We start from the raw sequence: 56,707 nt of genomic DNA on the forward strand, positions 1-56,707 counted from the left end.
GCGTCAGCGAGGCGCGGTCGTGAGCGATCCAAGGAGGTCCGTGCATGCGCACAGTCGTGGTGACGATCTTCGCGGCGGCGCTGCTCATGTGGCCGGCTAGCGCCGGCGCGTCCCCGGCCGACGGATCGCTGGACCGGTTGGTCGCGCTGGTCGTCGAGCGGCTGGACACCGCCGACGCGGTGGCCGCGGCGAAGTGGGCGGCGGCCGGTGAGCGCGGCATCGAGCCGACCATCGACGATCCCGTTCGTGAGGCCGAGGTCTACGACGCGATGGCCCGCCTCGGCAACGGCCGTGACTTGCCGGAGAACTGGGTACGGCAGGTGTTCTTCGGTCAGATCGAGGCGAACAAGACGGTGCAGCGCGGCCTGATTCTGCGGTGGCGCTTCGACCCGGCCGCGGCACCGAGCGACCCCGCCGATCTCGCGTCCGTGCGCCCCGTCATCGACCGGGTGAACGGCGAAATCCTCGACCAGCTGGCCGCTCGCCGAGCCGAGCTGAGCGCGCCGGATTGCACGGAACGTTTGGCGGGCAGCGTTTTCCGCGTGTTCGTCACCGGCCGGATCGATGCTTTGCACCAGGCCGCGCTGGTACGTGCCGCGATTGCGCTCTGCGCGACCTAGGCGGCTGCCTCTGCCTGCGCTCGGCCCGGCGCGGGCTGAGGGCGGACTTCGTCCTGGCTGTGCTCTATTCGCGGCTGCCTCGCCTGCGCTCCGCCTGGCGCGGGCGATTGAAGGACTACGTCCGGCTTGCGCCTGTTCGCGGCTGCTTCTGCCTCCGCGCGGCGGGGCGCGCATTCGTCCGGCTTTCCCCTTCATGCGGCGGTCTCGGAAAGTGTGTCCAACAACACTTCCCGAAATTTGCTGAAAATGTGCCGAAGCCCACAGGGGGCAAAAGAGTCCGGACGGTCGGATCGCATTCACGGCTTGTCACGCCGGTGTCGGAAATATCTCAGCGGCTCGATCGCCGAGTTAGCCACCGCCGCTTGGTTTTGTCCGGCCCAAAGCGGGGAAACCTTTTTCGACGCAGGTGAGGGCAGTTTCCCCGTGTTGCGTTGTGGTTTCGGGCCGGTGGTGCGCGCCGGTTCTTTCCAGCTGGCACCCAGTGCCACGGGGATCGATTGCACCGTACTCGCTGCTTTACACTGGACGACGCGCACACGTGGAGGACCGAATGAAGAAGCCCAGCTAAACCCGGTTATTAGCGCAACCTAAGTTGGTTGGGCCCTGGACCTGACTTATCGTTTGCTCTTACGCCGAACACAGAATGTTCGGCAATCGCCCGCTCGGGCAGCCCTAGCCGGTGCTCAGCGTAGCGGGCGAGACTCCGCTCGGAGGTAAGGATCTTGTTAGGGATCCGTTACCGAAGGGCACCCACTACGTCACAGAAGCGGGTGGAAACAACTGCAGACCTGACTGCACGCCGAAGACCATCAGCGCGGCTGGCTTCGGAACGTACGGGCGCAGTCTTGTACGGAGGCGTTCGACGAAGGGCCGTTTTTCTTCGAAGGCCGACTTTCTTGAAGGCAGAGGCATGACGCAACTTCCTGGCCACAGGTCACCTGGACCCATCGGTCTCTACGACCCGGCGAACGAGCACGACGCCTGCGGCGTCGCATTCGTCGTCGACATGCACGGCCGCCGCAGCCGCGACATCGTCGACAAGGCTATTACGGCTCTGTTGAACCTGGAGCACCGTGGTGCCGCAGGCGCCGAGCCCAACAGTGGTGACGGCGCGGGCATCCTGATCCAGGTTCCCGACCGCTTCTTCCGCGCCATCGTGGACTTCGAGTTGCCGCCGGAGGGCTCCTACGCCACCGGTATCGCCTTCCTGCCGCAGGCTCGTCGCGAAGCCGCGCGCGCCGCCTACGGCGTGGAGAAGATCGTCAAGGAAGAGGGCCTCGAGGTCCTCGGCTGGCGTGAGGTGCCGATCGATGAGTCGTCGCTGGGCGCACTGGCGCGCGACGCCATGCCGACCTTCCGGCAGATCTTCATCGCCTCGCCGAAGAACGCTTCCGATCCGCTGTCGGATATGGATCTGGAGCGTCGCGCCTACGTGGTGCGCAAGCGAGTCGAGCACGAACTCGGGTCGGCCGGTGCGGGTGAGGGCGCGGTCGGCAGAGAGTCGGTCTACTTCCCGAGCCTGTCCGGGCAGACCTTCGTCTACAAGGGCATGTTCACCACGCCGCAGCTGCGCGCGTTCTACCTGGACCTGCAGGACTCCCGGGTGGAGAGCGCCCTTGGCATCGTGCACTCCCGCTTCTCCACCAACACGTTCCCGTCCTGGCCGCTGGCGCACCCGTTCCGCCGCGTCGCGCACAACGGTGAGATCAACACCGTCACCGGCAACGAGAACTGGATGCGCGCCCGTGAGGCGCTGCTGCGCAGCGACGTCTTCGGCACCGACTCCGCGGGCAAGAACCGGCTGGAGAAGATCTTCCCCGTCTGTACCCCGGGTGCAAGCGACACCGCCCGTTTCGACGAGGTGCTGGAACTGCTGCATCTCGGCGGCCGCAGCTTGCCCCACGCCGTGCTGATGATGATTCCCGAGGCCTGGGAACGCAACGAGAACATGGACCCGCAGCGGCGGGCCTTCTACGAGTACCACTCGATGCTGATGGAGCCGTGGGACGGCCCGGCATCGGTGTGCTTCACCGACGGCACCGTCATCGGCGCCGTGCTCGACCGCAACGGCCTGCGCCCCAGCCGCATCTGGGTGACCGACGACGGCCTGGTCGTGATGGCCTCCGAGGTCGGCGTGCTCGACATCGACCCGTCCAAGGTGGTCAAGAAGGCGCGCCTGCAGCCGGGTCGCATGTTCCTGGTCGACACCGCCCAGGGCCGCATCGTCGGCGACGAGGAGGTCAAGTCCCAGCTCGCCGCCGAGCATCCGTACCAGGAGTGGCTCGACAAGGGCGTGTCCCGCCTCGCCGACCTGCCCGACCGCCCGCACGTGCACATGTCGCACGACCGCGTGCTGATCCGCCAGCAGATCTTCGGATACACCACCGAGGAGCTCAACCTGCTGATCTCGCCGATGGCCAGGACCGGCCTCGAAGCGCTCGGCTCGATGGGCACCGACACCCCGATCGCGGTGCTCTCCAGCCGTCCGCGCCTGCTGTTCGACTACTTCTCCCAGCTGTTCGCGCAGGTCACCAACCCGCCGCTGGACGCGATCCGGGAAGAGGTGGTGACCAGCCTCAAGCGCAACATCGGCCCGGAGGCCGACCTGCTGCACCCTGGACCGGAGTCGTGTAAGCAGATCGCGCTCGAGCAGCCGATCCTGGACAACGACGAGCTGGCCAAGCTCGTGCACATCAACGACGACGGCTCGCATCCCGAGCTGCGGTCGGTGGTCGTGCGCGGCCTGTACCCGGCGCAGGAGGGCGGCAAGGGCCTGCGCAAGGCGCTCGAGGCGATCAACACTCAGGTGTCGGCCGCCATCGACGGCGGAGCGCGGATCATCGTGCTGTCCGACCGCGAGTCCAACGAGAAGCTGGCGCCGATCCCGTCGCTGCTGCTGACCTCCTCGGTGCACCATCACCTGGTGCGCGAGCGCACCCGCACCATGGTCGGCTTGGTCGTAGAGGCCGGTGACGCCCGCGAAGTGCATCACATGGCCATGCTGGTCGGCTTCGGCGCCGCCGCGATCAACCCGTACATGGCCTTCGAGACCATCGAGGACATGCTCGAGCGCGGCGCGCTCGAGATGCCGGGCAGCACCGGCGACCTGGCCGCCGACTACCGCAAGGCGGTCGCGAACTACAACAAGGCGGCGGGCAAGGGCGTGCTGAAGGTGATGTCCAAGATGGGCATCTCCACCCTGGCGTCCTACAACGGCGCCCAGCTCTTCCAGGTGATCGGTCTGTCGCAGGAACTGGTGGACGAGTACTTCACCGGCCTGCGCTCGCACCTGGACGGCATCGGCCTGGATGAGATCGCCGACGAGGTCGCCCAGCGGCACCGGATCGCGTTCCTGGAGAACCGCAACGAGCGCGCGCACCGTGAGCTGGAGGTCGGCGGTGAGTACCAGTGGCGGCGCGAGGGCGAATTCCACCTGTTCAACCCGGACACGGTGTTCAAGCTGCAGCACGCCACCCGCTCCGGTCAGTACTCGATCTTCAAGGAGTACACCAAGCTGGTCGACGACCAGTCCGAGCGGCTCGCGTCGCTGCGCGGCCTGTTCAAGTTCAAGAACGACGCGCGCAGCCCGATCCCGATCGAGGAGGTCGAGCCCGCGTCGGAGATCGTGAAGCGGTTCTCCACCGGCGCGATGAGCTACGGCTCCATCTCGGCGGAAGCGCACGAGACCCTGGCCATCGCGATGAACCGCCTCGGTGGACGGTCGAACTCGGGCGAGGGCGGCGAGTCGCCGGCGCGCTTCGAGCCGGAAGAGAACGGCGACTGGCGGCGCAGCGCGATCAAGCAGGTGGCCTCCGGCCGCTTCGGCGTGACCGCGCACTACCTGACCAACTGCACCGACATCCAGATCAAGATGGCGCAGGGCGCGAAGCCGGGTGAGGGCGGCCAGCTGCCGGCACACAAGGTGTACCCGTGGGTCGCCGAGGTGCGGCACTCGACGCCGGGCGTCGGCCTGATCTCGCCGCCGCCGCATCACGACATCTACTCGATCGAGGATCTGGCGCAGCTGATCCACGACCTGAAGAACGCGAACCCGCAGGCGCGCATTCACGTGAAGCTGGTCGCCGAGCCGGGCGTCGGCACCGTCGCCGCCGGCGTCTCCAAGGCGCACTCGGACGTCGTGCTGATCTCCGGTCACGACGGCGGCACCGGCGCTTCACCGCTTACCTCGCTCAAGCACGCGGGCGGTCCCTGGGAGCTCGGGCTGGCCGAGACTCAGCAGACGTTGCTGCTCAACGGCCTGCGCGACCGCATCGTGGTGCAGGTCGACGGCCAGATGAAGACCGGCCGCGACGTGATGATCGCCGCGCTGCTCGGCGCCGAGGAGTACGGCTTCGCCACCGCGCCGCTGGTGGTCTCGGGCTGCATCATGATGCGCGTCTGCCATCTGGACACCTGCCCGGTCGGCGTCGCGACGCAGAACCCGGTGCTGCGCGAACGCTTCACCGGCAAGCCGGAATTCGTCGAGAACTTCTTCCTGTTCATCGCCGAAGAGGTCAGGGAACTGCTGGCGCAGCTGGGCTTCCGCACGCTGGACGAGGCCATCGGACGGGTCGACATGCTCGACACCTCGCGGGCCAAGCAGCACTGGAAGGCCAGCAAGCTGGATCTGTCGCCGATCCTGGACGACGTCGAGACGGCGTTCATGTACCAGGACCGCCGCTGCACCAAGCCCCAGGACCACGGCCTGGACAAGGCGCTGGACCAGCAGCTGATCGCGCAGAGCCGGGACGCGCTGGAGCGAGGCCAGGCGGTGAAGTTCGAGACCAAGATCACGAACGTGAACCGCACCGTCGGCACCATGCTCGGCCACGAGGTGACCAAGCTCTACGGCGGCGCCGGCCTGCCCGACGACACCATCGACATCACCTTCACCGGGTCGGCGGGCAACAGCTTCGGCGCCTTCGTGCCTGCGGGCATCACGCTGCGCGTGCAGGGTGACGCGAACGACTATGTCGGCAAGGGCCTTTCCGGCGGCCGCCTCGTGGTGCGCCCGTCGCTGAACGCGCCCGGCGAGTTCGTCGCGGAGCAGAACATCATCGCGGGCAACGTGATCCTGTTCGGCGCGACCAGCGGACAGGTGTTCCTCAGCGGTGTGGTCGGCGAGCGGTTCGCCGTACGCAACTCCGGCGCCACCGCGGTGGTCGAGGGCGTGGGCGACCACGGCTGCGAATACATGACCGGCGGTCGTGTGGTCATCCTCGGTGAGACCGGCCGCAACTTCGGCGCCGGTATGTCCGGCGGCGTGGCGTTCGTCTTCGACCCGAACGGCACGTTCGCGTCCAAGCTCAACCCCGAGCAGGCCGACGCCGTCGAGCAGTTGGCCGGTGACGACTTCACCTGGCTGCACGACATCATCACCCAGCACCGTGACCAGACGGGCTCCCCGGTGGCCGATCGCATCCTGAGCGATTGGTCCCAGCAGGTGAACCACTTCGTCAAGGTCATGCCGCGGGAGTACAAGAAAGTTCTGCTCGCCATCTCCGAAGCTGAGAAGAGCGGCAAGGACGTGGACGAGGCGATTATGGAGGCCGCACGTGGCTGATAAGAGAGTTCTACAGATGACGTGGACGAAGCGCTGTGACTATTCGGGGGCCGCACGTGGCTGACCCCCAGGGATTCCTGAAGCACACCTCTCGGGAACTGCCGAAGCGGCGGCCGGTGCCGCTGCGCCTGATGGACTGGAAAGAGGTCTACGAGGAGAACTTCTCCCACCAGACCCTGCGCACCCAGGCCAGCCGGTGCATGGACTGCGGTATCCCGTTCTGCCACAATGGCTGCCCGCTGGGGAACCTGATTCCCGAGTGGAACGACCTGGTCTACAAGGACCGCTGGCGGGAAGGCATCGACCGGCTGCACGCGACCAACAACTTCCCGGAGTTCACCGGGCGGTTGTGCCCCGCGCCGTGCGAGGCCTCCTGTGTGCTCGGCATCAACCAGGATCCGGTGACGATCAAGCAGGTCGAGGTCGAGATCATCGAGAACGCCTTCGACGAGGGCTGGGTGACCCCGGTCTACCCGACCCGCCTCACCGGCAAGAAGATCGCCGTCGTCGGTTCCGGTCCGGCCGGCCTGGCCGCGGCGCAGCAGCTGACCCGCGCCGGGCACACCGTGACGGTGTTCGAGCGCGCCGACCGCATCGGCGGTCTGCTGCGCTACGGCATCCCGGAATTCAAAATGGAGAAGCGCTTCATCGACCGCCGTCTCGCGCAGATGGAGGCCGAGGGCACCATCTTCAAGACCGGCGTGAACGTGGGCGTCGACATCACCGCAGAGCAGTTGCGTGAGCGGTTCGACGCGATCGTGCTCGCCGGTGGCGCCACCGTGGCTCGTGACCTGCCGATCCCCGGTCGCGACCTGGTCGGCATCCATCAGGCGATGGAGTTCCTGCCGTGGGCCAACCGGGTGCAGCTCGGTGACGACGTCACCGACGCCGACGGCCTGCCGCCCATCCACGCGAAGGGCAAGAAGGTCGTCATCATCGGCGGTGGCGACACCGGCGCCGACTGCCTGGGCACCTCGCACCGGCAGGGCGCGGCCAACGTGCACCAGTTCGAGATCATGCCGCGTCCGCCGGAGGAACGGGCCGCCTCGACCCCGTGGCCGACCTACCCGCTGATGTACCGGGTTTCCTCGGCGCACGAGGAGGGCGGCGAGCGGGTGTTCTCGGTGAACACCGAGCGCTTCGTCGGTGCGGACGGCAAGGTGACCGGCCTGGAGGCGCACGAGGTCAAGATGGTCAACGGCCGCTTCGAGAAGGTCGAGGGCACCGACTTCACGCTCGAGGCCGACCTGGTGCTGCTGGCCATGGGCTTCGTCGGTCCGGAGAAGCCGGGCCTGCTCACCGATCTCGGCGTCGGCTACGACCAGCGCGGCAACGTGCAGCGCGACAAGAACTGGGCGACCAACGTTCCCGGCGTCTTCGTCGCGGGTGACATGGGCCGTGGTCAGTCGCTCATCGTCTGGGCCATCGCCGAGGGCCGCGCCGCGGCCGCCGGTGTCGACCGGTACCTGGAAGGTGAGACCGCCCTCCCGGCGCCGGTCACCCCCACCATGGTGGCTCAGCGCTAGACCCTCTCTTACCGGAGCGGAAGAGAAGGCGCCTGTGGACAACTCGTCCACAGGCGCCTTTTCCCGCTCGATAGGCCTTCGGCCCCCATACCTTTCGGCGCATCCGTCCGTCAGTGTCGATGCGCGACCGCTCGCTCCATCGCTGAGTGTCGGAAATCCGACACACTATGGGTTTCGAATGGCATTGCGGCGGTTGTGGCCTTATTGTGATCTTCGGCGTGTCGCTGATCTTGAGGTGTCGTTGGAACGTGCAGGTCGAACCGGTTGGGTGGCGTGTGTTCACCTAGCGTGCACCGAAACGACATCCGATGAGTACAGCATTGACGCGGCAACTCGGCGGGAAGTTCGACGAGGGCAAGGGTTTGGAGCGGTATGCAGTGGAAGAAGGTCGTCGCGGCTCTGGGCGCGTCCGCGACAGTGATGTCCGGCTTGGTTTTCGGCGGGGGGTCGGCGAGCGCGGCCCCTGGCTGCCCGAGCCTGTACGTGGTGGCGATTCCGGGTACCTGGGAGACCGGACGCGATAAGACGCCGCAGCCCGGCATGCTGTCCGGCGTCACCCGAGGTCTGCCGTCCTCTGCGGAGGTCGACTACGTGACCTATGCGGCCACCGCCTTCCCTTGGGAGGGTGAAGTTTACGGCAACTCGAAGAAAGAGGCGGTCGACAACGCGCGGGGCCTGATCGCGGGCATGGCGCAGCGTTGCGGAGCGACCAAGATCGCGCTCGTCGGCTATAGCCAGGGTGCGGACGCCGCCGGTGACCTCGCCGCCGAGATCGGCACCGGGCTCGGTGCCGTGTCGCCCGATCGCATCGCCGCTGTCGGCCTGATCTCCGACCCGCGCCGTTCGCCCACCGACGTCCAGATCGGCCCGATCGCTCCTGGCGCGGGCGCGGGTGGTCCCCGGGTCGGCGGCTTCGGCTGGGTCAGCGACCGTACGCGCACCATCTGTGCCGTCGACGACCTCTACTGCGCGACCGCGACCGACGACTTCGTCACGCGGTTCGCCGGATTCCTCGCCCAGGCGTCGGACGCCAACCCCGCCAACATGTGGCGCTACCAGATCGAAGCGGGCAACATCCTCGGTGACCTGATGGCGTTCGGCGGTGTCCCGACGCTGCAGGCGCAGCTGACCGACTCGGCCAACCAGCAGCGAGCCAAGGATCTCGAGCGCTTCTACAAGTCGCAGGCGCACACGGTGTACGGCAGCTATCAGGTGGGTGGCGGCCAGACCGCCATCTCCTGGATGCGCAACTGGATCGCGGGCATGGCCTGAGCCATCGCCGAAACCACAAGGCCCACCTCCGGACTCGGAGGTGGGCCTTTCGGTATTTCTGGGCGGCAGCGGGGCTAGCTCGAACCGGTGGGCGGCAAGGGCTGCTGGAAGTGGAACTGCCGCGGCGGCGGGCCATCGCGCCACGGGTGGTCACCCGGCCCGGGGCACGGGCCGTCGTGCCTTTCGTACCTTTCGAAGTGACGGGGCCGATTGATATCGGCACCCTGCTCTGGTCCGTCCACAACTCGGACGTGGACACCTTCGGGCGGCGCGGCCGGTATTTCGGCGGATGCGGTCGCGGCCAGAGTGGCGAGCGGGACGGCGATCAGCGCGCCTGCCACGGTCACCCGGGCGAGACGCCGTAGCGGTGTAGCGGTTTTGGAGAGCGACACGGAATTCCTTTCTCTCGAACCGTGAGCCACTGTGCGAGTGGCTCACCGGTCCCATCGAAGATTCCGTCGCTGGGACACCGGTGCGATGGTCCTGACAATCGGCTGTGAATGCTCAGCTTCGCGCAGTGATGTTGCGCGGCAAGAGATCCCACACGTGCCCGTTCTCGTTGACCGTCGCCGCTGTGCGGCGCCCACTGCGTGAGAACAGGATCCGGGTGATGGAGCAGTAATCGATGGGGAACGTCAGCGGGCGTTCCAGTCCGAGTATCTCTTGCAGCGTCACATTGATCACCCCGCCGTGCGCGAACACGATGACGGTGTCCGCTGGTTCGGCGGCGGCGGCGATGTCAGCGACGGCGGCGCGCACTCTGGCCTTGAAGGCATCGCCATCGACCTGCAACGGGAAATCCCCGGCCTTGATCCGCTCGTACGCGTCCCGGAATTCGACCTTGGCGTCTTCGATCGGAATATAGGCGGGCAGATCGCGATCGTATTCGGCGAGGTCGTCGACGATCTCCACGTCGAGACCGAGTTTCGCTGCGGTCGGCGCCGCCGTTTCCCGCGCCCTGCGCTGCGGACTGCTGACCACCCGCGAGATCCGATGATGCCCGAGTGCTCCGGGCACCCGCTCGGCCTGCTCCAGCCCCACCGGGGCCAACTCCGGATCCGCTGGACCAGCGGAATTCGATATCCGGACCGGTTGAGCATGGCGAACAAGGATCAACTGCACATGCCCACTCTGCACCATCCACCTAACCGGTTTCATCCGGACCCGTGGCCCCTGCGGTAGGCCCCATGTGGGTGACATACTCGGAGCATGACCGTCGAGCCGTTTCCGCAGTGGCTGCGTCCGCCGCCGGGCGGGTTCGTCGCCGAGGATCTTGATCGCCTGCCCGACCTTCCCCCGCATACCGAGTTGATCGACGGGAGTCTTGTCTTCGTGAGCCCGCAGGCCAAGTTCCACATGCTGGTCATCGATCTGCTCGGCTCGATGCTTCGTCGGCTCGTTCCAGCGCATCTGCGGGTGCGGCGGGAAATGACCGTGACGCTCGGACGGGACCAGCGTCCGGAGCCGGACCTCGTCGTGATCCACGCCGAACGGGACGGCGGCCCTGAGCTGACTACGTACCAGGCCGATGACGTCATATTGGCGGTTGAGGTGGTGTCCGCCGAGTCACGTACCCGTGATCGAGAGCGCAAACCGCAACTGTATGCCCGCGCAGGAATCGCTCACTTCTGGCGGGTCGAGAACGTGGACGGCCGCCCGGTGGTCTACGTCTACGAACTGGACCCGGCGACGAAGGCATACGCGCTCACCGGAATTCACCACGATTGTCTCCGGCTGACCGTGCCCTTCGATATCGACATCGACCTCACCGAGATCGACCGGCTCTGAGGCGGCTAGTCGGCTCGGTTCGCCGAGCACTCCGGTGGGATCCGGAAGAACTCGGTGAATTGTTCGGCGGCGGTGAGGTCGCCGTTGATCTCCATGGTTCCCGTGGTGACTGCTTCGCGTAGGGAGTGTTTGTCGAAGACGACCGCGACGAACGCGGGGACGCTCGCGTGGATGGCGGTAGGGGCGCTGCCCGCGCCGCGGGTCACCGTGAGGGTACCGTCGGCGACCACGGCGTGGAATTCATCCGTTCCGGCATCGGATCCGGTCAGGTACAGGTCGTATTCGGCGCTTACGCTCTCGGCCGCTTCCGCGTCGAAGAACGTGCGTAGCGAGACGACCAGCGCGTCGGTGCTCATGTCCGAGCAGCGGTAGGCGTTGCGGGCGCGGGCGCCCCAGCGGCTCAGCGCCAGCACCACCGTGTCGAGTTCCCTGCCCCACTCGGTGAGGTCGTAGACCGCCGTGCTCACCGGCGGCGGCAGCTTGCGCTTGCGCACCACCCCGGCCTGCGCGAGTTCGTCGAGGCGCTGGGACAGCACGTTGGGGCTGATCGCGGGCAACCCGGCGCGCAGATCGGTGAAGCGCTTCGGCCCGAGCAGCAGTTCGCGTACCACGAGCAGCGTCCAGCGCTCGCCCACCAGGTCCAGGGCACGGGCAGTGCCGCAGGCGTCGTGATAGCTGCGTTTGGTGCGATGCTCAGGGGCGGCCTTCATGGAATACATCATATCAGTCGATTCTTCAACTGAATTAATTAGTTGTCTTTTAGGACTAACTGTTGATAGCGTGCCACGGTAACGATCGTTTGGGTGGAAGGCGCAGACAGTGGCGGAAGCAAGAGAACGACCAAGGGAGGCCGGAGTGCCGGATCGCCGGGCCTGGCTCGCGCTGTACGTCCTGTGCGGCGGAATGCTGATGATCGTGCTCGACGCCACGATCGTGAACGTCGCCCTGGCGGACATCCAGACGGACCTCGGGTTCACCGCGGCCGGTCTGGCCTGGGTGGTGAACGGGTACCTGATCTCCTTCGGTGGCCTGCTGATGCTGGCAGGCCGGCTCGGTGACCTGATCGGCCGCCGCACCATGTTCCTGTCCGGGCTGGTGGTGTTCACGCTCGCCTCGGCGCTGTGCGGCCTGGCGGTCAACGAGGTGACCCTGATCGCGGCCCGCTTCCTGCAGGGCATCGGCGGCGCGATGACCTCGGCGGTCATCCTGGGCATGATCTTCGCGATGTTCCCGGATCCGCGGGATCAGGCGAAGGCGATCGGTCGCTACGCCTTCGTCGCGTCGGCGGGCGGCGCCATCGGCCTGCTGCTCGGCGGTGTGCTCACCGCCCTGGACTGGCGGCTGATCTTCCTGGTCAACCTGCCGATCGGCATCGCTGTCGGCGTGGGCGCGGTGAAGATCCTGGACAAGGACCAAGGCGCGGGTCTGAAGGACGGCGCGGACATTCCGGGTGCGGTGCTGATCACCGCGGCGCTGATGCTCGGCGTGTACACCATCGTCAAACCTGCCGCGGAGTACGGCTGGACCGACCCGGTCACGCTGGGCCTCGGCACCGTATCCTTGCTGCTGCTCGCCGGATTCGTGCTCCGGGAGGCGACGGCGCGGACCCCGTTGATGCCGCTGCGGATCTTCCGTTCACGAAACCTCTCCGGCGCCAACGTGATCCAGGTGCTCACCGTGGCGGGCATGTTCGGCATGTTCTTCATGGGCTCGCTGTACCTGAAGCAGGTGCTCGGCTACGAGCCGATGCAACTGGGTCTGGCGTTCTTCCCGGTGGCGGCGATCATGGGTGTGCTGTCGGTGCGGTACTCCGAGCATCTGGTGATGCGGTTCGGCGCGCGCAAGGTGCTGATCCCCGGCCTGCTCCTGATCCTGGCCGCACTGCTGTGGCTGACCCAGGCACCGGTGGACGGCAACTACTGGCTGCACATCTTCGGCCCCATGGTGCTGTTCGGCACGGGCGCCGGCCTGGCGTTCCCCGCGCTGATGAACCTGGCGATGTCGGGGGTCGAGCCGCAGGAGGCCGGCTTGGCCTCGGGCCTGGCCAACACCACCATGCAGGTCGGCGGCGCGCTGGGTCTCGCGGTGCTGGCCACCTTGTCGGCGAGCCGGTCCGAACATCGCCTGGCACAGGGCATCTCGGCTCCCGAGGCGCTGACCAGCGGGTTCCAGCTCGCGTTCTGGATCGGCGCCGCACTGGTGGTCGCCGCGCTGGTGGCCGCGGTGGTCGTGTTGAAGTCGGTTCCGCCGAGCGCGCACGGCGCCGACCTCGACGACGAAATGCTGTTGGAAGCGGAGATGGCCGCCGAGCGTACGGCGCTGTAGCGCCACGGCCGGCGAAGGATGCCCGGTTCGCCGCGCGCGAGCCGGGCCGTCCGCCGCTAGGTGTTCTTCTTCCGCTTGGTCAACAGGTAGATACCGCCGATGATCAGCGCGACGACCAACAGGCAGCAGATCGCGCCGATGATCAACCCGCCTTTGCTGCTCTTCTTCTTTTTGGCGGCGAGCTCGGTCGCCGAACTCATCCACACGTCCGGGCTCGCCCACACGGAGTGGTCCAGCAGACTCGCGTTGGCCAGCAGATCAAGGTACATATCAAACCCCTTAAGGTATATCGGCTTCCTCCCGGAGCCGAATGTCCAAGCCTAGCCGTCCGATTCGCCGGATGAGCACCGATCACCCGGAAGACCTGGTCAGCGTGGCTTCACCAGCGGGAACGCCAGCGTCTCGCGAATGCTCCGTCCGGTGATCAGCATGACGATCCGGTCCACGCCCATCCCGAGCCCGCCGGTGGGCGGCATCGCGTGCTCGAGCGCCTGCAAGAAGTCCTCGTCGAGTTCCATCGCTTCCGGGTCGCCGCCCGCCGCGAGCAGCGACTGCTCGGTGAGCCTGCGGCGCTGCTCCACCGGGTCGGTGAGTTCGCTGTAGGCGGTGCCGAGCTCGACCCCCCACGCGACCAGGTCCCAGCGCTCGGTGACGCCGGGGATGCTGCGATGCTGCCTGGTCAGCGGGGACACCGAGGTCGGGAAGTCGATGTAGAACGTCGGTTCCTCGGTGCGGGACTCGACCAGGTGCTCATACATCTCCAGCACCACCTGGCCCGCGTCCCAGCCGTGCTGATAGGGCACGTCGGCCTTGTCGCACAGCTCGCGTAGTTCCTCGACCCCGGTCTCCGGCGTGATCACGGCGCCGATCGCGTCGGACACCGCGCCGTGCACCGTCATCACGCGCCACTCGCCGGAGATGTCCACCTCCTCGAACGCGCCGTTCCCAGTGGGCCGCAACGCCACCATCGCACCGTTGGCCGCGATCGCGGCGTTCTGGATCAGCTGACGGCACAGGTGCATCATGCGCTCGTAATCGCTGTGCGCCTCGTACGCCTCCAGGATGGTGAACTCGGGGTTGTGGCTGAAGTCGACGCCCTCGTTGCGGAAGGTCCGCCCGATCTCGAATACCTTCTCCATACCGCCGACGCACAAACGCTTCAGGTAGAGCTCAGGCGCGATACGCAGGTAGAGATCGAGGTCGTAGGCGTTGATGTGGGTGACGAACGGCGTCGCGTTGGCGCCGCCGTGCACTCGTTGCAGGATCGGTGTCTCTATCTCCAGATATCCCCAGGAGTTCAACGAATCCCGCAGCGAGCGCACTACCGCGCTGCGCTTGGCCAGCACCTCGCGTATCTCGGTGTTGATCGCCATGTCGACGTAGCGCTGCCGCACCCTGGCTTCGGGATCGGACAGGCCTTTCCACTTGTCCGGCAACGGGTGCAGGCACTTGCCCAGCATCCGCCAGTCCGCCGCGAGCAGCGACAGCTCACCGCGCCTGCTCTGCCCGATCTGGCCGCTCACCTCGATCAGGTCGCCGAGATCGAAGAACTCGCCGAACTCGACGCTGCGTTCGGCGCCGACCCGGTCGCGATCGATCATCAGTTGGATGTCGTCGGTCCAGTCGCGCACCACCGCGAAAATCACGCCGCCGTAGTCGCGAATGCGCAGCAGCCTGCCGCAGACCCGGACGGTGGTGCCGCGCGGCGAACGCCGTGCCTCGGCAACGGTGTGCGTCGGCGGGTAGGCGATCGGGTAGGGGTCGATACCGGAATCGGCAAGGCGCGCAAGCTTGTCCATGCGCACGCGAACCTGCTCGGGCCTGCGCGGAAGCTCCTCCTCGCCCGGAATCTCCGAGATCTCCGGGGGGCTGCCGTCGGCGTGCAGGCCCGTCATCGTCGTGGGTACCGCGGTGTGCACGCCGGTGTGCGTCGCAGCGCCGGTCTCCTTGCCGAGTCGTGGGAGGAAACCCTCGGCCAGTGCGCTGGCCACCGCGACCCGCGGCAGCTGCCTGCGTTCTTCGAACAGGAAGAACCGGGGAGCCCAGTGTGGCTGGTATTTGACGTTCGAGCGATACAGCGCCTCCAGCTGCCACCAGCGCGAGAAGAACAACAGCACGCCGCGCCACAAGCGCAGCACGGGACCGGCGCCGATCCGGCCGCCCTCCTCGAACACCGAGCGGAACACCGCGAAGTTCAGCGACACCTTGGTGATGGCGTACTGGTCGGAGTTCAGCCCGAGCTGCGAGATCATCAGCTCCATCACGCCATTGGGGCCATGGGGATCGCGGCGCATCAACTCCAGGGAGACGCCGGTGCGGCCCCAAGGGACCAGCGACAGCATGCCGAGTACCCGACCCTGCGGATCGACCGCCTCGACCAGCAGGCAATCGCCGTCCAACGGATCGCCCAATCGCCCGAGGGCCATGGAGAACCCGCGCTCGGTCGCGGTGTCGCGCCAGCTGTCCGCCCGGGCGATGATCTGGGGGAACTCCTCCGCGGGGATATCGCGGTGTCGGCGAATGCGCACCCCGACGCCGTGCTTGCGCAGCCGGTTCGCGGCCTGGCGCACCGGTTTCATCTCCGGCCCGGCCAGCGAGAAGTTCCTGGTGTCCAGAATGGCCTCGTCGCCGAGGCGCAGCACGGAAAGGCCCGCGCGCCGATACGCCGTCGCGCCGAGTTCACTCGCGCCCATCACCGCGGGGGCCCATCCGAATCGGTCGGCCAAGCGCAGCCATGCATCGATCGCCTGCGGCCAGGCCTCGCGGATGCCGATCGGGTCGCCGCTGGCCAGGCAGACACCCAGCTCCACCCGGTAGGTCACGGCCGCCTTGCCGCTCGGTGCGAACACCACCGCCTTGTCCCGGCGGGTGGCGAAGTAACCGAGCGAATCCTCCACGTCCGAGCGTTCCAGCAGCCCGCGGATCGCCGACTCGTCGGTCCCGGTCATGGCGTTGGCCGCGCGCTGTGAACGCAGCAGGATCAGCACGGCGGCCAGCAGCGCGACGGCGCCGAACAGGCCGAGCAGGAAGTTGACGAACGGCCGCGGATGACCGTCGAAGTGTTCGTTGTCCGCCAGCACCGCTGCGGTCACCCGGTACAGAGCCCAGGCGGGTCGCTGCACGCCCGGCGGAAGGGTGCCGGGGAACAACTCCACCAGGCCCCAGCCGAGCAGGGCGCCGACGGCCAAGCCGCCGACCAGCACACCGAGCGCTTTCCAACCCGCGCCCCGGCGCACCTTGGTGTAGAACTCCGGCCACGCCGCGATGAGTACGCCGATCACCGTGAGGTGCAGCACCATGGCGACCAGCGCGTTGATATTGCCCTGCTCGGTGAAGGTGACGATGTTTCCGACCGTGTAGCTCGCGAGATAAGTGACCAGCAACCACCAGGCGATTCGTTTCCGGCTGGTGATCGCGCCCGCCAGCAATCCGACGAGCAGCGCCCACATCAAATTGGTGTCCGGCGCGTCGAAGTAATAGTCGTCGATATAGCGGCGCGGCACCTGAGTCAGGAAACGAAGTCCGGGCGAAAGGCTCCAGAGGAAGCACAGCACCGCGAACACACCGAGTGTCAATCCCGCGATATGCGGCACTTCCGAAAGTCGTCCGTGCCCACGGTGCGGGACCGGTGGGGTCGGTCTGTCCGGAGGCGGCTCGGTATCGATGTGTTGCTGGGCTTGCGTGGACGTCACGGAACCAGTGTGTACGCAGGTGTGTCAGATTTGCCACGCCTGTGGGGCGGCGTGTCAGTGCTCGCCGAGTCGGTGGTTGCTGATGGATCGCTGGGGGCGTAGGGCGGTGTCTGGTGAGCGCGGGTGGGGGAGTAAGTATTTACCCCATGTCAGAACCAGTCGATGTGCCGATCGATGACGACGTCATTCGGCTCGGTCAGTTTCTGAAACTGGCCAACCTGATCGAATCCGGTTCGGAGGCAAAAACCGTGATCGCCGCCGGATTGGTGCGAGTGAACGACGAGGTCGAACTGCGTCGCGGACGGCAGTTGCACGTCGGTGACGTGGTCGCCCTGGCCGGTCACAAGGCCAGGGTGTCCGGCTGACCGCGGCCCCAGTGGCGGCGGATGGGACCGCCGCGTCAGTCCTCGGCGCGCACGACGATGCCGTCGTGATCGCTGTAGAGCATCTCGCCGGGGCCGAAGGCGACCCCGCCGAATTCGACCGGCGCATCGCGCTCGCCGCTGCCGGTCTGGGTGCTCTTGCGCGGGTTGGTGCCCAGCGCCTTGATGCCGATGTCGAGGGTGCGCAGGATGGCGGAGTCGCGGACCGCGCCGTTGACGATCACGCCTGCCCAGCCGTTGTCGACACCGCGCCCGGCGATGATGTCGCCGACCAGCGCGGTGTGCACGCTCGCGCCGCCGTCGACCACCAGCACCTTGCCTTCGCCCGGTTCGCCGAGCGTCTGCTTCACCAGCAGATTGTCCTGGAAGCAGCGGATGGTGGTGATGCGTCCGGAGAACGCCGCGCGCCCGCCGAACTGAATGAACTGCGTGTCGCAGCTGCGGATCTCGGGGCCGATCTCATCGGCTAGGTCGGCGGTGGCGATTACATTCACGGTGCCTATTGTGCAGCGCCCGCGACGCTGTGTACTCGCGGCCCCCTAATGGCTCGCGCACGGCCGCGCGGCATCTCGGCGCGTGGTGACTTACCGCGCGTAGTGCGTTGGGCAATCTGCGGGCTATCGGTGGCCGTAGCGCAGTTCGTATAGCTCCCGCTCGTGTTCGGAGATCTTGCCGTGATCGACCAGTTCCGGATTCAAGCCGTGCTGGACCAGGCGGAATCGGCGCCAGACGTAGCTGAGCGCGACGGTGAAGACGACCAGGGGAACGATCATCATCACGATCAAGCCGATCTTGAGAGGTAGCGGCCCGGGGAACAGCAGCACCAAGGCGAAGAACGGGATGATCGGCCCCAGAAACCGGACGAGATATCGCTCCATGGCCCCGTGTCCGACGAGGTCGTGAATGACCCACTCGTGCAGCTCCTCGGGGAGTTCGCGGCCGAGATCATAGGCGATCCGCTGCCTTACCGTGGGGGTTTTCATGCATACAGGCTATGCCTGTGATATAAGCCACCGCTAGTTCACGCGTGCGGTTGCCACCCACCGAAAACCGTCACCCGACTAGGTGGAGCGGCCGTGCCTGCGCTCGTAGTCGAGGCGTTCGCGTTCGGTCCGGCGGCGGGCGCCGGCGTCCGCGAGCGCGGGGTCGAGACCGTGTTTGATCAGCCGGTGCCGCCGGTAGACGTACAGCAGCGCCACCGTGAAGTAGATCAGCGGCAGATACAGCAGCGCCATCATCGCCAGGCCCATCCACAGCGGCCCCGGCAGCAGCAGGAACAGCATGAGCACCGGAAGCACCGGCACCAGGAACCGCACCAGATAACGTCGCGTCGCACCGGGACCGACCAGGTCCGCACGCACCCAATCGGACATCGAGTCCGGCAGCGTGCGGCCGCAGATATAGCCGAGCCGCTGAGTCAAGGAGGGTGTCGCGCTCACGGTTCCAGCATCCCGACCTCGATATCGCTCGCGCAAGCGCGCTCACTCCAGCCGGAATGTCCGAGACGCAGTCGACAGCGGCGCGTGCTCGGAGCGAGCCATAAGTCGGTCGCGAACACTCAGAGCCGCTGGAGCCGCGGATCAAACAGAGCGCGCGGCGTGGAACGCGGCGATCTGCGTCACCAGGTTCTGTGTGGTGTGCTGCACGGCGATCTTCACGAATGGCTCGATGGTCTTGCCGAGCGCGCGCCCGGCCAGGCCGCCCGGTACCCGGTAGTCCACGATCGCGTCGACGGTGCACTGAGCGTCACCCTTGGCGTGGAACAGGAAGGTCGACTCGATCTCGAAACCCTTGATGGACTTCACCCCGATGGCGTAGTCCTTCTCCCACCGGATCACTTCGATCCGCGACTTCAGCGAGGCGGGTCCCAGCTTCATGTGCCCGTCGAAGGTGGCTCCGAGTCCTTCCGTCTGCTCGCCGACCGGTGTGAAGGATTCGACGCCGTGCAGGAAGCGCGGCAGATTTTGGTAGTCGTTCACATACGCGAACGCGGACTCCGCCGAGGCAACGCAATCCTCGACGATCTTCACTTCGGTCATACGGAAACCCTAACCGGGGCAGGACGACACCGATTCATGCGGTGACCGCCAGCGTCGCGGCCAGCCCGAATGCCAGCGCCATCACGACGACCTCGGCGACCGCCCGGCGCAGCGAAGCCTCCGCGCCCATCCGGTGGTCGGCCGCCCGCGGCACCCAGCTGCGCCGCCACCACCAGCCGAGCGCGAGCAGTCCGAGCAGCACCACGGTCTTGGCGAGCAAGATCCTGCCGTAACCGGTCGTGACGAACGGAACGATCCCGCCGACCCGGATCAGCCCGTTCAGCAATCCCGTCACCGCCACCGTCGCCACCAAGGGCAGCGCCACCGCCGAATATCTGGGCAGCACGACCGCCCACTCACCGCGGGTCCGGACCACCAGTGCGAGCGCGATCAGCAAACCGAACCAGGCGGCCGCCGCCAACGCGTGCACCGCCGCGAGCACCGAGCCGAACAGCTGCTGCGACATGTGCCCGGTGATCGGGCGCAAGGCCAACACGACCGCCGCGAACACCAGCACCAGGTCACCCGAGGCGGACTCGGGCCGCCGGAAAGCGAGCGCGGATCCGCCCGCCACGGCCCCGACGCCGATCAGGATCGCTATCCCGACCTGCCCGCCGCTCACATCGACCAGATAGGTGCCGAACTCCTCGGCGCCGAGGTCGGCGACCGGAACACCGACCACGTCCGCCGCCTCGAAGACGAGCACGGCGAACTCCGCGATCGCCCAAACCCCGGCGAGGACCGCCAGCAATCGCCACGGTGTCCGCAGCCGCGGCGCCACTCTTGGCAGCGCGGCCAACCCGAGCGCGGTCGCCCCGACGCCGTCGGCTGCCACCCGGACCACCGCCTCGGCGGGCAGCGGGCCCGGTAGGACCAAGATCCAGGCGAGCGCTACGCCGAGCAGCCCGGACGGGACGGTGAGCAGCAGCGCGGGCCAGGGTGGCCGGCCGGCGGCCCTTCGTGCGCCCCGGCCGCCGATCTTCGCCTCGTTCACCGCTTCGGGCTGCGGCTCCTGCCGCCGAACAACGCGAATGCGAGCCCGCCACCGAAGAGCACGATCGCGCCGGCGACGAACACCCACAGCGGAACCCCGCCCGAGTCCTCCGCGCTCTCGCCTGCTTTGGCGTTCGGCTTGGGACCTGGCGTGCCGCTGCCGGGCTTACTGAGCGTGAAGTGCCGTTTGCCGCTGACCGGGTGGCCGTCGGCCGAGGTCACCCGGTAGGCGATGGTGTACTCGCCGACCGGGCCCAGCTCGCCGACGGCCACGCTGACCGTCTTGCCCTCGACCACCGGGTCGCCCTTGGACCAGAGGTTGCCGTCCGGGCCGACGACGGTGAGCGACGGGAAGCTGGGTTGCAGCTCTTCGTTGAAGGTGACGCTGGCCCGGGCCGGTCCGGTGTCGATCGTGGCGTTGTCCTCCGGAACGCTGCCGGTGGCCGCGGAATGCGCGGCGGCGACTCCCGTCGCGGCGATACCGAATCCGAGTAGGAACAGGGCCGCGACCACGGCGGTGAGCACGCGGCGGATCATGAGCGCCGCCCTCGGATCACGTTGCCGACACCGAGCGCGACGGCGAGCACGCCGAGCGCGAGGCCGATACCGCCGAGCCAGCGGGCGGTGTCGTCGGCATGGCCGGCCTCGTCGTCGGCGGCCTCGCTGTCCACCCTGTGCCCATCTGCCTCATGGTCGTCGCGCGCGCTGAGAGTCACCGACGGCGCCGGGTGCTCGGGCTCGTCGCGGTCGTTGTCAACGGGCTGGTCCCAGCTGACCACCTTGCCGTCGGAGTAGGTCTGCGCGGCGGGAAAGCTGACCGAATCCTGCTTGGGCAGCGGGCCGACCGACACCGCGAAACGCTGGAATTGACCAGGTGGAATGCCGGGCGCGCCGGGGTCGGCGGTCCAGGTGACGGCGGTGACCTCGGACTTGTCGTTGCGTTCGACCCTAGCCGACCACCCTGGAATGGGCTCGGTCCGAGCGGATTTCAGATTGGGCAGAGTGACGGTGAGCGCCGTGGTGCTCGCCGTGTCGGACTCGGTGGGCACCCGGAAGGTGGCGACGGTGTATCCGCCCTGTGTCGCGCCGGGCGCGTCCACCGTGACATGTGCCGCGGCGGTGCCGCAGGCGAGCAGGACGAGTCCCGCCGCGGCGGCCGTCGTGCCGACGGCGCGCGAAATCGAGCTGAGCATGCTGAAAAAGCCTTCTGTGCGAAAGGAAGTGGTGTCGGGTAATCAGGCCGACACCGGTGGCGCGCGAGGACCGATCGCGCCGCTCGGAGCACAGCGATAGGGCGGAACCCCGGGATCCGGCCAGTGCGGCGCGCCGCCGATCCGCGCTGCCCGCGGAGGGGCGAATAGCGCGCGCAGCGCGCCGGAGGCCACGGTGTAGAGCCGCCCAGCGAGCACGATCAGAATCGCGCAGCCGAGCGTCGCGAGGGCATGCGCGAACAGCATCCACCCGGTCGGCAGTGTGAGAACCGTTGTGGCGCCGCTGGTTCCGTGCCCGGCGTGGTGGTGCCCGAGCAGACCCGACAGCGCGGCATGGCTTGCCAGTTGACCCAGCCCGAGCAATCCGACCAGCACAGGATCGGGACGTGCCGACGCCGTGCCCGCGGCCGACCCCACCGCGACGGCGATCAGCAACAGCAGCGTCAGCTCGGTCGAGTCGGGAACACCCCCGCCCGCGGCGCCGTGCGCCGCGACGGCGAGCGTCGCGACGAGCGCACCGACCAGCCCACCGCGCAGGCGGCCGGCGATCAGGTGCGGGGACATCGGATGGTTCGGCTCAGCGCACGCCGAGCCGGGCCAGGATGTCGGCCTCGATTCCGGACAGCTCGTGGGCGATCGACGCGTGCACCGCGCGGCGTCGATGGGCCGGCATCTGGTCGGAGGTGCGCACGGCGGCGGTGAGGCTGCCGAGACGGTCCTTGGTGGCGGCGGTGAACTTCTGCGTCTCGCCCTTGTCCTTGCCGTCCTGCGTGCCGACCTTCTCCAGCGCCGCTTCCGCGTTCGCGATCCTGGCCTGGAGCTTCCCGCCGTGCCCGGTGAAGTCGCCGAGCTGGTCGATACCGATGCCGAGCTGCTGGGCGCGGCGGGTGTCGAGCCGACCGCGCAGGAACGTCGCACCGCGGTAGGCGAGCGGGGCGAGGACCGGGATGAGCACGCGCGCCACGCCCAGGTACTTCTTCACCTGACTCGCGCTGAACGGATCACGCTCGGCCTTGGCCGCCACCTTCAGCGCGGCCTTCTCCTCCGCCTGGAGCGCGGCGATCTGGGCCTTGGCGACCTTGCGCTGGGTGCGCGCCTCGGCGCGGCGGGCTTTGCGGTCGTTCTTGGCGGCGAGCTTGGCCTCGATCACGGCCCTGTGCTTGAGGGCTTTCGCCTCGGCCCTGCGGCTCGGCCGCCGTTTGCGCTTCGTGAACAACCCCATCGAAGGCCCTCCGTCATGCTGGTTCGCCATGGCAGTACGACGCCGGGGAAGCCCGTCCGCCCATGTCACACAGTTCGCCGCTACCCTATCGGGTCGATGCTCACGGCTGCGAGGGTAGTGCGTTCCCACGCGTCGTGATGCTGTGCCGTAGGCGGTGCAAAACCAGACGGCCCGCGCTGTCCGCATAGTTGCCAGCGGAGTTGTCGGGGGGAGGGACCATACTGCATAGCGTGGATTCGGACATCGGTGACCAGGATGGTCGCAAGCGCAACGGCTCGGCTGTGGATCGGCCCGCCGACGTGCCGCCCGCCTTCATCGATGCCAGGGCGCTGATCGGATGCCGCCACCGCCTGCGTCTGGACTCGGCGCATCCCGAGGCGTTGACGGGAATCGTCGAGGACGCGGGCGTGCGCCAGCGCAGAGATGCCGCCGCCTCGCACCGCAGCCGGGTACGCGACGCACTGATCTCGGCGGCACCTGACGCCTGGGTGGTGATCGATCCGGAACTGCGCGCCGCCGAGCGGGCCGAAGCGACGATGCGCGCCTGTGCCGCTGGCGCACTACGCATCTGGGGCGGGCTGCTGCCGCAGGAGCCGGAGACGGGTCGGCGCGGCGGGTCGGAGATCCTGCTGCGTGACCAGGAGCGCGGCGGATACATCCCGATCATCGTGGTGAACCACAAGGTGACCGACCCGCGCCAACCGGAACCGGCGGACTTCCACCCGACCACCACGGATCCGTATCACTGGAATCCACAACCGGATCCGTACCGGAAACTGCGCCAGCAGCCCCGCGACCAGCAGCGGCTCGCCCACCTGCACCGAATGCTGCAGCGCCACGGATTGGCCAGTCCGGCGGTGGTCGGCGGCGTGATCGGCTTCGACTTCGACCGCATCCTGGTGCACGACCTCGCGCCGCTGCTGGCCGACTACGACCGCCGCTACGCCGACCGGATCGCGGTGGTGCGCGGCGAGCTGCCGACCGTTCCGTCCAAGGTGCCCGAGTGCAGGCAGTGCCCATGGTGGACCAGGGGCATCGAGGGGCCGAGCTGCGAGGGCTGGCTGATCGAGCGCCGCGACGTCAGCTTGGTGGCGCCCGGTTCGCGCGCCGAGGTGCTGCGCAGGCACGGCGTGGAGACGATCGACGAACTGGCCGCCTGGGTCGGCGCCGATCCCGAGGACTGGCAGCACGGTCCGTTCGACGAGGCGGTGGTGACCGCCCGGGCCTGGATCGCGGGTGCGGCGCTGGTCCGCCGAGTCGAGCCGGTGCGGGTCCGGCGGGCCGACGTGGAGGTCGACGTCGACCTGGAAAGCTTCCAGGAGCACGGCGCCTACCTGTGGGGCACGCTGCTGGACGGCGTGTACCGCCCGTTCGTGACCTGGGACCCGCTGCCCACCGAGGACGAGGGCCGCTCGTTCGGCGAGTTCTGGACCTGGCTGATGACAGTGCGCGCCGCGGCGGCCGCGGCCGGGAAAACGTTCGCCGCCTATTGCTATTCGCGCACCGCCGAGGACAAATGGCTGTACGAGTCGGCGCGGCGGTTCGCGGGGCGACCGGGCGTGCCGACCGTGGAGCAGGTGCGCGCGTTCGTGGACGGACCGCAGTGGGTGGACATGTTCCAGGCCGTCTCCGACCAATTCATCTGCCCGAATGGCAAGGGACTGAAGAAGATCGCTCCGGTCGCCGGATTCGCCTGGCGCGATCCGGAGGCGAGCGGCGAGGCGTCGATGAGCTGGTATCGACTCGCGGTCGGCTACGACGGCGCGCCCGATCCGGCCCAGCGCACCCGGCTGCTGGAGTACAACGAGGACGATGTCCGCGCCACCCAGGTGTTGCGTGAGTGGATGACGACCCGCGCCGATCTGGAGGTTCCTGGTCTGGCCGATTTCCGGCACGTGTCCGCACTACCTCCTTCGGTCCCGTCGCTCGGCCGCGGCGGTACCATCGCGACGTGACAGAGCACGTCGAAAAACTCGAGTTCCAGGCAGAGACGCATCAGCTGCTCGAGCTGATGATCCATTCGGTCTACTCCAACAAGGACACCTTCCTGCGGGAGCTGATCTCGAACTCCTCCGACGCGCTGGACAAGCTGCGGCTGGAGTCCTTCCGGGACAAGGATCTGCACGTCGACACCTCCGATCTGCACATCGATCTGGAGGTCGACAAGGACAACCGGATCCTGACCGTTCGGGACAACGGCATCGGTATGTCGCGCGCCGAGGTGGTAGATCTGATCGGCACCCTCGCCAAGTCCGGTACCGCCGAGCTGCGCAAGAAGCTGAAGGAGGCCAAATCCGAGGCCGCCGCCGAGGAGCTGATCGGCCAGTTCGGCATCGGCTTCTACTCCACCTTCATGGTCGCCGACAAGGTCACGCTCACCACCCGCCGCGCGGGCGAGACCACCGGCACCCGGTGGGAAGCGAACGCGGGCAGCTCCACGTACACGATCGAAGAGCTGGCCGAGCCACCGCAGGGCACGTCCGTCGCACTCCACCTGAAGCCGGTCGACGAGGAGGACCACCTCTTCGACTACACCCTGGAGTGGAAGCTGCGGGAGATCGTCAAGAAGTACTCCGACTTCATCGCCTGGCCGATTCGCATGCAGGTCGAGCGGACGATCACCGAAGGCGAGGGCGAGGACGCCGAGGAGAAGACGGTCCTCGAAGACCAGACGTTCAACTCCATGAAGGCGCTGTGGACCCGCCCCAAGAGCGAGGTCAGCGACGAGGAGTACAAGGAGTTCTACAAGCACGTCAGCCATGGGTGGGACGATCCGCTGGAGATCATCCCGCTGAAGGCCGAGGGCACCTTCGAGTACCAGGCGCTGCTGTTCATTCCGTCGCACGCGCCGTTCGACCTGTTCACCCGCGAGCACAAACGCGGTGTGCAGCTCTACGTCAAGCGGGTGTTCATCATGGACAACTGCGAAGAGCTGATGCCGGAGTACCTGCGCTTCGTCAAGGGTGTGGTGGACGCGCAGGACCTGTCGCTCAACGTCTCCCGCGAGATCCTGCAGCAGGACCGGCAGATCCAGATGATCCGCAAGCGCCTGGTGAAGAAGGTGCTCTCCACGGTGAAGGATCTGCAGGGCGCCGAGGACCAGGCCAAGTACCAGACGTTCTGGAAGGAGTTCGGCCGCGTTCTCAAGGAGGGCCTGCTCGCGGACTTCGACAATCGCGAGACGATTCTGCAGGTCTCGTCGTTCGCGTCGACGAACTCGGAGACCGAGCTGACCACGCTCGCCGAGTATGTGCAGCGGATGCCCGAAGGCCAGGACAAGATCTACTACATGACCGGCGAGACCCGCCAGCAGGTCGAGAGCTCCCCGCACCTGGAGGCGTTCCTGGCCAAGGGCCGCGAGGTACTGATTCTGACCGACCCGGTCGACGAGATGTGGGTCGGCTCGGTGCCGGAATTCGACGGCAAGGCGTTCCAGTCCATCGCCAAGGGTGAGGTCGACCTGGAGACCGAAGAGGAGAAGAAGGCCTCCGAGGCGCTGCGCGAGCAGCAGGACAAGGACTTCGCCGACGTGCTGGCCTGGCTGGGCAAGACGCTGGAGGAGACCGTCAAGGAGGTCCGCCTGACCAACCGGCTCACCACCTCGCCTGCGTGCCTGGTCGGTGACGTCTTCGACTTCACGCCGATGCTGGAGCGGATGTATCGCGCGTCGGGGCAGGTGTTGCCGGAGACCAAGCGGATTCTGGAGCTCAACCCGACCCACCCGCTGGTCACCGGCCTGCGCGACGCGTACGCGGCGAAGAAGGAGGAGGCCGACGCGGGCACCGCGACCGAGCTGTCCGAAACCGCCGAACTGCTCTTCGGCACGGCGGTGCTGGCCGAGGGCGGCGAGCTGAAGGATCCGGCGCACTTCGCGCACATCCTCACCGACCGGCTCACCCGCACACTGTGAACCATCCGCGACCGGAGGACCGTGCTGTCCTCCGGTCGCGGCAGGTCCGCCGGATGATGTTGCGGCCGTTTCGCGGTCGCCCGGCCTGTCGAGATGGCATATTCGCAGAACTGGGGAGTTCGTCCCGGTGTGGCGCGGTTAGATGGGACGACTGAAAGGATCATCGGAACATGTCCGGAAACCCGCTTGCCGTCGCCGAGCCGTGGGACCTCGTCGCCGACGGATACGCCGAGTTCGCGCCCGCGATCATGCGGCCGTTCTCGGCCCGTGCGCTCGAGTTCGCCTCGTTGTCGCCCGAGTCGCAGGTGGTGGACGTGGCAGCGGGTCCGGGCACGCTCAGCCTGCTGGCCGCCGAGCAGGTGGCGGTGGTCGAGGCGATCGATTTCTCCGAGCCGATGATCGCGCGGCTGGCGCAGGACGCCGCTGCCGCCGGGCTGACCAATATCCGCGCCCAGGTGGGTGACGGGCAGAACCTGCCGTTCGAGTCCGATCGGTTCGACGCCGGGTTCTCGATGTTCGGTCTGATGTTCTTCCCCGAGCGAGCCAGGGGATTCGCCGAGTTGTTCCGGGTGTTGCGGCCGGGCGGCACGGCGGTGGTGTCGAGCTGGGCACCGGTCGCGGACTCGCCGCTGATGCGGATGATGTTCGGCGCCTTGGCCGCGGCCGACCCGGACATCCAGGAGCCGCAGCCGAATTTCCTGAGCCTGGAGAACCCGGAGGTCTTCGAATCGGAGATGCGTGGCGCCGGCTTCGAAGCCGTGTCGATCCAACGGCATTCGATCGCGCTCACCTTCGACAGCCCGGCGCAGATGTGGGAAACCATGGTGCGCAGCAGCGCGCCGCTGGAACTCATGCGCCACAGCGTCAGCGCGGAGGTTTGGGCCGAGCGAGCCGCGGTCATGCAGACATATCTCGCGGAGAAGTACCGGCCGAACTGTCCGCTTTCCACCACCGCGTACCTCGGCATCGGGCACAAGCCGCAGGAGTGAACCCGCGGCTGCGCACGGCCATTGCCGAGCAGACCGCGCGCAGCCGGGTCGAACGGAATTACCGCGGGGCCATGCGCAGCGCGCCGTCCATGCGGATGGTCTCGCCGTTCAGGTAGTCGTGCTCGACGATGTACTGCGACAGCTGCGCGTACTCGTCCGGACGGCCGAGGCGGGACGGGAAGGGCACGCCCGCCTCGAGCCCCTTGCGGTACTCCTCGGTGACGCCGGCCAGCATCGGGGTGTCGATGATGCCGGGGGCGATGGTGTTCACCCGGATGCCGAACTGGGCCAGGTCGCGCGCGGCCGGAACGGTCATACCGTGCACGCCGCCCTTGGACGCCGAGTAGGCGATCTGGCCGATCTGGCCCTCGAACGCGGCGACGGAGGCGGTGTTGATGATGACGCCGCGCTGGCCGTACTCGTCCACGGCCTCGGTCTTCGCGATCGCGTCGGCGGCCAGCCGCATGACGTTGAAGGTGCCGAGCAGGTTCACCGTGATGACCGTGCGGAACAGCTCCAGGTCGTGCGGGCCGTTCTTGGACAGGATGCGTCCCGCCCAGCCGACGCCGGCGCAGTTGACCACGATGCGCAGCGGCGCGCCCGACTCGACGACCTGCTCGACGGCCGCGCTGACGTCGTCGTTGCTGGTGACATCGGCCGCGATGAGGGTGACTCCGGCGGGTACGTTGTCGCCGGCGCGCTCGATCGACTGCGGCACGTCAAGGCCGAAGACGGTGGCGCCGAGGTCGGCGAAACGCTTTGCGGTGGCGGCGCCTAGGCCCGATGCGCCTCCGGTGACAATGGCGGCGGAACCCGAAATCTCCACGATGGTCCTCTCGTTCGTGACAGCCAGTTGGCCCTTCGTCAATTGCACCCTAACCGGTGCTCGGCAAGGGGGACCGCACGGCTCCCTCGGGGTGTTCATCCCCGGCAAACCTCTTTGCGAACGACTGTGTTCTTCGGTGGTAGCGTCACAACCGGCGAGTTCGTCCGGCCAGGTGAACACCCTGTCGGACGATCCACCCGAAACGACCCAGCAGAATGGAGCAGCCAAGTCCGCTCGACCGAATACCGGAGTCACCGCATGACCGAATCGGCCATCAGCGCACGCCTCCCGCGCGGTAGGCACGGCCTGCCGCGAGAGCAGGTGATCGCCGCACAGCGCGAGCGGATCCTGATCGCGACCGCGGAGGCCATGGCCGAAAGCGGTTATATCGGAACGTCGGTGGCGGCGATCCTGAAGCGGGCCGGGGTGTCCCGGGAAACCTTCTACGAGCAGTTCCGTTCCAAAGAGGATTGTTTCGAGGCGGCCTACGAGCGCGCCGTGCGGCTGCTGCTCGATCGGATCGCCGAGGCCACTGGTCCAGAAGAGGATTCGGCCGCGAGCGCGGACGCGGACCCGATGGTGCGGATGGACCGGATCTTGCGCGCCTACCTCCAGCATCTGGTGGACGACCCGGCCAGCGCCCGGCTGTTCCTGGTCGAGGTCTTCGCGGTGGGATCCGCGGCTATCGCTCGCCGTGCCCAGCTGCAGGAGCTGTTCGTCGGTTTGATCGCCGACGTGCTCGACGCGCGTACCGAACACCAGCGCTTCGCCTGCCAGACCATGGCCGCCGCGGTGGGGGCGATGGTCACCGCCCGGATCGCGGCCGGTGACTCGGACGGTCTGCTCGCGCTGCGGGAACCGCTGCTGGATCTGGTGCGTCGAGGTGGCGGCTTGTACGGGTGTGCGGTGGTGGACCACGCGCCCTGACGGGGTCCGCCGGACCCCGCCTGGTCGCAGTGATCAGGCCTGCACTCCGGCGGGGGCCGGATGATCCGCACGGGCGGCCGACAGCGACAGCGCACGCAAGGCGCACAGCCAGCCGATGCCGCCGAGCGCCATGCGCGGGTAGTTCAGCGCAGTCCAGAGCTCCACGAAGGACTCCACGCGATCGGGTGTCCATTCGGCGCCGCCGGACTGGAACAGCAGCATCTGGGTCGCGAAGTAGCCGTATGTTGTCGCGGAGTAGCAGGCCATGATCGCGGCGCTCGCGATCCACCAGCGCTGGAAAGGGCCGGGCGTGCGCCACGCGACGAACAGATTGATCAGCGACAGGAGTGTGACCACAGGTGATACGAACGGCCAGAACGCCCGCCCGGCTCGCTTGAATCCGGATCCCTCCATCGCGGTGAGTACCTGGTCGGGCGGGGCGCTCTCCCACAGCGGGATGATGCCGAGTTTCTCATACCATCCCGCGCCGAACTGGATGCCGACGAAGATCACCAGCAGCCACAGCAGAACCGCGCGCTTCGATGTCATGTCTGAACTCCTATCGTCCTCAATTATTCTCTATTTCAGAGACTCTCTATTTCAGAGATAGTAGAAAGGAGCCCTGTGCGGTGACATCAGGGAAAACCCGGAACGCGGCCCTGACTTCGTTGCAGAACCAGCTTCGGGTGCAGGCAACCCGCACCGTCATGTTCCACTCGGCGGTGGCGGCGCGCCTCGGGATCACGCTGACCGATCTCAGCTGTCTCAATGTCCTCGGCATAGATGGGCCGCAGACCCCCGGCAGCTTGGCTGCTCGGCTCGGGATCACCCGCGGCGGCGCGGTGACCGCGTTGATCGACCGGCTGGAACGCGCGGGCTATGTCCGGCGGGAGCGTGATCCGCATGACCGGCGTCGCGTCCTCGTCGCGCTCGACGAGGCAAGCGCCGCGGCCGCGGCGCTGTTCTCCGGCCTCGGCGCCGCGATCGGGGCACATCTCGACGGATACGACACCGCCGAGATCGAACTGCTGGCGCGCTTCGTCGCCGAGATCAACGCGCGGGTCGACGAGGCGGCCGGCCAGCTGCGATCCGGGCAGACTCCGTGATCGCCGCCGATTGTTCGGAGGCGGACCGCCGGCCTGCGACAGCCCGCCGAGTCAGGAGCACCCCGAAAGCGGCTGCCGGGGCGGCCAGCGCTAGGGCGGCGACGAGCGGTCCTGTCATGGTGGGTACGACGGTGCCGAGCAGCGTCGCCGCACCGAAGTAGAGGAACAGCAAGCCCGAGCCGATGCCGATCGCGTGCTCTGGCAGGTGCTTGCCGACCAGGATGCCGACCGCGATGGCGAGCGCGTCGGCTGCGACCATGCCGACCGTCGAGCCCAGCCAGACGCCTGCCCAGTCGAAATCGGTGGCCAGCGCCGCGGTCGCGAACATGGTCCGGTCGCCCAGCTCGGCCAGCAGGAACGCCGACAGCACCACGAAGTACGGCGCGCTCGCGGTCTTGGGTGTCTTCGGCTCCGGCTCCTCGTCCGCGGGGCCGAAGTGTTCGCGCAGAGTCCACAGGCCGACGGCGAGGAAGGTGATCGCGGCGACGAGTGCGATCGCCCGGGTGGGCAGTGCCGCACCGAGGAAGTGGCCGACGCCGACCGAGATCAGATGCACCGCCGCCGTGGCCGTCGCGATGCCGCCCAGCACGACCCACCAGCGATAGCGCAGCGCGAACGTCAGCGCCATCAGCTGGGACTTGTCGCCCAGCTCGGCGAGAAAGACGATGCCGATGCTCAGCAATACGGTGGCGATCATGTGTGGCTGCTCCAAGGTCTCCGGCCTGCCGGTCGGAGATACGGGTAGCCTCCGGCTGGCAACAGAAATGGTTGTCCAGGCCGAAGGTCTCGCCCACCGGATGGATGCCGGTTCACACAGCCGGACCCGGGCCCACGTGGGGCGGCGGGTCAGTATGTCGACTGTGTAATTGGGGGCTACTCCCCTTCGCTGTTTGCGACTCTACCGCGCCGGATCATCCACGCCAACCCGGTGTAATCGAAATCGCAATGCGCACAATAAGTTTGGCGATCCACGCGAGGAGTTTCGGCTACCCTCACGCAGCCAGCAGCATAGCCAGAACCGCGGTGTCGGGATGGCTGATCGGGTCCAGGCCGACCCGGCTGACCAGCGAGGTGACCGTGCCATCGGACTCGGCCTCGGCCCACGCGGCGCGGTGCTCGAGTCCCAGATGCGGCACGCCGGGCAGCAGTACGCAGCCGGATGCCGCGCCCGTGCATTCCGGCAGCGAAGGCAGGGTTTCGGACGGGGGATGCAGCATCAACAGGGCGGGCGGCACATGCGTGGCAAACCGGCCGGGCTGCACGGCTTCCTCGCCGAGCACGGGGCCTTCGGCCATCACCAGGCCGACCGTGCCGGGGGCAGGGTCGTCGGGTAGCTCCTCGCGCACACCGAACACCGTGGAGGTCGTCAGCAGCCCGGGAAGCGTGGCCACGCGTACCGCGAGTACGAGGACTTGGGCCCATTCCTTGGTGGTGTCCGGCCAGCGGCCGGAGATGACGAAGCCCCGCAGCGACCCGCGCGAGTGGAACGGCGTGATGCCGATGGGTTCGTTCGTGCGCATTTCTGCCTCCCGTCGTAGCACCGGGGGCGGCCTTGCCCGTCCTTTTTCTGTGGATTCCCGAATATGAACCACGAGTCACCTGGCACACAAGTACCAAAGAGTGCCAATCGGGCAGCCCGTCGCCGGATGGGAAGCAATCGGGCTGTGCACCGAGGGGATTCCGTTCTACCTCGCCGAATCTGAATCGGCGGCGACTGCGGGCGTGATCGGCAAAGCGCCCGCGTCGGTCCGGAAACGGAACGGTCCGCGAACCCGAGCGGCGCGTGGCGCGACGGATTCGCGGACCGATACCGGTGTGCCGAGTGGGCTCAGCCGAAGATGAGGCCCTTGGCCTGCGAGGTCGCCTTGGCGAACCGCTCCTGCACGTCGGCCCAGTTGACGACGTTCCAGAACGCGGTGACGTAGTCCGCCTTCACGTTCTTGTACTGCAGGTAGAAAGCGTGCTCCCACATGTCGACCTGCAGCAGCGGGATGATGCCGAGCGGGACGTTGGCCTGCTGGTCGTAGAGCTGGAAGGTCAGCAGCTTCTGGCCCAGGGTGTCGAAGCCGAGCACCGCCCAGCCGGAGCCTTGCAGACCGTTGGCCGCCGCGGTGAACTGCGCGCGGAACTTGTCGAACGAGCCGAACTGGTCGTCGATCGCCGCGGCCAGCTCGCCGACCGGCTTGTCACCGCCGTTGGGAGAGAGGTTCTTCCACCAGATGGAGTGGTTGACGTGGCCGCCAAGGTGGAAGGCGAGGTTCTTCTCGTTCAGGAAGATGGCGCTGTGATCGCCCGACTCGCGAGCGGCTTCCAGCTTCTCCAGTGCGGCGTTCGCACCGGCGACGTAAGCGGCGTGGTGCTTGGAATGATGAAGCTCGTTGATCTGCCCGGAGATGTGGGGCTCCAGGGCGCTGTAGTCGTAATCCAGATCTGGCAGCGTGTACTCAGCCACGATGTCCCTTCCTATGTCGGGCTGGTGTGCCCGTTGTCCAGAGCACAGCCAACCATCATTCGTACACCCGGTCGATTCCAACTTGGGCTGACGCCCGCGCATTCCGGTGACGCTGCCCACAGAGGGCGGGTCGCGGATCGTCACATCACGAACATCGGCACCACTGGAAACGCACGCGTAGCATCGAACCATGTCGTGGTACGACGAACTAGTGGGGCGCCTCAGCCTCCCCGAACCCGCTATGGTCACGCCCGAACAGGCTCTGCCCGGCCGGGCCGAGCCGCTCGTGGTGCCGGATACCCACTATGTGAACGGTCACCCGATCCACCCGCCGTTTCCCGAGGGCATGCAGGTTGCGGTCGTCGCGATGGGATGTTTCTGGGGGGCCGAGAAGGGATTCTGGGAACTCGACGGGGTCTACACCACCGCGGTCGGCTATGTCGGCGGGTACACATCGAATCCCACGTATGAAGAGGTGTGCAGCGGGCGGACGGGCCACACGGAATCCGTTCTCGTCGTGTTCGATCCCGCGTTGCTCGACTACGCGGGCGTCCTCAAGCAGTTCTGGGAGAACCACGATCCCACCCAGGGCATGCGGCAGGGCAACGACCGTGGCACCCAGTACCGTTCGGCCATCTTCACTATGGACGCCGAGCAGGCCGATCTCGCCCGCGCGACCGCCGAGGCATACGGAAAGCGACTCGCCGCGGCGGGATACGGCGAGATCACCACGGAGATCGTGGCACTGCCCGGACTGTCGGCCTTCTACTACGCCGAGGGCTATCACCAGCAGTACCTGGCGAAGAACCCGGGCGGATACTGCCCGGTGCACGCTACCGGCGTGAGCTGCCCGGTCGGCTTGGGCGCCTGACGCGCCTGGCCGGACGGAGAAACCGCGCATCCGGTGGACCGGATGCGCGGCCCCGGTGACGCGAGTCGTTTCGGTCCGGGACAGGCGGTTACAGCGGAGGGGCGATGCCGGGCCGGGTTGCCCGTGGGTCGCCCGCGTCGTGTGCCTGCCACCAGCGGACTCCATTCGCGATGAAATCCGCCAGCGGGATCTGCTTGCCCTGCACGTCGTGAACGGTGATGCCGTCGAACCACACCCGGACGTCCAGTTCGCGCGGATCGATCCCCTCTTCCTGCGAGAACTCCAGAACGTGCGCGGATTTGTGGTCGTCGATCCGGGTGTCGAAGCTGAGCAGCTCGCTCCATAGCGCCCAGCCGCTGTCGTCCAGGTCGATGAATTCCCAGCCGTGCAGCCGCCCGCCGCCGAAGCTGCGGATGGCCTCGTCCAGGCCATCCAGTTGCAGTGGCAGCACCCGGGGCTCCAGGTCGTCCCAGTGCTGTGTCCGCAGTGACGCGGCAATCCGGCTCACGCCGGTGAAGGTCACTTGGACCCGGGAGTCCTCGGATGCCGTGCCGTGCTCGGGAAGTGTCAGCACTTCGAGGTCGAGTCGTAGTTGATTGGCCGCCTCGTCCACCGCGAGGCCGAGGCACGTGGCCTCGGACAGCGCGACGTTGAGTCCGGCCGTGTCCATTCCGTCGAGTAGCCCCCTGCTCACGTTCATAAGCCCAGGCTACCGACCATCGTCACGGTAACCCGGTATTTCGGCGGCGTTCTCATTTTCATGGAACCGAATGCGCGCCGGCCCCGTCCAAGTAGATATCGGAGCCCCTTCGGCCGCAGGCTCCGAGGTCGGCGACGAATGGCCGCTCCGGGATGGTCAGGAGGGGAGTCCCGGATCGGTCATTCGCATCGCTCACCCGGGGCGCACAGTGAGCGAACGTCGAAGCCCGGGGTTCCGGACCGGAGGTACGGAAAAGTCTGGTACTGATCGATTGGCTGCTCGATAGACGCACCCTTTCGGTGGTGCGCTCGTCCATAGCCACGTCTTGTGGATCAGCTTGTGGATTATGTGGATAACTTCGACCGAGTTATGCACAACCAGCATGGAGCGGGGCCGTGGTCGAGTTCCGGAGAGCAGAACATACCCGAAGTCGCGGGCCGCTGTCGAGCTCCTCCCCTGGCCCGGAACTGCACGGTACCTCGCCCCCCATGGCAGGATCGGAACTGTGACGAGCCCCCACGTTCCGTCGGTCACGGTGGCGGAGGTGCCTGCCGAATTCGACAGCAGAGCGCCCGCCTCGGCCGACACACCGCGACCGATTCTGCTCGACGTGCGCGAGGACGGCGAGTGGCGGCTCGGACATGCGCCGGGTGCGATCCACATCCCGATGGTCGACGTGCCCGCGCGGCTCGACGAGCTGGAATACGACGCGGACCTCTATGTCGTCTGTCGGCAAGGCGGCCGTTCCCTGCAGGTGGTCGAATATCTGACGCACATCGGATACGACGCCATCCAGGTCCGCGGCGGCATGGTGGCATGGCAGCAGGAGGGCCGTCCGCTGGTCGCGGAGGGCGACCACAAGGCGAAGATCTACTGACGAAAGAACGAGGTGCGCGGTGAGTACGGTGGTGCAACCTTGTGCGCGCTGCGGCGCGCGCTGGGCCGTGCAAGGGGCGCCGATGCACTGGTGCCCACGCTGCCGCGGCGTGCTCCTCTCGCCCGCGCCGATCGACGCGCCCGCCGACCGCCGCAACTACCGCTGGGTGGCACGCAAACCCGACCACCGGACGCGGAGGGCGTCCTCGCCCGGCGGACCGCCCGCGGCCACGCCGACGCCCCGCTACACCCAGATACCGCGCTGGGGTCTGATCGACCCGCCGCCGCAGGCCGGGTCCGCATCCCGCCATCCGCTCGGCAGGCTCACCGACTCGGTGACCAAGCTGCTCGTCGCGACCGCAGGCGTCTTCGTGCTCGCGGCTCTCGCCGAACTGGCGCGCTACTCGGTTCTGCTGCATAACCGCACGCGCCTGATCAATCCCGCGGTGCTGTTCGCCTCCGACGCGTTCGTCGTGGTCGCGGGAGCGTTGGCGCTCGTGTTCGCGCTGCTGGCGGCCGTAGCGGTGGTGGGCAGGCTGATCGAGATCAGGCGGGCGGCCTACGCCGAAGCGGGACGGCGCGACCCGCGTTCGCCACGGCTGCTCGCCTTCGGTTGCCTGGTTCCGGTGCTCAACCTGCTGTGGCCGGGGGTCTTCCTGACCGAGGTGGCCGCCCTCCGCGGTGACCCGCGGTCGCGTCGCGCGATTCGGATCTGGTGGGCGGTCTGGCTTTTCGGTGGCGGCGTCGCGCTAGCCGCGCTGCTGTGGCGGAACGCGGACTCGTTGCAGGCCAAGGCGGACGGAGTGCTGTTCACGGCGTTCACCGACGCGGTCGCCGCCGTGGTCGCGCTGCTGACCTTGTGGGTGCTGCGGACGATCGAGGGGCGGGACCTGCTCGGGCGCGGCCGGGCCGTGCGCCGCTGGCTGATCGCGGTCGACCCCGCCGTGCCGGTGATCGCGCCCGTCCATCCGGGCGGCACTGCCGACTCGGCGCCCGAGACCACCGGCGCGCCCGCGCACGAGGACAACGGTGCTCAGGACCGTGAGCAGGAGGAGGTTATGGCCAAGTGAGCCAGGGCAGTCGCGCGCCATTCGTCGTCGCGCATCGAGGCGCCTCGGGGGCGCGACCCGAGCACACGCTCGCCGCTTATGAGCTGGCGCTCCAGGAAGGCGCCGACGGCGTCGAATGCGATGTCCGGCTGACCAGGGACGGGCATCTGGTGTGCGTGCACGACCGTACGGTCGACCGGACCTCCTCGGGCAGCGGGCTGGTCAGCGAGATGACTCTGGACGAACTGCGGGCGCTGGACTTCGGCGCCGACGACGCGCCCGCCTCGGTGCTGACCCTCAGCGAGCTGATCAGCTTGGTGCTGGACTGGCGCAGCAGGCCGACCAAGCTGTTCATCGAAACCAAGCACCCCGTCCGCTACGGCGCGCTCGTGGAGAACAAGCTGCTGGCCGAACTCCAGCGATTCGGCATCGCCACCCCCGCCTCGGCCGACCATTCCCGTGCGGTGGTGATGTCCTTCGCGGCCACCGCGGTCTGGCGTATTCGCCGCGCCGCGCCGCTGCTGCCCACCGTTCTGCTCGGCGAATCATCGCGCTACCTGGGCGGGTCCGCCGCGACGACGGTCGGCGCCACTGCCGTCGGCCCCTCGGTGAAGACGTTGCGCGAGCATCCCGATCTGGTCGACAAGGCGGCCGCCGCCGGCCGCGCCACCTACTGCTGGACCGTCGACGACCCCGGCGACGTCCAGCTGTGTGCCGACCTCGGCGTGAGCTGGGTCGCCACCAACCACCCGGGCCGCACCAAGTCACTGCTCACCGCCGCCTGAACCGTTACGCACGGCGACTGGTGGGGCGCACGTCAGGTGACTTCGGAGGCGGGTGCGATGTGGTGTGCGCGCGCCACACGTCCGCGACGTAGTGGTCAACACCGAAGGCCCAAGGCGCTGCCGAAAGCCCTGAGGCTGCTCCCCAGCACAACCCGTCGGCCCAACTCCCGCTTTCGAGCGAAGCGAGATCGAGCAGTGCCGCGAACACGCAGTGCCGCAGGCAATGCGAAAACCAACACAGCACCCTGTAGGTTGACCCCTCGTGGGTAAGAGCAAGCGCAACAGTCCTAAGCCCGGCGGGAACCGGGCGCAGCGTCTCGCCGAGCGACGGGCGGCGCTGGAGCAGGCGGCGCAGGCCGTCACGCGTCCGTTCGAGGGCTTGGCCGCGGAGTGCGATCTGGTCGCGCTGCGCGAGTTCGTTCCGTCGGCCACGGCGCGGTTGACGCTGTCGCCCGCGGTCGCCGCCGAACGTCCGGTCGTGCTCGCCACGGTGCTACCCGGCGCGGTGGCCGCGCTGGTGCGTGCCGGTGACGAGCCCAACGGCTACGTCGGTGCGCAGGTGCAGTTCCAGGGCGCGGACGCGGCCGCCGATCTGGCCGCGGCGATTCTGTGGACGCAGTCCGCCGAGCCCGGTGACTCGCTCAGTTCCGTGGAGAGCGTCGCGGGCGGCCCCCGGCTGGCCGACGTCATCGATCCTGCCGCGAGCCTGGACGTGACCGTGCACCAGGACTTCGACTGGTGGGTACCGGAGGGTGTCGAGCCCGATCCGCAGGTGGCGGCGACCATCGAACAGGCCAAGCAGGCGATCATGCCGTCCGCGCGGCTCGCGCTGGACGCGGACGCGATCGGTGCGGCGTGGTGGGTGGACGCGGGCGAGAAGGCGCACATCCGCTGGGTGCGGCCCGAGAACGAGGACGATTTGATGCTGGCCCTGGCCCGCGTGCACGCCAAGGGCGGCCTGACTCTGGGCGAGGGTTCGCGATTCGCCGGTTCGTTCCGCACGCACGGCGTGCTCGTCCCCGTGTTCGACCTCGATCGCGAGCGGCATCCCGACGAGTGGGTGAAGCCGGTGGTCGAGTTCGGCGCTCGATTGTCCGAGGCACTGGCCACCGATGCGCCGTTGACGGCCGACGAACGGCGTTCCCGCGATGGACTGCGATCGCGTCAAGTTACGCTGCGCTGACCTCGAATTACCGCCGGAATTCTGTGAAGAATCTTCTTTTCCGACCCTCGCCGGTCGAAAGCCGGAAAGTAAGGCAAGTCTCACCGAACTACTGAGGAAAGCGCGGGAACCCTGCTCATGCCGCTCGGCGTCAAGAGCGTTCGACCGGGTATCTTGCCGAAACGGGAACAGGCCCGGCTCATAGGGGAGCCGGGCCGGACAGCCCTTTTCGGCGAATGCCGTCAGATGGAGCCGCCCGCCGCCGAAGGCGCGCCGGAGGCGTCGCTCGGGCCGCTCATTTCCCGGGCGACGAATTCCTCCAGGTCGAACAGATTCGACCCGGCGCGATCGGCGATGGTGAGCAGGGTCGTCATGTTGGCGACCTCCTCCACCTGTTCCTTCAGGAACCACTGCATGAACTGTTCACCGAGGTAGTCGCCTTCTTCGCGGGCGGTGCTCGCCAACTGGATGATCTGCTCGGTGACGGTCTTCTCCTGGGCGAGCGCCAGCGCGATCGGTTCACGGGCATTCTCGAACCGGGATTTCGCGGCGTCCACGCCGGAAAGTTCGATACTGATATCCCGGTCCAGGAAGTACCGCACGATCATCATCGCGTGGTTGCGTTCTTCCACCGCCTGCGCATAGAACCGTTTGGCCAGCTGCGGCAGATCGGCATTGTCGAACCACACCGCAATCGCGATGTACTGATGCTCGGCATTGAATTCGTGCCGGATCTGATCGTGCAACAGGTTGTGAAATTTGCTGCGGGGGGATTCCGGATGGCTTGACATAGGAGTGACATTAGCGCTGGTCACAGCACATGTCATCCAAGTACAGCCTTATTGAGGCTAGTGTTGCCTAATTAATTCTTCGCCGCACCCGCCATTTTCGGGGCCGCCATATCGGCGCGTGGCCCCGGCCGCAGCTCGCGTGCGACGAACTCTTCTACGTCGAACAGCTGGCCATCGGCGCGGTCGAGTACGGCCAGCAGCGTGGTCATTCCGGCGACGTTCTTCACCTGTTCCTCGAGGAACCATTGGACGAACCGTTCACCCAGGTAATCGCCGGACGTGCGGGCCGCTCGGGCCAGGTCGCTGATCTGCGTGTTGCGGGACTGTTCGGAATCCAGCAGCAAAGCCATCGCGGCGCGCGGGCTGTCGAAGGTCGAATGGATCTCCTCCAGCCCGACGATCCGCACCTCGAGATCGCGGTCGAGCAGGTACTGCACCATGCGCAGCGCGTTCGTGTACTGCTCGCGCGACCGGGCGTAGGCGTGTCCGGCCAGTTGCGGTAACCGGTTGGAGTCGAAGTACACGGCGGCGGCGAGATACTGCTGGGCGGCGGTGAACCCGTGACGGATCTGCGCGCGCAGCAAGTCGGGAAAGGACTGAGCCACATCGGTATCCGGCATGGCACCGACGCTACCTCGTCAGCAGGTCGTCCGGGACGGGTTGGTCGTCGGCCAGCGCGTCGAAGAACCGGCTGGCCTTGTCCTTGTCCCAGAGCACGACGTTGCCGCTGTCGGTGTCGTCGAACCCACCGATCGGGACGGCGGTCGCGACCGTGTCGCCTTTCAGCGCCCAGGCCAAGCGGCCCAGATCCCAGATGTGGTCGCCGTTGTCGACCTTCAGTGACTTCGCGGTGTCCGAGGCCAGCGGCCAGAGCTTGAACGGGTTGGCCAGCGTGGCACTGCTCGTGGCCTTCTCCAGCAGGGCCGCCATGAAGAGCCGCTGATTGTTCATCCGGTCCAGATCGGCTAGCGCCGTGGCGCGGCTGCGCACGAAGCCCAGCGCCTGCGGCCCGTTCAGGCGCTGGCAACCCGCGGCCAGATCGATGCCTGCGAGCGGGTCGTCGATCGGTTTCGGCACGCAGACGTCGATGCCGCCGAGCGTGTCGACCACGCTGGCGAAGCCGCCGAAGCCGATCTGCGCGTAGTGGTCGATGCGCAGGCCGGTTGCGATCTCCACCGTCTGCGCCAGCAGGGCCGGGCCGCCGAGGGCGAACGCGGCGTTGAGTTTGTCCTTGCCGTGGCCGGGGATGCTGACGTAGGAGTCGCGCGGCAGGCTTACCAGGGTGGTCTTGCCCGAACCGGGGACGTGCACCAGCATGATCGTGTCGGTGCGCTCGGGCCCGACCTCGCCGCCGGTCGCCAGTTCCTGCTCCTGCTCCGGCGTCAGCCCGCTGCGTCCGTCGGAGCCGACCAGAAGCCAGTTCGTACCCGGTGTGTTGCCGACTCGCTGGGCGTAGTTGGCCAGCGCGGGGATGCGGTTGAGCGAACCGTCCAACTGGATGACGGCGCCGACCGCGGCGAGCACCAGTACCAGCAGGATCACCAGGAGCCAGCGGAAAGGATGGCGCTTGCGGCGCGGCCGCGGCGCCCGGGCGGGGCGCGCGCCGCCCGGGGGTACCGGCGGCGGCGGGCCCTCGCGATACGGTCGACGTTGGCGCGTCGGCGGATGGGGCGGCCCGTCGTCGAAGGGGACCGGGCGCTGGGTGGGCGCGTGCGGGGGACCCTCGTGATGCGGGACCGGACGCTGGGTGGGGGCATGCGCGCGTGCCTGCGGCGGCCTGTGCGGTGGCATGCGCCGTCCCTGTTCCGGCGGGACCTGCGAATACGCCAGCGGGGGCGGATGGGGTGGTCCGTCGCGGCGCATCACCTGGGTGGGTTCGATCGGCGGCGGGCCGCTGGGTCCCGGGGCGGGCGTGCGCCGCTGCATCGGGGGTTCACCGGGCCTGCCTGGCGGCGGCATCCGGCGCGCTCGCGCGTTGCGCTGGGGGTCGTCGCCGTTCATCACTGAGACTCTACTTATCGGGTGGTTATCGGGTGCCGCATGTGTACAGCGGGGTGCTGTTTGGTAATTCGCCGACGGGACCGGGCCGTTAGCGAGCCGGAGGGCACAGTTGCGTTACGGCAGCCACGAAACATGGCCGCGCAGAACGGTATAGCCGATATAGGCGACCGCGTCGATGGTCGCGTGCGCGAGGACCAGCGGCCACAGCCGGTTCGTGCGCTGCCAGTAGTGACCGAAGATGACGCCCATCACCATGTTTCCGAGTCCGCCGCCCAGCCCCTGGTACAGGTGGTAGCTGCCACGCAGCAGCGCCGAGGCCAGCAACGCCGAGTGTGCCGACCAGCCGAGCTGGCGCAACCGGGTGAGCAGGAACGCCACCACGATCACTTCCTCGGCCACGGCGTTCGCACAGGCCGACAGGATCAGCGCGGGCAGCCGCCACCAGTAGTCGCCGAGCGAGGCGGGCACGATCGTCACGCTGAAGCCCAACGCGTGCGCGACGAGATACAAACCCAGGCCCGGCACTCCGATGATCGCGGCGAGCGCCATACCGGGCAGCACGTCCGAACGCCACCGGATCCGGTTCGCCAGTCCGATCAGTCGCGGCCCGAGCCCGCCGCGCCATAGCAGATACAGTCCCAGCGCTGCCCATCCGACCAGACGCAGCACGCTGAGCAGCTGAAACAGCAGGTCGATGGTCGACTGTGTGGATCGCGACGGGTTGAGCGCGATGGTTCGCCCGCGGACCCCACCCGGTGCGAGCGCGCTTTCCAGCAGCGAGAGCGCCGCGTTCAGCCCGCTGAGGCCGAAGGTGACGAGCAGCACGACGGCGATCTCGATTTTGAACGCGAGCCGTTCCCGATCGCTCGGCTCGACCTCGTCCCACCCGGCACCGGACTCCGCACGCATGGGTCGAATCTATTGCGCTGGCCATGCGTGGCGCGCGGCACGTCGGAGTCGCAACCCCGCGATCCGAGCTCGGCGTCGATGTCGCGACTTCGTTCCGTGGACGAGATCGGAGCATCCGGTCGAGGTCAGGCGCCAGCTTGCCGGCGTTCTCCAACGCTCAGCTCGGGTGGGGGAGGTCGAGGCCCGAGCGCTGAGCCCGCCGCGAAGACGAATGGCACCGCCAGCGTCTGCTTGGTCAGCGGCCTGCTGATCGGCTGGCAGGCAAACCGGATCGCCGGGTGGGCGAACCGCGGGCGTGTCGACTGCGGTGGACTTCGGGAACCGCCGGGTCAGATGCGGCGTAAGCCGTTGAGGAACGGGCAGCCCGCCAGGGTCCGCACGGCGCGGCTGAGCGCCTCGATGTCGTGGGCCGGGGCGCTGAACGGGAGGCGGAAGTCGTGGTCGCCGTCGTGTCCTTCGACGCGCAGGGTGAGTCCGTAGCGGTCGATGGCCAGCGGGTGAACGATGCCGTGTTGCAGGCGCGGCGGCAGGTGTCTGGCGAGTTGAGCGACTATGTCGGCGTGGTCGGCCTGCATGTGCTGTAGCCACGCCGATTCCATGGCGCAGAACGGATCCGGCTGCGCCAGCCGCAGTTCGTCGTTGCTCACCGATTCCGCTCCGGTCGAGTCGGCCACCACCGCGGAGCTGATCACCAGCCGCAGCAGAGTCGCGCCGAAGCCGACGTCGAGCAGTCCAGGATGCGGGTTCTCCTTCGCCACTTCGGTGGCCAGAGCGCGCTGCGCTTGCGCGGGTACCGCGCGCACCCAGCCGCGCAGCCAGACCAGCGCGCGTACCGGCTCGCGTAGCGGCAGGGGCGCGTGGTCGGTGAGCTCCAGCACCGCCGGCGCCCCGTTCGCGCCGGAGTTGCCCGCCAGGATCGCCGCGACCGAGGCGGTCGGCATCGCGATCACCGCGTCACCGCACGGTCGCACATGGTGCACGGACGCGGCCGTCGGATCGATGCCCGGCATGGCGAGCACCGCCTGCTCCGCATGAACACACGCGCTGCGTACCCGCTCGGCGGTGGACGGGGCGACGGTCGGGGTCGGACGCGGCATGCAAACCTCCGGTGCTCGGTCGCGGCTTAATTAGGTTACCCTAAGCTAAGTGATATGGGCTGGTTCCGCAAGCGTTTCGATCGGCCTGAACAGAGCGGACGCCCCGGGAAATCGATGCGCACGGCACGCGGTGAAGCGGATGAGGTAACGGCCCACGCGGATAGCGGTTTGCGGCCCGGCGCATCGTCCGGTGCGGGTTCGGTGGCCATCGCCGCCGGGTAACGGTGATCAGGGTTGTTACGGTGGGGACGTGTCGGAAAGGACGGAAGCCGGGGAACCGGTGTTGGTGACGTTGTCGACGCCCCCGCGGCGCGGTCTGGTGGACGGGTTGGTCCGCTACCTCGGCGCAAGCGCCGCGGCGCTGATCCTCGAACTGGATGCGCCGGACTCCGGCATCGCCGACTTCCTCGCGGGCGTGGCACACTCCGACACCGGCTTCGTCGCACGAACCTCCTCCGGTCAGCGTGCGGTGGCCATCGTCGCGGCCACGGCCGCCGCCCTCTGCGGCGACGACATCCGCACCGCCCTGAGCAGGCCCGATATCGCGTTCCTGAGTTCGCTGAAACCACCGGCGGTCGAGGCCGTCCGATCGGTTCTGCTCGCCATCGAAACCGACGACCCCGACCATGTCATCGACGCATTGCGGGTGCTCACCCGCAGCTGAGCCCGCGCTCGGGAAGCGGAACACACACCGTGCGCGGGCCGAGCCATCGCAATCCGTGGGGAGCCGGGCGGCTCGCCAGTAACCTCGTAACCGTGCCGCGCATCGCGTACTTCGGGCCGTCCGGAACCTTCACCGAGATGGCCCTCGCTCAACTCGAATCCTCGGGAGCCTTCGACGGACCCGTCGAGCGGGTCGCCGCGCCCAGCCAAGGGGCCGCGTTGGACCTGGTCCGCTCGCGCGACGTGGACGGTGCCGTGGTCCCGATCGAGAGCTCCGTCGAGGGGTCGATATCGGCGACGCTCGACTCCCTGGCAATCGGCGCGCGTCTGCAGATAATCGCCGAGACCGAGCTCGAGGTGAGCTTCACGATCCTCGGCCGGCCGGGGACGACCCTGGCGGACGTGCGGACCCTGGCCGCGTACCCGGTGGCCGCCGCCCAAATACGGCTGTGGGTTGCCCGGCACCTGCCGCAGGCGCGGTCCTACACGTCGGCATCCAATGCCGCCGCCGCCGAAGACGTGGTGGCGGGCCACGCGGATGCTGCCGTGTCGACCGCGCTGGCAGGGGAACGGCTGGGGCTGATCGCGCTGGCCTCCGGCGTCGCCGACCATGAACAAGCGATCACGCGCTTCGTGCTGTGCACCCGGCCCACGGTGGCGCCGCCCGCTACCGGCGCGGACCGCACATCCATCGTGCTGGAGCTGCCGAACGTGCCGGGTTCGCTGATGCGCGCGTTCGCCGAGTTCGCCACCCGCGGAATTGATCTGACCAGGATCGAATCCCGTCCCACCCGAACCGGCATGGGCACGTACCGTTTCTATCTCGACTGCGTTGGGCACATCGACGACACGGCGGTGGCCGAGGCGCTCAAGGCGCTGCACCGCACGGCGCGGATCCGTTTCCTCGGGTCCTGGCCGGCGACCTCGGCAACCGGCACGCCGCCGCCGTCGGACGAAGCGGCGGCGGAGTGGTTGATTCAGTTGAGAAAGGGGATGGCGGACCTATGACCGGTAGGTTGATTCTGGTCCGGCACGGTGAGACCGAAGGAAACGTCGCCAAGCTGCTCGATACCAAGGTGCCGGGACTGCCGCTGACCGAACGCGGTGCGGCACAGGCGAAGACGTTCGGCGAGGGCTTGCTCCGGCCGCCGAAGGTGCTGTTCTCCTCGGCGGCGCTGCGCGCCAGGCAGACCGCGAGCTACATCGAGGCCGCCACCGGCGTGGCTGCCATGGTGCTCGACGGCCTGCACGAGGTACAGGCGGGTGACCTGGAAGGGCAGCACAGCGAAGAAGCCCATCGGACCTTCCAGCGGATCTATCGCGCCTGGCACGAAGGCGATCTCGGGCTGCGGGTGCCGGGAGGAGAATCCGCCCAGGATGTCCTGGACCGCTTTCTACCCGCGATCGCGCAGTTGCGGGCCACCTACCTCACGCAGGACGACGGTGCGGGCGATGTGATGGTGGTGAGTCACGGCGCCGCCATGCGGCTCGTCGGTCGCACACTCGCGGGTGTGCAACCGCCGTTCACAACGAACAACCACCTGGACAACACCGAAACCATCGAGCTGGTTCCCATGCCCGATGGCGGGTGGGAGTGCATTCGCTGGGGCCGGTTCACGCCGCCATTCGGATACGACGTCGCGCCGACCTCAGACGACCCGATGGGTTAGAGAGGGCTGACGGCGCTCAGGAAAGTTTCGGATTCCGCGGGAAGTCTTCGCGTTCCGGCAGCGAGTTGATCAGATCCTGTACCGCCGTGCGCAATCGCGCCATTGTTCCGCTACTGAGTGAACTCCATTTGACGCCGTCGTCGGACTTGCTCGCGGTCGTGATGAACCGCCCCGCGCGCGTATTGAATACGGCGATGTGGTTATCGGCCACGCCTCTGGTGCCGTCGCCGTACACCACGCCGACGATCTCGGCATACGAGTGGATCTCGACCAAGGCCGCGGCCAAAGTCTTCGCGTCGTTCGTGGGGTTGCCGACCTTCGCCAGGCGTGCCGCGGTGGCCGCGGCGTCACCGGTGTCTCCGAAGATCGTGGCCAGTTCTTCGGTCGGAACGTTCATGCCATAGAGCTCGAGCGGTTCGGCGTAGCCGAGCGCCGCGAGCACCGGGCCGGGCAGATCGATCCCGGCCTCGTCGATAACGTAGGAGTCCTGCCCGCGAAGGGCGACGACCGGAAGATCGACGCCCTTCGCCAGACAGAAGCGACTTACCCACCCATCGACAACCAACCGCAGTGCGATGATCCAGTGCGGGCGGTTCAGCGCGCGCAGCCGATTCTCCAGATCGCTGTGCACTACATCGTCGACGAGGAGCTCGCGCTGGATGAGGGACTCGGCGGCCGCGTCCATCGCCGTCCTGTGGTCGGTCACGTTGTCGTAGCGTCCCCTGGCGTTCAACACGACAGGGACCTCGATCTGCAGTTTCTCGAGGAGAAACTGCATTTCATCGAGCGACAGAACGACCGCCTCGAGTGTCGATGAGCCGCGGCCCGCACCGAGTACGGTCACCTAGCCGTCCCGGTGATGTCACCGCCGCCGATAACACCATCGGCGGCGAACCGGCCGTCGTTGAAGTGCTCGGTCGACCGCAGGTAATCCCGGCCGTTGTGCTCGGTTTCGTCGTCCTCGTCGCTGCGAGCCTGGTTCCCCAGCAGCGGGTTGCCATTGCCCGCGTTCGACTGCCGGACCGGTGCCGCATCGACCCGGTTGGCCGCGACGTTCTCCTGGGTCGGTGTGGAGCCACCGATCGCGCCGCTCGAGCCCCAGCCATCCGGAAGCTTGAGGGAGCCGTTCGCGCCCGCCGCGGGTCCGATGCCGGTGAACGACACGGCGCGCGTCGTGGCAGCGCCAGTGGCGGCCATACCGGCGCCCATGGCCATCGGAGCAACGCCCGACACGGCAGGAGCGCTGGTGGTTGCCGCGGCGATCGCGCTCCCCGCGACATTCCCGACCGTCGAAACGCTGGTGGTGGCGATCGAGCCGACCGCCTGGGCCGCCTGCGTGGCGGCACTTGCCACACCGGGGTTGCTCAAGAACGCCTGTGTGGCGGCGATGGCGGCCTGGATCGGATCGGCGGGGACCTCGGAGGCGGTGTTCGCCGCCTGTTCGGGGGTCGCGGTTCCAGCGCCAGCGGCGATCGGCGGCGGCATCAGGAACTCGGCGGGCGTGGCGAGCATGGCGCTCGTCGCGGCCTCGTAGGTCTCCATGACCAGCGCGGCACGGATGTCCATGGCGTGCCTGGCGATCTCCGCGACCTCGAAGGCGCCGGACACCACTCCCGGCGGGTTCGCCGACGCCATCAAGGCGGCGTTGACGGCCGCGATCTCCGGTGGGCTCGGCATCGCCAACGAGGCGACGGTGTAGGCGGTGGCGTTCGCCGCGGCCTTCGCGCCCATCGCGGCCGCCTGAACGCCCTGCTGTTCGGACCAGCCGAGGAAGCCGGTGAGCTTGCTCAACGCGGCGATACCGTTGATGCCCTGCATGCCGACGCCGAGTTCGGCCATCACCCTGGCGACGGTCGTCGTCGCGTCGACCCAGGCGGCGGTGAGCCCGCCCCAGGCGGTGGCGGCGGCCGAGATGGGAATCGCGTGCGCGCCCGCATGTAAGGTGGCCGAATTGATCTCCGACGGCCGAGCCGCCCAGATCACGCCGGTGACTCCTGCAACCATGTTTGACTACTCCCCTGAATGAATGTTGCTGATGGTCTCGGTGGCGGATCTACACCTGGAAGGCGCTGATGCCCGCGGCACGCACCACGTCACCCGCGACGTGCTGGGCCAACTGCATGCGCAGCGTTGCAGCGGCGTGGTGGCATTCCAGAATCGCCTGCGCGACCGCGCGGTCGTGGGACATCGCCCCTTGGTTGAAGTGGCTGGCGCTGACGAACGAGACTTCCTCAGCGCCAGAAGGCAATACGTGTGTCGCGGGCGCGGTGATCGCCGCGGCGGCGGCCAGCCGTTCGGCGACGAGGTCGAGCTCGGCCGCGGCGGCGAGAATGGCTTCGGGTGCGATCAGTACATGTCCAACCATGACTCGACTCCTTCTAGTGGCTGTGGGGCGGAACCACGAGAATTCCCCCTTCGAGTGATAGGACGCGACAGCAACGCGATCGGTTCCATCGAATCCCCAACGTTTCGATCTCCCTGCCGATTACACACCCATGGCTGTGGGTACGCAATACGACTCGGTCGAATTCAGCCCCATCCCAGCTGATGTAGACGGTCTTCGTCAATCCCGAAATAGTGTGCGATCTCATGGATCACGGTGATCGCCACCTCTTCCACCACCTCGGCCTCGTCGGCGCAGAGCTCGAGAATGGGCTCGCGGTAGATCGTCACCGTGTCGGGAAGCGCTCCGCCGTAATGACTGTCGCGTTCGGTGAGCGCGATGCCGTGATACAGCCCGAGCAGATGTGGATCCTCCGGATTGCGCGGCTCGATCAGCACGACCACGTTGTCGATCGCGCGGGTCAGCTCGGGTGGGATGAGATCCAGTGCGTCGCCGACCAATTCCTCGAACCGGTCGTCGGACATCGAGACGGGCATCTGGGATCGGGTTACCTCGGCCGTGGCTGCGGTGGCAGCGGCGCGGCGCCGGGCAGCGGTACGGGCGTGGAGCGTCCGTTGTTCGGCGGCGGCACCGGAGCCTGGCCGTTGATCAGGATGTCGCCCTTGGCCGAACCGGTGATCGGTGCGAAACCTTCCTGGTCGGCCCCCTTGCCGATCATGCAGTCCAGCTTGCGGCTGCCCGCCATCCAGCTGCGAGCGTCGATGTAGTCGAAGAACAGCGTCAGCGTCTTGTTCCGGATGACGTCCGGTCCGCCCAGGTAGTCCGTCGAGGTGCGGGTGCACTCCTCCTCGACGAACTTGTCCTGCTCCTCCTTCGGCGGCGGGCCGCCGGTGAAGTGCGGACCGAGGTCGACGGTGGAGACGATCTCCACGGCGTGCGGCTGCGCGCAGTCCACCGGATCGGTGGGCAGATTCTGGTTGATACCGAGGCACACGCCGGCCTCGTACACCCGGGACTGGTCGTGCTCGGTGGCGCTGCCGACCGAGGGCGGTGTGCCGACGCTGGCCGCGACCTGCAGCCCGCAGCGCAGTGTGCGGTCACCGTGGCGCCAGCCGTCCGGGCTGGGATACATCAGCCCGACAATGTACTTGCCGCGCGGATCGAAGCGACCGGACATGTATTTCTGCACGGCGGGGACGCAGTGCTCTTCTTTGAGCTCGGTGAGCCGCAGCGAGTCCGGGAACCGCGAGCCGGGGCCGAACTCCTTGCCCGGATACCTGCTCATGTCGATGTCGGCGGCGACTTCGAACATGTGCTTGCTCGAACAGTTCACCTTGACCAGGTCGGATCGGTCGGGCTTGGTCCAGCTCAGGCAGTCGCCCTTGGCCGCGGTGCCGAACTCCTTGTCCAGTACCGGTTGCAGCGGCGAGCCGGGATTATGCGCCTCGAGGCCCTTCTCGTTGTCGAAGCCGGTCACGAACAGCGTCACCAGGGCCGCGACCACGGCGCCGGCGGCCACCGCGAGCAGACCCCAGCGCAAGGTGGGCGCCGACAGATGCACGTCGCGCAGGTTGCTGTCGGCGAGCGCGGCCTTGGCCGAGTCGAACGAGCGGCGTACCGCGTCGGCGCGCGATGACGCGCCGCGCCTCGGCGCTCGCCGGGATCGGGACACAGGTTCGGAGGACATCGCGGTCCATCATGGCAGTGTCCGTCCCGTGGTGCCACGACCTGGCCCGATCGGCGCGGCAGCCTGTCGCGGGGCTCAGCCGCGCAGCGCCGACAGGAAGACGCCGGGCAGCCTGGCGGGATTCGCGGCGGCGTAGAACTCGGTCAGTCTGCGCCCGGTGGTCGCGGCGGTGGCGTTGTCGACGAACCACGGCGGTTTCGGCGAGAGGGCGAGTTCGCCCCCGAGCAGCGAGCGCGGCGCCGGCCGGAACGGACCGCGCACCACGGTGCGTTCGACGTCGTCGAGCAGCAATGCATTGTGTACCACGCCGATTCCGCTCTGCACGTCGTCCAGGGTGTGGCCGGGGAAGGCGCCCCATGCGGCGCGCGGTGTGAGGAAGGCCAGCCCGGTCCAGGCGTTCACCGCGATCGCGCCATAGCGCAGCCGCTCGATCGCGCGGTGGAAGGCGACGCCGAGCCTGCGGATGGTCGTCGGTGGGGCGATCACGTTCGCGCCGAGCGTACCGGTCAGCTCGGCGTTCGCGAAGTCCACCGCACGTTGCAGGAACTCACCGCCCGCGTAAGGCAGCTCGACCACCCCGAGCACCGGGGAGAAGTACTCGGTGCGCAGCAGCGGGGTGTCGGTGCGCGGCAGCTGGTCGATCAGCACGCGGCCCGCGCCGAGGCGCTCGGCCTGAGGATACGACGCCAGCGCGTCGGCGACGCGCGCATCGCTGCCCGGGTAATACGCCGTTCGCTGCGGCGCCCGCTCGAGGGCGAGGCGCAGCTCGTCGAGGAACTCGTCCTTGCGGTCCCAGTCCGCGCTGAGCACGACCGTCTGCGCTGCCACGCAGTTATAGCCGCCGTTGTGCAGCCGCTGGGTGGCCACGTGCTCGGCCTGGTAGCGCAGGTCGGCGTCGGACCAGGCGCCGGGCACCACGATGGTCGGCGAGACGCCGCCCAGCTCGCTGGTGATCGGTTTGTCCAGCAGCGGCCGGTTGTCCTTCTTCCGCTGCGCACGCTCGGGGCTGGGGCCCCACACGATCGCGTCGTGAGTGTTCGCGCTGCCGGTCATGTGCACATGCGCGACGTCGGGATGGTGCACCAGGTAACCGCCCTGCTCCGCGCCGCCGGTGAGTATCCGCAGCACGCCGAGCTCGAGGAGGGGCTCGAACACCATCTCGAACACCGTGAACAGCGGGTCGGTGATCGGGTTGAGCTTCAGCGCGACCACTCGGTTGTGCGCGTACAGCTCATAGAGCGCGTCCAGCGGCGGGATCGAGGTGATATTGCCCGCGCCGAGCACCGCGCCGATACCGCCGGTCGCGGTCGGATCCAGCTGCGCCAGCCCGGCGCGCCTGCGCGCGGTGTCGGCGTCGACGCCGGGCCGTAGCCAGACCTCGCCGCTGAAGCCGTTGAGCAGCAGCCGGTCGTAGCCGCCGTGCGGAAGGATCGGCACCGCTACCCGGCCGCCCGGCGCCTCCTTCAGCGCGAGGCCGGTGAGCGGGCTGTATCCGGCCTCCAGCACGGCCAGAGTCGCCGACATCGCGGCGGTGGCCTGCAGCAGGGTGAGCGGTCCGGACATCCATTCCTCGCCGGCCAGCGGCGAATCCTCGTCGAGCCCCTTGATGACGCACGCGGCCCGCACCCAGTCCTCGGCGAACCGGCCGGTCCGCGCGTGGATCTCGTCGAGCAGTTCCCGTCGGCGAGGCAGCGGGGTCGCGGCCCAGGCCTCCTCGCCCGCGGTGAGGTCGGCCAGCGCGTTGTCGATAGCGGTGTCGTCGAATGGGGTGCCCACAAGCCCACTATGCGCGCGATCACGCGGCGATGGACCGCATCCTGGGATATCGGCGTGAAACGGCGATGCACCGACCACTAGGCTGGTGGCCCATGATCGACCTCCGATTCCTGCGGGACAACCCCGACGCGGTCCGCGCCTCGCAGCGCGCCCGCGGCGAAGACCCCGCCCTCGTCGACGCGCTGCTCGAGGCGGACGCGGCGCGGCGTGCCGCGGTAGCCACCGCGGACAACCTGCGCGCCGAGCACAAGGCGATGGGCAAGCTGATCGGAAAGGCGAGCAAAGAGGATCGATCCGCGCTGCTCGCGCAGGCGGGCGAGATGTCGGTCAAGGTCAAGGAGGCCGAGGCCGCGCAGAACGCCGCCGACGCCGACCTGGACGCCGCACACCGCGCCATCTCGAACGTCGTGCAGGAAGGCGCTCCCGCGGGCGGCGAGGACGATTACGTCGTGCTGCGAACAATCGGCACGCCACGGGAATTCGACTTCGAGCCGAAAGACCACTTGGAGCTGGGCGAGTCGCTCGGCTTGATCGACACCGAGCGCGGCGCGAAGGTATCGGGCGCCCGGTTCTACTTCCTCACCGGTTACGGTGCGCTGCTGCAACTGGGTCTGCTGCAGTTGGCCGCCCAGCGCGCCGTTGCCAACGGCTTCACCATGATGATCCCACCGGTGCTGGTGCGTCCGGAGATCATGGCAGGCACGGGTTTCCTCGGCCAGCACTCGGCCGAGGTCTACCATCTCGCCGACGACGATCTCTATCTCGTCGGGACGTCGGAGGTGCCGCTGGCGGGCTACCACTCGGACGAGATCCTCGATCTGAGCGCCGGGCCCAAGCGGTATGTCGGCTGGTCGTCGTGTTTCCGCAGGGAGGCGGGCAGCTACGGCAAGGACACCCGCGGCATCATCCGGGTGCACCAGTTCGACAAGGTGGAGATGTTCGTCTTCACCACGCCCGACCAGGCCGACGCCGAACATCAGCGGCTGCTCGGCTGGGAGCAGGAGATGCTCGCGGCCATCGAGGTGCCCTACCGCGTGATCGACGTCGCGGCGGGCGATCTGGGCAGCTCGGCCGCGCGCAAGTTCGACTGCGAGGCGTGGGTGCCCACGCAGCAGACCTATCGGGAACTCACCTCGACCTCGAACTGCACTACCTACCAGGCGCGCCGTCTCGCCGTGCGCTATCGCGACGAGAACGGAAAGCCGCAGATCGCCGCCACTTTGAACGGCACGCTGGCCACCACCCGCTGGATCGTTGCGATACTGGAGAACCATCAGCAAGCCGACGGGTCGGTCCGGGTGCCGTCTGCGCTGGTCCCGTTCGTCGGCACCGAGGTGCTCCGGCCGCCGAAATGACGACGAGCGGATGACATACAGGTGAATAGCTACCGGTTCGCCGTGCCGGATTCCCGGGATGTGGCAACCGGCGGGATTCCTTATGTCTAGGCTATTCATCGTGCGAGGAATCGGGTCTCGCGGCGATACCCGGACTCGGGTGCGGGCCGCATCTGCGCTGGCGACAGCCATGGTCATGGCTCGGACCACCGGGGCGTTCTACGTCATGGGCGGGGTTCTCGGCCTGCTCATCACCGCGATCGCCCCTGGTGAGGAGGGTAATCGGCCTCTGGTCGGCGGGGCGGCGGCGGTAGCGCTGGTGCTCGGTCTCACGCTGCTCGCGTGGGGGCCGCGACTGCCGCATTCGATCCACCACGTCTACGTCGCGATCGCCACGGTGCTGGTGACCATCGCGGTGCACTCGTTCCCGAACACGGTCGGCGCGATCAGCCTCGCGTCCTTCTACGTGTTCGTCGCATGCGACGCCGCACTGTTCTTCGCCTGGTCGCAGGCGGCGGCCCACATCACGTTTGCGTTGGCACTGTGCCTGTGGGTGCTGCCCGCCCGGCCGGTGACTCCCGGGCTGCCGTGGTGGTCGGGCCTGATCCCAGCCGGTGTGACCTTCGGCGTCGGCGTCGTCGTCGGCATCCTGACCAGGATGGCGTCCGAGGCCGACATCGATGTGCTCACCGGCCTGCTCAACCGGCGCGGCTTCGACCGTGCGCTCAACACCGCGATCGAGCAGGCCACCCGGTCCGGGCAGGGACTCGCCTTGGTGCTGGTCGATCTGGACCGCTTCCGGAAGATCAACGATCATCTGGGTCACCGGGCGGGCGACGCCGTCCTGCAGCGGGTGGCCGACACCTGGTCGAAACTCCTCGCCCCCGATCAGCGTCTGGCCCGTTACGGCGGGGATGCGTTCGCGTTATTGCTGCCGAACACCACCGAGCAGGCCGCGATTCTGCTCACCGAACAGCTGCGCGCGGCGGTGACCACCGGCTGTTCGGCGGGTGTGACCTCCTGGCAGCCGGGGGAATCGGGATCGCTGCTGGTCAGCCGCGCCGATGTCGGCCTCTACCGGGCCAAGCAGGCCGGGCGCAACCGGACGGTGCTGGAGTCTTCGCGGCAGCTACCGCTGGCGGTGGAGCTGCGCGAGGCGATCGATCGCGGCGCACTCGACGTGCACTACCAGCCGATCGTCAGCCTGACCGAGGGCGGCGGCAAGGCCGTCGGCGTGGAGGCGCTGCTGCGCTGGTCGTCCAGCGCGCAACCGGACGTCACCACCGAGGGCCTGATCCGGGTCGCCGAGGAATACGATCTCATCTCCGACCTGGACGAGCTGGTGTTGCGCCGGGCCTGCGCGGACGCCGCGCGGCTGCAGGAGACCTTCGCCCAGCTCGACTTGACCCTGAACGTGAACGTCAGCGGACTAGAGCTGGCCGAGGTCGGTTATGCCGACCGCGTGGCAGGCATTCTCGCCAGTACCGGGTGGCCCGCCGATCAGCTCGTGCTCGAGGTGACCGAGAGCGAGTTGGCCGCCGAATCACAGACCGCCATCGCGAATCTGCACACCTTGCGCGAGCGGGGTGTGCGCATCGCCATCGACGATTTCGGCACCGGATACTCCTCGCTCAGCAGGCTGGCCACTTTGCCGAGCGACATCCTCAAGGTCGACCAGTCTTTCGTCGCCGCGATCCGCTCGGACTCACCCGCACCACCGCTGCTCGGCGTGATCGCCGCCCTGTCCAGCGCGCTGGATCTCCAGGTGATCGCCGAGGGCGTGGAGACCGAATACCAGGCCGCGGTGCTCACCGAACTGGGCTTCGCGCTCGCGCAGGGCTACCACTACAGCGACTCGCATCCGGTGTCCGAGCTGATCAGCGACCTCAACGAGAACCAGGGCCGAGTAGGTATCGGCGCCACGGACCGGGAACTGGGCGATGGGGACTCGGTCCACGCCAACGGCTGGGTGCCGCTGCACTGAACCTCCGGACGATACCCGCCTGGGCTTCGGTTAATTCCCTTGACGCCGCATGGCGGTCGTGCGCATGCTGACGGCATGCGTTTGCTCATCTACGCCTATTGATTCGCTGAATCGGCGCGCGCCCGATCGACGGGTAGCGCGCACAATCTCAGCCTGCGCTCGCTGACCGTTCGAGCCGTGCTCTTCAAGAGCATCGGTGAACTGATTCCGCTCTACGCGCTGTATGCCCTGCTATTCGCCGACCACGGGATGAGCACGGGACAGATCTCGCTGCTGTTCGCGATCTGGTCGGCGACGTCGTTCCTGCTCGAGGTGCCCTCCGGGGCGTGGGCCGACACGGTCTCGCGGCGCGGTCTGCTCATGCTGAGCGGTGTGTTGCTGACCGCGGGTTTCGCCATGTGGACGGTGGCGCCCTCGTTCCTGGGCTTCGCCGCCGGATTCGTGCTGTGGGGTACGTCGGGTGCGTTGGCGTCCGGCACGTTCGAGGCGTTGCTCTACGACGACCTCGCCGCCCGCGGCGAATCCGCGGCCTACCCGCGCGTCCTCGGCTACACCCGTGCGGGCGCGGAAGCGGCTGTCGTCGTCGCCATTGTCGCGGCGACTCCGCTCTACCTCTACGGCGGTTACGCGCTGGTCGGCTGGTCCAGCGTCGCGGTAGCGGCCCTGCACACGGTGATCGCGCTGTCGCTGCCCACCGCGCCGAAGGCGGTCTCCACCGCGGACGTCGACGACATGGAAGACGTCGTATCGGAGTCATCCGGAGAAGACCGCGCTGCGCGATCCCGTGATTCAGCCCTCGGCGTCGATACGGTGTCGATCGAGGATGGCGGCACAGCGGATCGTCCGGTCGACTCGGATCTCATGGTGGGCGCGGGTACGCGAGCCGCAGCCGGAGACGCCACCCGCGGAACCGTTGCGGTCGGCACGAGCGATACGGACGATTGCGCTGTACCGGACTCCGTAGCGAGCGGCTGCGCCTCTGACGTCGCTCGGCGAGCCGCGGCGGGCGATGCCCTTCGCGACCGCGGCGTGGCGGTCACCGACGGGGGCTCGGCGAACGATCGCGCCGGCAGCTCGGATCTACCCGTGAACCATTCTGTTTCGGGTGCCGGTGAGCGATATGCCTTGCCGGAAGCCGTGGTCGACCAGCCGCGGCCGTTCGCTCGGTACCTCGACATGCTGAAAGCCGGTATCGGAGAAGCCGTTCGGGTGCGAGCGGTGCGCTATGGCGTGCTGCTGGAGGCGTTGCTGTTCGGCATCACGGCGTTCGACGAGTATTTCGCTCTGCTCGCGCAGCAGGTGGGCGTCTCCACCGCGGTGGTGCCGCTGCTGGTCGGTCTCACCGTGCTCGGTTCGCTGATCGGTTCCGTGCTGGGCGGGCGGACCGAAGGCATGTCGGGCCGGACGATGGGGATCGTGATGGGTATCGCCGGTGTCCTGTTCCTCGGCGGCGCGCTCGTCGCGGGGCTCGCCGCACGGCGGCCCGATGTGATGTATCCGTTGACGATTCTCGGATTCACGGCGATCGGCATCTCCTACGGCATTGTGCACAACGCGGTGGTCGTCGCAGGCGCCCGACTCCAGGACGCCATCGAGGGCCCGGCCCGCGCCACGGTCACCTCGGTGTCCGGCTTGCTGAGCGAGGTGGTCGCGCTCGCGGTCTTCGGTTTCGCCGCCGTGGTGACCATCCGGTACTCGATGTCCACCCTCCTGGCGATGCTAGGCGTCGCCATGCTCGTCATAGCCGCCCTGACCCCCCGCTGGCTCCCGCGTCGCCAGTGAGTGGCACATCACGGAGACCCCCTCTCGCGTTTTGCCACACTCAGGTGCCACTCGCGTTGGTCGGTGAGCTTGCCCCGGTAGCGTGCGGGTTATGACCGTGCGGGTGAGGCTGGGGCTGGTCTTCGGGTTCGGGATCGGTGCCGGTGTCGCGGTGCAGGGGCGGATCAATGGTGCGCTCGGCGCGCGTCTGCACGATGGGGTCGCGGCCGCCACCGTCAGTTTCGGTACGGGGCTCCTCGTGCTCGCCGTGGCCTTCGCGGTCAGTGGGCGGCTGCGCGAGGGTGTGCGGGAGGTGCGGCGGGCGTTGACGGACGGTGGGCTGCGGCCGTGGCAGCTGCTCGGCGGCCTGTGCGGCGCGTTCTTCGTCGCGTGCCAGGGTCTC

The 56,707-nt window shown here is 67.8% G+C and carries 55 protein-coding genes (1 of these 55 cut by a window edge); 24 read left to right on the top strand and 31 right to left on the bottom strand.

Going from position 1 to position 56,707, the window contains the following annotated elements; translation table 11 throughout:
- Positions 1–44: 44 nt before the first annotated feature.
- From aroQ to AB0M45_RS04745, 4 genes are all read left to right on the top strand, one after another.
- Complete coding sequence (gene aroQ / locus AB0M45_RS04730) at positions 45–620, top strand: gamma subclass chorismate mutase AroQ (protein ID WP_364322856.1); 576 nt, start codon at positions 45–47, stop codon at positions 618–620.
- A gap of 910 nt (positions 621–1,530) precedes the next feature.
- Positions 1,531–6,183, top strand: a complete 4,653-nt coding sequence (gene gltB, locus AB0M45_RS04735; protein ID WP_364322858.1) for a glutamate synthase large subunit — start codon at positions 1,531–1,533, stop codon at positions 6,181–6,183.
- A 56-nt stretch (positions 6,184–6,239) separates the two neighbouring features.
- Positions 6,240–7,709 carry a glutamate synthase subunit beta gene (locus tag AB0M45_RS04740; protein ID WP_364322860.1) on the top strand — a complete coding sequence of 490 codons (1,470 nt, stop codon included), beginning with the start codon at positions 6,240–6,242 and terminating at the stop codon, positions 7,707–7,709.
- 372 nt (positions 7,710–8,081) lie between these two features.
- Entirely contained in the window at positions 8,082–8,981 is a 900-nt protein-coding gene (locus tag AB0M45_RS04745) for a cutinase family protein (RefSeq protein WP_364322862.1), read from the top strand.
- Between the two features lie 74 nt (positions 8,982–9,055).
- On the opposite strand, the gene AB0M45_RS04750 is transcribed toward AB0M45_RS04745, so the two are convergent.
- Together AB0M45_RS04750 and AB0M45_RS04755 are read right to left on the bottom strand one after the other, a co-directional pair.
- Complete coding sequence (locus AB0M45_RS04750) at positions 9,056–9,373, bottom strand: hypothetical protein (RefSeq protein ID WP_364322865.1); 318 nt, start codon at positions 9,371–9,373, stop codon at positions 9,056–9,058.
- Positions 9,374–9,485: 112 nt separating this feature from the next.
- Entirely contained in the window at positions 9,486–10,103 is a 618-nt protein-coding gene (locus tag AB0M45_RS04755; RefSeq protein WP_364322867.1) for a histidine phosphatase family protein, read from the bottom strand.
- An 87-nt stretch (positions 10,104–10,190) separates the two neighbouring features.
- On the opposite strand from AB0M45_RS04755, the gene AB0M45_RS04760 reads away from it, so the two are divergent.
- On the top strand, positions 10,191–10,769 hold the full coding sequence (locus AB0M45_RS04760) for a Uma2 family endonuclease (RefSeq protein WP_364322869.1): 579 nt from the start codon (positions 10,191–10,193) through the stop codon (positions 10,767–10,769).
- A 5-nt stretch (positions 10,770–10,774) separates the two neighbouring features.
- On the opposite strand, the gene AB0M45_RS04765 is transcribed toward AB0M45_RS04760, so the two are convergent.
- Positions 10,775–11,479: a helix-turn-helix domain-containing protein gene (locus tag AB0M45_RS04765; protein ID WP_364322871.1), complete on the bottom strand. Its 705-nt coding sequence runs from the start codon at positions 11,477–11,479 to the stop codon at positions 10,775–10,777.
- A gap of 145 nt (positions 11,480–11,624) precedes the next feature.
- Here AB0M45_RS04765 and AB0M45_RS04770 point away from each other — a divergent pair, with 145 nt between their 5' ends.
- Positions 11,625–13,094: an MFS transporter gene (locus AB0M45_RS04770; protein WP_364322873.1), complete on the top strand. Its 1,470-nt coding sequence runs from the start codon at positions 11,625–11,627 to the stop codon at positions 13,092–13,094.
- A gap of 56 nt (positions 13,095–13,150) precedes the next feature.
- Here AB0M45_RS04770 and AB0M45_RS04775 read toward each other — a convergent pair whose 3' ends face one another.
- Positions 13,151–13,363: a hypothetical protein gene (locus tag AB0M45_RS04775; protein ID WP_364322875.1), complete on the bottom strand. Its 213-nt coding sequence runs from the start codon at positions 13,361–13,363 to the stop codon at positions 13,151–13,153.
- Between the two features lie 99 nt (positions 13,364–13,462).
- Positions 13,463–16,759: a bifunctional lysylphosphatidylglycerol synthetase/lysine--tRNA ligase LysX gene (gene lysX / locus AB0M45_RS04780; RefSeq protein ID WP_364323087.1), complete on the bottom strand. Its 3,297-nt coding sequence runs from the start codon at positions 16,757–16,759 to the stop codon at positions 13,463–13,465.
- Between the two features lie 173 nt (positions 16,760–16,932).
- Between lysX and AB0M45_RS04785 the strand changes: the two genes are divergently transcribed.
- Positions 16,933–17,151, top strand: coding sequence for an RNA-binding S4 domain-containing protein (locus AB0M45_RS04785; RefSeq protein WP_040772585.1), 219 nt, complete (start codon positions 16,933–16,935; stop codon positions 17,149–17,151).
- Between the two features lie 35 nt (positions 17,152–17,186).
- Here the strand turns inward: AB0M45_RS04785 and rraA are convergent, their stop codons facing one another.
- The 9 genes from rraA to AB0M45_RS04830 form a co-directional block, all read right to left on the bottom strand.
- Positions 17,187–17,663 carry a ribonuclease E activity regulator RraA gene (gene rraA, locus AB0M45_RS04790; RefSeq protein ID WP_364322877.1) on the bottom strand — a complete coding sequence of 159 codons (477 nt, stop codon included), beginning with the start codon at positions 17,661–17,663 and terminating at the stop codon, positions 17,187–17,189.
- A gap of 123 nt (positions 17,664–17,786) precedes the next feature.
- The gene (locus tag AB0M45_RS04795) at positions 17,787–18,152 is read right to left on the bottom strand and encodes a DUF5313 family protein (protein WP_364322879.1); all 366 of its coding nucleotides are present in this window, start codon (positions 18,150–18,152) and stop codon (positions 17,787–17,789) included.
- Between the two features lie 78 nt (positions 18,153–18,230).
- Positions 18,231–18,608, bottom strand: a complete 378-nt coding sequence (locus AB0M45_RS04800; protein ID WP_364322881.1) for a DUF5313 family protein — start codon at positions 18,606–18,608, stop codon at positions 18,231–18,233.
- A 141-nt stretch (positions 18,609–18,749) separates the two neighbouring features.
- Positions 18,750–19,208 (bottom strand): SRPBCC family protein, encoded by a 459-nt coding sequence (locus AB0M45_RS04805; protein ID WP_364322883.1) that lies wholly within the window; start codon positions 19,206–19,208, stop codon positions 18,750–18,752.
- 34 nt (positions 19,209–19,242) lie between these two features.
- The gene (locus tag AB0M45_RS04810; protein ID WP_364323090.1) at positions 19,243–20,187 is read right to left on the bottom strand and encodes a CopD family protein; all 945 of its coding nucleotides are present in this window, start codon (positions 20,185–20,187) and stop codon (positions 19,243–19,245) included.
- 11 nt (positions 20,188–20,198) lie between these two features.
- Entirely contained in the window at positions 20,199–20,738 is a 540-nt protein-coding gene (locus AB0M45_RS04815; RefSeq protein WP_364322885.1) for a copper resistance CopC family protein, read from the bottom strand.
- Positions 20,735–21,394, bottom strand: a complete 660-nt coding sequence (locus AB0M45_RS04820) for a YcnI family protein (protein ID WP_364322887.1) — start codon at positions 21,392–21,394, stop codon at positions 20,735–20,737. Before AB0M45_RS04820 ends, AB0M45_RS04815 begins: the two co-directional genes overlap by 4 nt.
- Positions 21,395–21,436: 42 nt before the next feature.
- Positions 21,437–21,976, bottom strand: a complete 540-nt coding sequence (locus AB0M45_RS04825; protein ID WP_364322889.1) for a hypothetical protein — start codon at positions 21,974–21,976, stop codon at positions 21,437–21,439.
- A 13-nt stretch (positions 21,977–21,989) separates the two neighbouring features.
- Positions 21,990–22,634 (bottom strand): DUF6474 family protein, encoded by a 645-nt coding sequence (locus AB0M45_RS04830; protein ID WP_364322891.1) that lies wholly within the window; start codon positions 22,632–22,634, stop codon positions 21,990–21,992.
- 281 nt (positions 22,635–22,915) lie between these two features.
- Between AB0M45_RS04830 and AB0M45_RS04835 the strand changes: the two genes are divergently transcribed.
- The 3 genes from AB0M45_RS04835 (at position 22,916) to AB0M45_RS04845 (ending at position 27,533) form a co-directional block, all read left to right on the top strand.
- Positions 22,916–24,589 (top strand): TM0106 family RecB-like putative nuclease, encoded by a 1,674-nt coding sequence (locus AB0M45_RS04835; protein WP_364323092.1) that lies wholly within the window; start codon positions 22,916–22,918, stop codon positions 24,587–24,589.
- Positions 24,586–26,544 (top strand): molecular chaperone HtpG, encoded by a 1,959-nt coding sequence (gene htpG / locus AB0M45_RS04840; protein ID WP_364322893.1) that lies wholly within the window; start codon positions 24,586–24,588, stop codon positions 26,542–26,544. The genes AB0M45_RS04835 and htpG overlap by 4 nt, the downstream gene beginning before the upstream one ends.
- A gap of 170 nt (positions 26,545–26,714) precedes the next feature.
- Positions 26,715–27,533, top strand: a complete 819-nt coding sequence (locus AB0M45_RS04845) for a class I SAM-dependent methyltransferase (RefSeq protein WP_364322895.1) — start codon at positions 26,715–26,717, stop codon at positions 27,531–27,533.
- A 58-nt stretch (positions 27,534–27,591) separates the two neighbouring features.
- Here the strand turns inward: AB0M45_RS04845 and AB0M45_RS04850 are convergent, their stop codons facing one another.
- Entirely contained in the window at positions 27,592–28,359 is a 768-nt protein-coding gene (locus tag AB0M45_RS04850) for an SDR family NAD(P)-dependent oxidoreductase (protein ID WP_364322897.1), read from the bottom strand.
- 258 nt (positions 28,360–28,617) lie between these two features.
- Here AB0M45_RS04850 and AB0M45_RS04855 point away from each other — a divergent pair, with 258 nt between their 5' ends.
- Entirely contained in the window at positions 28,618–29,286 is a 669-nt protein-coding gene (locus AB0M45_RS04855) for a TetR/AcrR family transcriptional regulator (RefSeq protein ID WP_364322899.1), read from the top strand.
- Positions 29,287–29,319: 33 nt separating this feature from the next.
- On the opposite strand, the gene AB0M45_RS04860 is transcribed toward AB0M45_RS04855, so the two are convergent.
- A complete protein-coding gene (locus tag AB0M45_RS04860) occupies positions 29,320–29,835 on the bottom strand; it encodes a DUF1772 domain-containing protein (RefSeq protein ID WP_364322901.1) in 516 nt (171 codons plus the stop codon).
- 80 nt (positions 29,836–29,915) lie between these two features.
- Between AB0M45_RS04860 and AB0M45_RS04865 the strand changes: the two genes are divergently transcribed.
- A complete protein-coding gene (locus AB0M45_RS04865; RefSeq protein WP_364322904.1) occupies positions 29,916–30,392 on the top strand; it encodes a MarR family transcriptional regulator in 477 nt (158 codons plus the stop codon).
- Here the strand turns inward: AB0M45_RS04865 and AB0M45_RS04870 are convergent.
- The 3 genes from AB0M45_RS04870 to AB0M45_RS04880 form a co-directional block, all read right to left on the bottom strand.
- Positions 30,337–31,089 (bottom strand): TMEM165/GDT1 family protein, encoded by a 753-nt coding sequence (locus tag AB0M45_RS04870; RefSeq protein ID WP_364322906.1) that lies wholly within the window; start codon positions 31,087–31,089, stop codon positions 30,337–30,339. The two genes, AB0M45_RS04865 and AB0M45_RS04870, sit on opposite strands and share 56 nt — an antisense overlap.
- Positions 31,090–31,384: 295 nt before the next feature.
- On the bottom strand, positions 31,385–31,912 hold the full coding sequence (locus AB0M45_RS04875; protein ID WP_364322909.1) for a peptidase: 528 nt from the start codon (positions 31,910–31,912) through the stop codon (positions 31,385–31,387).
- A 308-nt stretch (positions 31,913–32,220) separates the two neighbouring features.
- Entirely contained in the window at positions 32,221–32,844 is a 624-nt protein-coding gene (locus AB0M45_RS04880) for a superoxide dismutase (protein WP_040772607.1), read from the bottom strand.
- Between the two features lie 190 nt (positions 32,845–33,034).
- Here AB0M45_RS04880 and msrA point away from each other — a divergent pair, with 190 nt between their 5' ends.
- On the top strand, positions 33,035–33,715 hold the full coding sequence (msrA, locus tag AB0M45_RS04885; protein ID WP_364322912.1) for a peptide-methionine (S)-S-oxide reductase MsrA: 681 nt from the start codon (positions 33,035–33,037) through the stop codon (positions 33,713–33,715).
- Between the two features lie 88 nt (positions 33,716–33,803).
- Here the strand turns inward: msrA and AB0M45_RS04890 are convergent, their stop codons facing one another.
- Positions 33,804–34,415 carry a hypothetical protein gene (locus AB0M45_RS04890; protein WP_364322914.1) on the bottom strand — a complete coding sequence of 204 codons (612 nt, stop codon included), beginning with the start codon at positions 34,413–34,415 and terminating at the stop codon, positions 33,804–33,806.
- 544 nt (positions 34,416–34,959) lie between these two features.
- Here AB0M45_RS04890 and AB0M45_RS04895 point away from each other — a divergent pair.
- The 4 genes from AB0M45_RS04895 (at position 34,960) to AB0M45_RS04910 (ending at position 38,308) form a co-directional block, all read left to right on the top strand.
- Positions 34,960–35,292, top strand: coding sequence for a rhodanese-like domain-containing protein (locus AB0M45_RS04895; RefSeq protein ID WP_364323094.1), 333 nt, complete (start codon positions 34,960–34,962; stop codon positions 35,290–35,292).
- Positions 35,293–35,401: 109 nt separating this feature from the next.
- A complete protein-coding gene (locus tag AB0M45_RS04900; RefSeq protein WP_364322917.1) occupies positions 35,402–36,361 on the top strand; it encodes a DUF4328 domain-containing protein in 960 nt (319 codons plus the stop codon).
- Entirely contained in the window at positions 36,358–37,125 is a 768-nt protein-coding gene (locus AB0M45_RS04905; RefSeq protein ID WP_364322919.1) for a glycerophosphodiester phosphodiesterase, read from the top strand. Before AB0M45_RS04900 ends, AB0M45_RS04905 begins: the two co-directional genes overlap by 4 nt.
- Positions 37,126–37,387: 262 nt before the next feature.
- The gene (locus AB0M45_RS04910) at positions 37,388–38,308 is read left to right on the top strand and encodes a DUF5926 family protein (RefSeq protein ID WP_364322921.1); all 921 of its coding nucleotides are present in this window, start codon (positions 37,388–37,390) and stop codon (positions 38,306–38,308) included.
- 221 nt (positions 38,309–38,529) lie between these two features.
- On the opposite strand, the gene AB0M45_RS04915 is transcribed toward AB0M45_RS04910, so the two are convergent.
- The 5 genes from AB0M45_RS04915 to AB0M45_RS04935 all read right to left on the bottom strand — a co-directional run bounded on the left by AB0M45_RS04915 (position 38,530) and on the right by AB0M45_RS04935 (position 43,085).
- Positions 38,530–39,078: a ferritin gene (locus AB0M45_RS04915; protein WP_364322923.1), complete on the bottom strand. Its 549-nt coding sequence runs from the start codon at positions 39,076–39,078 to the stop codon at positions 38,530–38,532.
- Between the two features lie 71 nt (positions 39,079–39,149).
- Positions 39,150–39,698 carry a ferritin-like domain-containing protein gene (locus AB0M45_RS04920; protein WP_364322926.1) on the bottom strand — a complete coding sequence of 183 codons (549 nt, stop codon included), beginning with the start codon at positions 39,696–39,698 and terminating at the stop codon, positions 39,150–39,152.
- Between the two features lie 10 nt (positions 39,699–39,708).
- A complete protein-coding gene (locus AB0M45_RS04925) occupies positions 39,709–41,079 on the bottom strand; it encodes an LCP family protein (protein ID WP_364322927.1) in 1,371 nt (456 codons plus the stop codon).
- A 114-nt stretch (positions 41,080–41,193) separates the two neighbouring features.
- Complete coding sequence (locus AB0M45_RS04930; protein ID WP_364322929.1) at positions 41,194–41,988, bottom strand: CPBP family intramembrane glutamic endopeptidase; 795 nt, start codon at positions 41,986–41,988, stop codon at positions 41,194–41,196.
- A 329-nt stretch (positions 41,989–42,317) separates the two neighbouring features.
- Positions 42,318–43,085: a DUF2470 domain-containing protein gene (locus AB0M45_RS04935; protein WP_364322931.1), complete on the bottom strand. Its 768-nt coding sequence runs from the start codon at positions 43,083–43,085 to the stop codon at positions 42,318–42,320.
- Positions 43,086–43,335: 250 nt separating this feature from the next.
- Here AB0M45_RS04935 and AB0M45_RS04940 point away from each other — a divergent pair, with 250 nt between their 5' ends.
- From AB0M45_RS04940 to AB0M45_RS04950, 3 genes are all read left to right on the top strand, one after another.
- Complete coding sequence (locus tag AB0M45_RS04940; protein ID WP_364322934.1) at positions 43,336–43,749, top strand: hypothetical protein; 414 nt, start codon at positions 43,336–43,338, stop codon at positions 43,747–43,749.
- 92 nt (positions 43,750–43,841) lie between these two features.
- Positions 43,842–44,756: a prephenate dehydratase gene (gene pheA, locus AB0M45_RS04945; protein ID WP_364322937.1), complete on the top strand. Its 915-nt coding sequence runs from the start codon at positions 43,842–43,844 to the stop codon at positions 44,754–44,756.
- Positions 44,753–45,418, top strand: a complete 666-nt coding sequence (locus AB0M45_RS04950) for a histidine phosphatase family protein (protein ID WP_364322940.1) — start codon at positions 44,753–44,755, stop codon at positions 45,416–45,418. Before pheA ends, AB0M45_RS04950 begins: the two co-directional genes overlap by 4 nt.
- A 16-nt stretch (positions 45,419–45,434) precedes the next feature.
- Here the strand turns inward: AB0M45_RS04950 and AB0M45_RS04955 are convergent, their stop codons facing one another.
- The 6 genes from AB0M45_RS04955 to AB0M45_RS04980 all read right to left on the bottom strand — a co-directional run bounded on the left by AB0M45_RS04955 (position 45,435) and on the right by AB0M45_RS04980 (position 51,225).
- On the bottom strand, positions 45,435–46,262 hold the full coding sequence (locus AB0M45_RS04955; RefSeq protein ID WP_364322942.1) for an ESX secretion-associated protein EspG: 828 nt from the start codon (positions 46,260–46,262) through the stop codon (positions 45,435–45,437).
- Positions 46,259–47,422, bottom strand: coding sequence for a PPE family protein (locus tag AB0M45_RS04960; RefSeq protein WP_364322945.1), 1,164 nt, complete (start codon positions 47,420–47,422; stop codon positions 46,259–46,261). The genes AB0M45_RS04955 and AB0M45_RS04960 overlap by 4 nt, the downstream gene beginning before the upstream one ends.
- Positions 47,423–47,471: 49 nt before the next feature.
- Positions 47,472–47,783: a PE domain-containing protein gene (locus AB0M45_RS04965; protein ID WP_364322948.1), complete on the bottom strand. Its 312-nt coding sequence runs from the start codon at positions 47,781–47,783 to the stop codon at positions 47,472–47,474.
- Between the two features lie 164 nt (positions 47,784–47,947).
- Complete coding sequence (locus AB0M45_RS04970; RefSeq protein WP_364322949.1) at positions 47,948–48,298, bottom strand: metallopeptidase family protein; 351 nt, start codon at positions 48,296–48,298, stop codon at positions 47,948–47,950.
- 11 nt (positions 48,299–48,309) lie between these two features.
- On the bottom strand, positions 48,310–49,449 hold the full coding sequence (locus AB0M45_RS04975) for a septum formation family protein (protein WP_364322952.1): 1,140 nt from the start codon (positions 49,447–49,449) through the stop codon (positions 48,310–48,312).
- 75 nt (positions 49,450–49,524) lie between these two features.
- On the bottom strand, positions 49,525–51,225 hold the full coding sequence (locus tag AB0M45_RS04980; RefSeq protein ID WP_364322955.1) for an aldehyde dehydrogenase family protein: 1,701 nt from the start codon (positions 51,223–51,225) through the stop codon (positions 49,525–49,527).
- A gap of 92 nt (positions 51,226–51,317) precedes the next feature.
- Between AB0M45_RS04980 and serS the strand changes: the two genes are divergently transcribed.
- From serS to AB0M45_RS05000, 4 genes are all read left to right on the top strand, one after another.
- Positions 51,318–52,580: a serine--tRNA ligase gene (gene serS / locus AB0M45_RS04985; RefSeq protein WP_364322958.1), complete on the top strand. Its 1,263-nt coding sequence runs from the start codon at positions 51,318–51,320 to the stop codon at positions 52,578–52,580.
- A gap of 169 nt (positions 52,581–52,749) precedes the next feature.
- Entirely contained in the window at positions 52,750–54,543 is a 1,794-nt protein-coding gene (locus tag AB0M45_RS04990; RefSeq protein ID WP_364323096.1) for a bifunctional diguanylate cyclase/phosphodiesterase, read from the top strand.
- Between the two features lie 177 nt (positions 54,544–54,720).
- Positions 54,721–56,325: an MFS transporter gene (locus AB0M45_RS04995; protein ID WP_364322961.1), complete on the top strand. Its 1,605-nt coding sequence runs from the start codon at positions 54,721–54,723 to the stop codon at positions 56,323–56,325.
- Between the two features lie 91 nt (positions 56,326–56,416).
- On the top strand, positions 56,417–56,707 hold the 5' portion of the coding sequence (locus tag AB0M45_RS05000) for a DMT family transporter (protein WP_364322963.1). It continues 666 nt past the right edge of the window; 291 of the gene's 957 nt are visible here — the first part of the coding sequence; the start codon lies at positions 56,417–56,419; its stop codon lies off the right edge, out of view.

It is taken from the genome of Nocardia sp. NPDC051787, assembly GCF_040681325.1.
Taxonomy (GTDB): Bacteria; Actinomycetota; Actinomycetes; order Mycobacteriales; family Mycobacteriaceae; genus Nocardia.

Bases quoted from the DNA above. Each gene is read 5' to 3' on its own strand.
- aroQ (WP_364322856.1), top strand. From the start codon at position 45: ATGCGCACAGTCGTGGTGACGATCTTCGCGGCGGCGCTGCTCATGTGG.
- gltB (WP_364322858.1), top strand. From the start codon at position 1,531: ATGACGCAACTTCCTGGCCACAGGTCACCTGGACCCATCGGTCTCTAC.
- AB0M45_RS04745 (WP_364322862.1), top strand. From the start codon at position 8,082: ATGCAGTGGAAGAAGGTCGTCGCGGCTCTGGGCGCGTCCGCGACAGTG.
- AB0M45_RS04760 (WP_364322869.1), top strand. From the start codon at position 10,191: ATGACCGTCGAGCCGTTTCCGCAGTGGCTGCGTCCGCCGCCGGGCGGG.
- AB0M45_RS04765 (WP_364322871.1), bottom strand. From the start codon at position 11,479: ATGAAGGCCGCCCCTGAGCATCGCACCAAACGCAGCTATCACGACGCC.
- AB0M45_RS04775 (WP_364322875.1), bottom strand. From the start codon at position 13,363: ATGTACCTTGATCTGCTGGCCAACGCGAGTCTGCTGGACCACTCCGTG.
- AB0M45_RS04785 (WP_040772585.1), top strand. From the start codon at position 16,933: ATGTCAGAACCAGTCGATGTGCCGATCGATGACGACGTCATTCGGCTC.
- AB0M45_RS04795 (WP_364322879.1), bottom strand. From the start codon at position 18,152: ATGAAAACCCCCACGGTAAGGCAGCGGATCGCCTATGATCTCGGCCGC.
- AB0M45_RS04805 (WP_364322883.1), bottom strand. From the start codon at position 19,208: ATGACCGAAGTGAAGATCGTCGAGGATTGCGTTGCCTCGGCGGAGTCC.
- AB0M45_RS04815 (WP_364322885.1), bottom strand. From the start codon at position 20,738: ATGATCCGCCGCGTGCTCACCGCCGTGGTCGCGGCCCTGTTCCTACTC.
- AB0M45_RS04820 (WP_364322887.1), bottom strand. From the start codon at position 21,394: ATGCTCAGCTCGATTTCGCGCGCCGTCGGCACGACGGCCGCCGCGGCG.
- AB0M45_RS04825 (WP_364322889.1), bottom strand. From the start codon at position 21,976: ATGTCCCCGCACCTGATCGCCGGCCGCCTGCGCGGTGGGCTGGTCGGT.
- AB0M45_RS04830 (WP_364322891.1), bottom strand. From the start codon at position 22,634: ATGGGGTTGTTCACGAAGCGCAAACGGCGGCCGAGCCGCAGGGCCGAG.
- AB0M45_RS04845 (WP_364322895.1), top strand. From the start codon at position 26,715: ATGTCCGGAAACCCGCTTGCCGTCGCCGAGCCGTGGGACCTCGTCGCC.
- AB0M45_RS04855 (WP_364322899.1), top strand. From the start codon at position 28,618: ATGACCGAATCGGCCATCAGCGCACGCCTCCCGCGCGGTAGGCACGGC.
- AB0M45_RS04860 (WP_364322901.1), bottom strand. From the start codon at position 29,835: ATGACATCGAAGCGCGCGGTTCTGCTGTGGCTGCTGGTGATCTTCGTC.
- AB0M45_RS04870 (WP_364322906.1), bottom strand. From the start codon at position 31,089: ATGATCGCCACCGTATTGCTGAGCATCGGCATCGTCTTTCTCGCCGAG.
- AB0M45_RS04875 (WP_364322909.1), bottom strand. From the start codon at position 31,912: ATGCGCACGAACGAACCCATCGGCATCACGCCGTTCCACTCGCGCGGG.
- msrA (WP_364322912.1), top strand. From the start codon at position 33,035: ATGTCGTGGTACGACGAACTAGTGGGGCGCCTCAGCCTCCCCGAACCC.
- AB0M45_RS04890 (WP_364322914.1), bottom strand. From the start codon at position 34,415: ATGAACGTGAGCAGGGGGCTACTCGACGGAATGGACACGGCCGGACTC.
- AB0M45_RS04915 (WP_364322923.1), bottom strand. From the start codon at position 39,078: ATGTCAAGCCATCCGGAATCCCCCCGCAGCAAATTTCACAACCTGTTG.
- AB0M45_RS04920 (WP_364322926.1), bottom strand. From the start codon at position 39,698: ATGCCGGATACCGATGTGGCTCAGTCCTTTCCCGACTTGCTGCGCGCG.
- AB0M45_RS04925 (WP_364322927.1), bottom strand. From the start codon at position 41,079: ATGAACGGCGACGACCCCCAGCGCAACGCGCGAGCGCGCCGGATGCCG.
- AB0M45_RS04930 (WP_364322929.1), bottom strand. From the start codon at position 41,988: ATGCGTGCGGAGTCCGGTGCCGGGTGGGACGAGGTCGAGCCGAGCGAT.
- AB0M45_RS04935 (WP_364322931.1), bottom strand. From the start codon at position 43,085: ATGCCGCGTCCGACCCCGACCGTCGCCCCGTCCACCGCCGAGCGGGTA.
- AB0M45_RS04950 (WP_364322940.1), top strand. From the start codon at position 44,753: ATGACCGGTAGGTTGATTCTGGTCCGGCACGGTGAGACCGAAGGAAAC.
- AB0M45_RS04960 (WP_364322945.1), bottom strand. From the start codon at position 47,422: ATGGTTGCAGGAGTCACCGGCGTGATCTGGGCGGCTCGGCCGTCGGAG.
- AB0M45_RS04965 (WP_364322948.1), bottom strand. From the start codon at position 47,783: ATGGTTGGACATGTACTGATCGCACCCGAAGCCATTCTCGCCGCCGCG.
- AB0M45_RS04970 (WP_364322949.1), bottom strand. From the start codon at position 48,298: ATGCCCGTCTCGATGTCCGACGACCGGTTCGAGGAATTGGTCGGCGAC.
- AB0M45_RS04975 (WP_364322952.1), bottom strand. From the start codon at position 49,449: ATGTCCTCCGAACCTGTGTCCCGATCCCGGCGAGCGCCGAGGCGCGGC.
- serS (WP_364322958.1), top strand. From the start codon at position 51,318: ATGATCGACCTCCGATTCCTGCGGGACAACCCCGACGCGGTCCGCGCC.
- AB0M45_RS04990 (WP_364323096.1), top strand. From the start codon at position 52,750: ATGGTCATGGCTCGGACCACCGGGGCGTTCTACGTCATGGGCGGGGTT.